General features: G+C 60.6%; 48 protein-coding genes and 1 tRNA gene. 13 read left to right on the top strand and 36 right to left on the bottom strand.

Features of this window, described 5'->3' with window-relative positions:
- Positions 1-278: 278 nt before the first annotated feature.
- Entirely contained in the window at positions 279-1,166 is an 888-nt protein-coding gene (locus tag BM317_RS26805; protein WP_092175824.1) for an AraC family transcriptional regulator, read from the top strand.
- A 761-nt stretch (positions 1,167-1,927) separates the two neighbouring features.
- Here BM317_RS26805 and ilvA read toward each other — a convergent pair.
- From ilvA to thrS, 12 genes are all read right to left on the bottom strand, one after another.
- Positions 1,928-2,950, bottom strand: a complete 1,023-nt coding sequence (gene ilvA / locus BM317_RS26800; protein WP_092175819.1) for a threonine ammonia-lyase, biosynthetic — start codon at positions 2,948-2,950, stop codon at positions 1,928-1,930.
- 145 nt (positions 2,951-3,095) lie between these two features.
- Positions 3,096-3,386, bottom strand: coding sequence for a hypothetical protein (locus BM317_RS30910; protein WP_218189442.1), 291 nt, complete (start codon positions 3,384-3,386; stop codon positions 3,096-3,098).
- A gap of 40 nt (positions 3,387-3,426) precedes the next feature.
- On the bottom strand, positions 3,427-3,759 hold the full coding sequence (locus BM317_RS30905) for a hypothetical protein (protein ID WP_218189441.1): 333 nt from the start codon (positions 3,757-3,759) through the stop codon (positions 3,427-3,429).
- Positions 3,760-4,378: 619 nt separating this feature from the next.
- Positions 4,379-4,455 (bottom strand) — tRNA-Pro (locus BM317_RS26790).
- 90 nt (positions 4,456-4,545) lie between these two features.
- Positions 4,546-4,902, bottom strand: a complete 357-nt coding sequence (locus tag BM317_RS26785; protein ID WP_003179985.1) for a MerR family transcriptional regulator — start codon at positions 4,900-4,902, stop codon at positions 4,546-4,548.
- Positions 4,883-5,185 carry an integration host factor subunit alpha gene (ihfA, locus tag BM317_RS26780; RefSeq protein WP_002553164.1) on the bottom strand — a complete coding sequence of 101 codons (303 nt, stop codon included), beginning with the start codon at positions 5,183-5,185 and terminating at the stop codon, positions 4,883-4,885. The genes BM317_RS26785 and ihfA overlap by 20 nt, the downstream gene beginning before the upstream one ends.
- Before the next feature lie 3 nt (positions 5,186-5,188).
- Complete coding sequence (gene pheT, locus BM317_RS26775) at positions 5,189-7,567, bottom strand: phenylalanine--tRNA ligase subunit beta (protein ID WP_092476892.1); 2,379 nt, start codon at positions 7,565-7,567, stop codon at positions 5,189-5,191.
- Between the two features lie 36 nt (positions 7,568-7,603).
- Positions 7,604-8,620 (bottom strand): phenylalanine--tRNA ligase subunit alpha, encoded by a 1,017-nt coding sequence (gene pheS, locus BM317_RS26770; RefSeq protein ID WP_092476890.1) that lies wholly within the window; start codon positions 8,618-8,620, stop codon positions 7,604-7,606.
- A gap of 109 nt (positions 8,621-8,729) precedes the next feature.
- The gene (gene rplT, locus BM317_RS26765) at positions 8,730-9,086 is read right to left on the bottom strand and encodes a 50S ribosomal protein L20 (RefSeq protein WP_002553161.1); all 357 of its coding nucleotides are present in this window, start codon (positions 9,084-9,086) and stop codon (positions 8,730-8,732) included.
- A gap of 30 nt (positions 9,087-9,116) precedes the next feature.
- Entirely contained in the window at positions 9,117-9,311 is a 195-nt protein-coding gene (gene rpmI, locus BM317_RS26760; RefSeq protein ID WP_002553160.1) for a 50S ribosomal protein L35, read from the bottom strand.
- 60 nt (positions 9,312-9,371) lie between these two features.
- A complete protein-coding gene (gene infC / locus BM317_RS26755; protein WP_169432615.1) occupies positions 9,372-9,923 on the bottom strand; it encodes a translation initiation factor IF-3 in 552 nt (183 codons plus the stop codon).
- The gene (gene thrS, locus BM317_RS26750) at positions 9,923-11,845 is read right to left on the bottom strand and encodes a threonine--tRNA ligase (protein WP_014337550.1); all 1,923 of its coding nucleotides are present in this window, start codon (positions 11,843-11,845) and stop codon (positions 9,923-9,925) included. The genes infC and thrS overlap by 1 nt, the downstream gene beginning before the upstream one ends.
- A gap of 373 nt (positions 11,846-12,218) precedes the next feature.
- Between thrS and BM317_RS26740 the strand changes: the two genes are divergently transcribed.
- Together BM317_RS26740 and BM317_RS26735 are read left to right on the top strand one after the other, a co-directional pair.
- Positions 12,219-12,521: a hypothetical protein gene (locus BM317_RS26740; RefSeq protein ID WP_072405213.1), complete on the top strand. Its 303-nt coding sequence runs from the start codon at positions 12,219-12,221 to the stop codon at positions 12,519-12,521.
- Positions 12,522-12,809: 288 nt separating this feature from the next.
- Positions 12,810-13,022, top strand: a complete 213-nt coding sequence (locus BM317_RS26735) for a cold-shock protein (RefSeq protein ID WP_003179963.1) — start codon at positions 12,810-12,812, stop codon at positions 13,020-13,022.
- Positions 13,023-13,089: 67 nt separating this feature from the next.
- On the opposite strand, the gene BM317_RS26730 is transcribed toward BM317_RS26735, so the two are convergent.
- Positions 13,090-13,404: an I78 family peptidase inhibitor gene (locus BM317_RS26730; protein ID WP_060738177.1), complete on the bottom strand. Its 315-nt coding sequence runs from the start codon at positions 13,402-13,404 to the stop codon at positions 13,090-13,092.
- 156 nt (positions 13,405-13,560) lie between these two features.
- Positions 13,561-13,866 (bottom strand): hypothetical protein, encoded by a 306-nt coding sequence (locus BM317_RS26725; protein WP_092476888.1) that lies wholly within the window; start codon positions 13,864-13,866, stop codon positions 13,561-13,563.
- A 129-nt stretch (positions 13,867-13,995) separates the two neighbouring features.
- On the opposite strand from BM317_RS26725, the gene BM317_RS26720 reads away from it, so the two are divergent.
- A complete protein-coding gene (locus tag BM317_RS26720) occupies positions 13,996-14,193 on the top strand; it encodes a hypothetical protein (RefSeq protein WP_072405216.1) in 198 nt (65 codons plus the stop codon).
- 46 nt (positions 14,194-14,239) lie between these two features.
- On the opposite strand, the gene BM317_RS26715 is transcribed toward BM317_RS26720, so the two are convergent.
- From BM317_RS26715 to BM317_RS26680, 8 genes are all read right to left on the bottom strand, one after another.
- Positions 14,240-15,268 carry a nucleoside hydrolase gene (locus tag BM317_RS26715; protein WP_072339745.1) on the bottom strand — a complete coding sequence of 343 codons (1,029 nt, stop codon included), beginning with the start codon at positions 15,266-15,268 and terminating at the stop codon, positions 14,240-14,242.
- A 30-nt stretch (positions 15,269-15,298) separates the two neighbouring features.
- Entirely contained in the window at positions 15,299-15,703 is a 405-nt protein-coding gene (gene rbsD / locus BM317_RS26710) for a D-ribose pyranase (RefSeq protein WP_092476886.1), read from the bottom strand.
- Positions 15,700-16,614, bottom strand: coding sequence for a ribokinase (rbsK, locus tag BM317_RS26705; RefSeq protein ID WP_092476884.1), 915 nt, complete (start codon positions 16,612-16,614; stop codon positions 15,700-15,702). Before rbsK ends, rbsD begins: the two co-directional genes overlap by 4 nt.
- A 23-nt stretch (positions 16,615-16,637) precedes the next feature.
- Positions 16,638-17,657, bottom strand: coding sequence for a LacI family DNA-binding transcriptional regulator (locus tag BM317_RS26700; protein ID WP_092175792.1), 1,020 nt, complete (start codon positions 17,655-17,657; stop codon positions 16,638-16,640).
- 3 nt (positions 17,658-17,660) lie between these two features.
- Entirely contained in the window at positions 17,661-18,638 is a 978-nt protein-coding gene (locus tag BM317_RS26695; RefSeq protein ID WP_060738184.1) for an ABC transporter permease, read from the bottom strand.
- Positions 18,635-20,188, bottom strand: coding sequence for a sugar ABC transporter ATP-binding protein (locus BM317_RS26690; RefSeq protein WP_092175787.1), 1,554 nt, complete (start codon positions 20,186-20,188; stop codon positions 18,635-18,637). Before BM317_RS26690 ends, BM317_RS26695 begins: the two co-directional genes overlap by 4 nt.
- Positions 20,189-20,243: 55 nt before the next feature.
- A complete protein-coding gene (locus BM317_RS26685) occupies positions 20,244-21,203 on the bottom strand; it encodes a sugar ABC transporter substrate-binding protein (protein WP_060738186.1) in 960 nt (319 codons plus the stop codon).
- Between the two features lie 146 nt (positions 21,204-21,349).
- On the bottom strand, positions 21,350-21,802 hold the full coding sequence (locus BM317_RS26680) for a hypothetical protein (protein WP_092476882.1): 453 nt from the start codon (positions 21,800-21,802) through the stop codon (positions 21,350-21,352).
- 205 nt (positions 21,803-22,007) lie between these two features.
- Here BM317_RS26680 and BM317_RS26675 point away from each other — a divergent pair, with 205 nt between their 5' ends.
- Positions 22,008-22,307 carry a DUF1654 domain-containing protein gene (locus BM317_RS26675; protein ID WP_053121397.1) on the top strand — a complete coding sequence of 100 codons (300 nt, stop codon included), beginning with the start codon at positions 22,008-22,010 and terminating at the stop codon, positions 22,305-22,307.
- Between the two features lie 5 nt (positions 22,308-22,312).
- Entirely contained in the window at positions 22,313-23,002 is a 690-nt protein-coding gene (locus tag BM317_RS26670) for an endonuclease (protein ID WP_060738188.1), read from the top strand.
- Between the two features lie 156 nt (positions 23,003-23,158).
- Here BM317_RS26670 and BM317_RS26665 read toward each other — a convergent pair whose 3' ends face one another.
- Complete coding sequence (locus BM317_RS26665) at positions 23,159-23,524, bottom strand: penicillin-binding protein activator LpoB (protein ID WP_092175779.1); 366 nt, start codon at positions 23,522-23,524, stop codon at positions 23,159-23,161.
- Between the two features lie 247 nt (positions 23,525-23,771).
- On the opposite strand from BM317_RS26665, the gene csrA reads away from it, so the two are divergent.
- Positions 23,772-23,966, top strand: a complete 195-nt coding sequence (gene csrA, locus BM317_RS26660) for a carbon storage regulator CsrA (RefSeq protein ID WP_003179932.1) — start codon at positions 23,772-23,774, stop codon at positions 23,964-23,966.
- A 193-nt stretch (positions 23,967-24,159) separates the two neighbouring features.
- Here csrA and BM317_RS26655 read toward each other — a convergent pair whose 3' ends face one another.
- The 3 genes from BM317_RS26655 to BM317_RS26645 all read right to left on the bottom strand — a co-directional run bounded on the left by BM317_RS26655 (position 24,160) and on the right by BM317_RS26645 (position 28,066).
- Positions 24,160-24,615: a DUF2214 family protein gene (locus BM317_RS26655; RefSeq protein ID WP_092175774.1), complete on the bottom strand. Its 456-nt coding sequence runs from the start codon at positions 24,613-24,615 to the stop codon at positions 24,160-24,162.
- A 347-nt stretch (positions 24,616-24,962) separates the two neighbouring features.
- Positions 24,963-26,345 (bottom strand): cysteine--tRNA ligase, encoded by a 1,383-nt coding sequence (cysS, locus tag BM317_RS26650; protein WP_092175770.1) that lies wholly within the window; start codon positions 26,343-26,345, stop codon positions 24,963-24,965.
- A gap of 20 nt (positions 26,346-26,365) precedes the next feature.
- Positions 26,366-28,066 carry a glutamine--tRNA ligase/YqeY domain fusion protein gene (locus BM317_RS26645; protein ID WP_092175766.1) on the bottom strand — a complete coding sequence of 567 codons (1,701 nt, stop codon included), beginning with the start codon at positions 28,064-28,066 and terminating at the stop codon, positions 26,366-26,368.
- Between the two features lie 249 nt (positions 28,067-28,315).
- Between BM317_RS26645 and BM317_RS26640 the strand changes: the two genes are divergently transcribed.
- Together BM317_RS26640 and BM317_RS26635 are read left to right on the top strand one after the other, a co-directional pair.
- Positions 28,316-28,819 (top strand): peptidylprolyl isomerase, encoded by a 504-nt coding sequence (locus BM317_RS26640; RefSeq protein WP_072405388.1) that lies wholly within the window; start codon positions 28,316-28,318, stop codon positions 28,817-28,819.
- A complete protein-coding gene (locus tag BM317_RS26635; RefSeq protein WP_092476880.1) occupies positions 28,816-29,571 on the top strand; it encodes a UDP-2,3-diacylglucosamine diphosphatase in 756 nt (251 codons plus the stop codon). The genes BM317_RS26640 and BM317_RS26635 overlap by 4 nt, the downstream gene beginning before the upstream one ends.
- Positions 29,572-29,691: 120 nt before the next feature.
- Here BM317_RS26635 and BM317_RS26630 read toward each other — a convergent pair whose 3' ends face one another.
- The 7 genes from BM317_RS26630 to BM317_RS26600 form a co-directional block, all read right to left on the bottom strand.
- Positions 29,692-31,221: a DHA2 family efflux MFS transporter permease subunit gene (locus BM317_RS26630; protein ID WP_092175758.1), complete on the bottom strand. Its 1,530-nt coding sequence runs from the start codon at positions 31,219-31,221 to the stop codon at positions 29,692-29,694.
- 192 nt (positions 31,222-31,413) lie between these two features.
- Entirely contained in the window at positions 31,414-32,613 is a 1,200-nt protein-coding gene (locus BM317_RS26625) for an HlyD/EmrA/EmrK family protein (RefSeq protein WP_092476878.1), read from the bottom strand.
- A gap of 15 nt (positions 32,614-32,628) precedes the next feature.
- A complete protein-coding gene (locus tag BM317_RS26620) occupies positions 32,629-34,098 on the bottom strand; it encodes an efflux transporter outer membrane subunit (protein WP_092175750.1) in 1,470 nt (489 codons plus the stop codon).
- Positions 34,095-34,568 carry a MarR family winged helix-turn-helix transcriptional regulator gene (locus tag BM317_RS26615; protein WP_072405232.1) on the bottom strand — a complete coding sequence of 158 codons (474 nt, stop codon included), beginning with the start codon at positions 34,566-34,568 and terminating at the stop codon, positions 34,095-34,097. Before BM317_RS26615 ends, BM317_RS26620 begins: the two co-directional genes overlap by 4 nt.
- A 223-nt stretch (positions 34,569-34,791) precedes the next feature.
- Entirely contained in the window at positions 34,792-38,478 is a 3,687-nt protein-coding gene (locus BM317_RS26610; protein ID WP_092476876.1) for a translocation/assembly module TamB domain-containing protein, read from the bottom strand.
- Entirely contained in the window at positions 38,475-40,202 is a 1,728-nt protein-coding gene (locus tag BM317_RS26605) for an autotransporter assembly complex protein TamA (RefSeq protein WP_218190561.1), read from the bottom strand. Before BM317_RS26605 ends, BM317_RS26610 begins: the two co-directional genes overlap by 4 nt.
- 65 nt (positions 40,203-40,267) lie before the next feature.
- Complete coding sequence (locus BM317_RS26600; RefSeq protein ID WP_092175736.1) at positions 40,268-40,912, bottom strand: GNAT family N-acetyltransferase; 645 nt, start codon at positions 40,910-40,912, stop codon at positions 40,268-40,270.
- 177 nt (positions 40,913-41,089) lie between these two features.
- Between BM317_RS26600 and xthA the strand changes: the two genes are divergently transcribed.
- The 3 genes from xthA to BM317_RS26585 all read left to right on the top strand — a co-directional run bounded on the left by xthA (position 41,090) and on the right by BM317_RS26585 (position 44,146).
- On the top strand, positions 41,090-41,902 hold the full coding sequence (gene xthA / locus BM317_RS26595) for an exodeoxyribonuclease III (RefSeq protein WP_092175732.1): 813 nt from the start codon (positions 41,090-41,092) through the stop codon (positions 41,900-41,902).
- Between the two features lie 194 nt (positions 41,903-42,096).
- Positions 42,097-43,431, top strand: coding sequence for a substrate-binding domain-containing protein (locus BM317_RS26590; protein WP_092176677.1), 1,335 nt, complete (start codon positions 42,097-42,099; stop codon positions 43,429-43,431).
- A 382-nt stretch (positions 43,432-43,813) separates the two neighbouring features.
- Complete coding sequence (locus BM317_RS26585; protein WP_092176672.1) at positions 43,814-44,146, top strand: DUF6124 family protein; 333 nt, start codon at positions 43,814-43,816, stop codon at positions 44,144-44,146.
- A 234-nt stretch (positions 44,147-44,380) separates the two neighbouring features.
- Here BM317_RS26585 and BM317_RS26580 read toward each other — a convergent pair whose 3' ends face one another.
- Positions 44,381-45,619: a M20/M25/M40 family metallo-hydrolase gene (locus tag BM317_RS26580; RefSeq protein ID WP_092476872.1), complete on the bottom strand. Its 1,239-nt coding sequence runs from the start codon at positions 45,617-45,619 to the stop codon at positions 44,381-44,383.
- An 85-nt stretch (positions 45,620-45,704) separates the two neighbouring features.
- On the bottom strand, positions 45,705-46,790 hold the full coding sequence (locus BM317_RS26575; RefSeq protein WP_092476870.1) for a diguanylate cyclase: 1,086 nt from the start codon (positions 46,788-46,790) through the stop codon (positions 45,705-45,707).
- Positions 46,791-47,057: 267 nt separating this feature from the next.
- Here BM317_RS26575 and BM317_RS26570 point away from each other — a divergent pair, with 267 nt between their 5' ends.
- Positions 47,058-47,987: an alpha/beta fold hydrolase gene (locus tag BM317_RS26570; RefSeq protein ID WP_060738204.1), complete on the top strand. Its 930-nt coding sequence runs from the start codon at positions 47,058-47,060 to the stop codon at positions 47,985-47,987.
- Positions 47,988-48,047: 60 nt separating this feature from the next.
- On the opposite strand, the gene BM317_RS26565 is transcribed toward BM317_RS26570, so the two are convergent.
- The coding region (locus BM317_RS26565) for a transposase (RefSeq protein ID WP_139236075.1) at positions 48,048-48,355 on the bottom strand (308 nt) is incomplete at its 5' end.

Raw genomic sequence — 48,355 nt, 5'->3', positions numbered from 1 at the left:
TTTGCCATCACAGAATTCCTTTCCGTCGATGGCGGAGGACTCTACAAAATCTCAGCGTTTGAGGGGCGGCAATTGGGTTTCTCGGGATTTCGTACAGAACCTAGCACCCTTCTTCAGCCGCTAACATGGGCGACTGTGGTCGCTGGCATGAGACGTGCATTGCTGCACGGACTAATGTCTAAGTCCGGGGTGGTTGTGTGGATCCGTTACATTTAGTGACCCGATTTTCTACTGGGGAGGTTCACCCACAAAGGCGTCTTGTCGCCTGGAATGAGTTCATGAGCGATGTCTACTACCCTATAGATGTCGTAGCGCGCGCCCCTTCTTCGTTCTCAGGGATTATTGAGTCTACCCAAATTGGCGCCGTGGGAATCACCCGTTTTGCTGCCGATGCGCAACGAGCATTGCGAAGAAAGGTACATGGGGGACGAGATGATTCAGACTTTTTCGCGTTGGTCATGCCCACGATGCAGACCGAGCGCTTTTCGCATTTGGGTAGATTAGGAGACGTTGCGCCTGGTCAGGTCGCGATATTTAACTCAGCAGAAGAGTATCGGACTGATATTCCAGATGGTACTAGAAATGTCACAATTAAGATTCCCGCCGACTTGTTCCGGGCTATGTGCCCGAAAATCGATGCAGTTTGCGGCCGAGTCGATGTCGCTAATTCCCGTTTCGTGCCACTTCTGACGCAATTCGCATTGCAAGCTTTGGAAAGCGCGGCCTGTCTTTCTATCGAACATGTCAACAGCTTAGAGAGAGGCTTACTAGAACTAGCCTTCTTGATGATGGATGTTCCCGAGAGCTACGCAGGGGATGATTCAAAACCAGTGATAGACCATTTCTTTCACCGAGTGATGGCCTATATCGCGGCAAATTTTCAGGATCCGGATCTCGCACCTGAAAGAGCAGCTCAGTCCCATAGAGTATCCATCCGATATATTCATAAGATCTTTCAGGCTCACGATACCACTTTTGGGCGTGAGCTTCGTCTCGCACGTCTCAGGCACGCTCAGAAATTACTCCGAGAGAACTTGCAAAATAAATCTCGTCAAATGACAATTGCTGAAGTTGCCTATAATTGCGGCTTCTCTAGCCAGGCACTTTTTTCCGTTCGTTTCAAGGAGGCTTTCGGATACTCTCCGCGGGATGAGAAAAGTCATTAACATCGCTTTATTAAAAGCAATAAGCGGTCACTGGTCATCTGACTATCTCATGGATAAGGGCCAAGCAAGCCCATTTAAACCTGACCAAGTTACATCCTCCAACAGTAAACGAGTCGTGTTTATTGCTTCAGTTCTTAAATCGCGGCGACTCCCATCTTAGGCACCAATAGACTGACCGATATTGGAATCTTCATCTGCGAGTAGTGTGGGTTACGCATTGCGGTCGTGCAGGGGAGCGAAGATCGGAGTTCTCATCCAGCAGATTGACCCCCGCGCGAAAAGCGGTACCGAGAAGCGCAAGCAGACTCGGCTTTGGTCTTTCCTGCTCAGCCCGGAGCTTACGCGCTGGGCACCGCTGAGATCTCCCAGCTTCTGTGCGGAGAACGTCCCGACGTGCACAGGGTCTCCGACTGAGGGAGATCAGAGCATGGCTGGCGTATAAGCCATGCTCCGTGTTGCCTTCTGCTTCGCATAACAGCATCGGCAACCCGAATTCCTGATTTCACAGCCCAATGGCTGGCTCATCGATTTCCCTTGTCAACGCTTCCCCCTCCACCTCACGGTGCAACACGCTTGACTCGGGCCTGGTTGATTCGCCATTTCTTACCAGTAGCGACCTTTCATCGACTTTCCTCAGCCAGCTCTAACTGGCGCTCTAAGCGTCCGGCCAAATCACCTTCCTGACCCCGACGTCAAAGGCGATGGTGTCCGCCTAATCATCGCCGACCCCCTTTGATTAAACGTTAACCCTGGCCCTCGGATCAAACTGCGCCTTGCGCCGCACACCTTTCAGCAACGTGTCGTAAACTATCAAAGTTGATATTCGCCCCGGAATTGACCGCCACCAAGGTTTGCCCACGCAGACCGTGACGGGCGACATATCTGCGAATGCCCGCCACCGCCAACGCACCGGACGGTTCGGTGATGGAGCGGGTATCGTCGTAGATCAGCTTGATGGCGCTGCACAATTCGTCATTGCTGACGGTGATGACTTCGTCGACCCAATCGCGGCAGATCTCAAAACCATAGGCGCCGATTTGCGCGACCGCGGTACCATCGGCAAACCCGTCGACACTCGGCAACACCACCCGCTCCCCGGCCTGCAGTGCGGCGAGCAGGCAACTGGAGCCTTCGGGCTCGACCCCGATGATGCGCACCTCGGGCCGCAGGTATTTGACGTAGGCCGCAATGCCGGCGATCAGGCCGCCGCCGCCCACGGGCACGAAGATCGCGTCCAACGGGCCTTGTTGCTGGCGCAGGATTTCCATGGCCACCGTGCCCTGGCCGGCGATCACATCCGGGTCATCGAAGGGCGAAACGAAGATGCAGCCGGACATCTCGGCCAGTTGCACCGCATGGGCCAGGGCAAACGGGAAGCTCTCGCCGTGCAGCACCGCTTCGGCGCCCCGGGAGAGCACGCCCAGCACCTTCAATTCCGGCGTGCTGCACGGCATCACGATCCGCGCCTGGATCCCCAACTCCCGCGCCGCCAGTGCCACGCCTTGCGCATGGTTACCCGCCGACGCCGTCACCACGCCGCGCGCCTTTTGCTCGGCGGTGAGCTGCACCAACTTGTTATAGGCGCCGCGTATCTTGAAAGAAAAGGTCGGTTGCAGGTCTTCGCGCTTGAGCAACAACTGGTTGCCCAACAATGCCGACAACACCGGCGCGGCTTGCAGGGGCGTACGCACCGCCAAGTCATAGACCGGCGCGGCGAGGATCTTTTTCACATAGTGTTCAAGCAATGCCGTATCAGCGGTGTGAGGGACGGGGAACGTGCTCATAGGTGTCTCCTGGTTTCTTAAAGGCATTGGAGACGGAAAAACAAAACCCGCCTCTAAGGCGGGTTTTGGTACAGCCGTGTGCTATCCCGCCTTATGAGGAATGGCGATAATAATGCTTGGCTGGCTGAAGGCTTGAAATGGCATGTCACGAAACTAACCGGCGGTGACCAAGCAAGTCAATGGCGATGCGCCATTTATTTCGCCCCCAGAAGGGCAATTGGAAATGAGGAGGAGTTGCAAGGCTGCGAGGATCGAGACGTCGAGCTGATAGTCGAAGCCGGCTTGAGCGGCGGCCGGCGATCTCATCGATCCTCTCTTCGAGCGAAGGCAGCACAGTTGTCCGCAGCGCTAAGCCCACACCGATAAGCCTTAGCGGCGGTATGACCGCTAGCATCTGTGGCTCGTCGAAGAAGGAGACGTCGAGACCGTTGAACACGGCTGATTCCAGCCTGTCGGCTACCTCAGAGCGAAGATCGTTAGGCAAGACGCTGAGGTGATGAGCACGTGCCATAGGTGGCGATCTGGGGATCGTTGCTAGTGAGATCAAATTGCCAGCATGGCGGTCGAAGTAGATTGGAAAACTGCTTGACGGCTTTGACGAACACGGCCTCGCTCGAACGATAGGAAAGGAAGTGGAACAGCATCCAATTGCGGTGTAATTCGTCGGGCGTGTGACCAAGTCGTGTGACCAGAGCGTCGTCGAGCGTTGTCTGGATGACAAGCGCATCTCGAATGAGCGGCGAGCCCTCGCACGTGAAGCGGCTAAGAATGGTCTCGATAGTCGCGCCTCGTATGAGCGCCGCCATCATATGGGGCTTCTGGCGCAGAATCTCCGTTAGGGCGTCGGAGATCGTCGGATGGGCGAAGGTCCATCCCCGGAGAAATATCTCGCCTACCTGATTCAGCTGCGATTTTTGTCGATCCTGTTGATCGCATTAGTAGCACTCACCGTTGTTCCTCACGTTGGCTTTCTCATAGCTCTTCTTGACCTGATCACCTGATAGTAATCGAAGGAGTCATGCCGCAGCGCTTCATTCCTTGGTCTCCTCAAATCTGTCCGACCTTGATCGCATAGCCTGACTTCAGGTTGCCAATCAGCAGATACCCGCTGTGCGCTCAGAAAGTCCGTTGTAGGTCGCCCGATTTGCAGCATGTAAATGTGTACTTAAAAACCGTGACTGGAGATAGATTCCAGTGAATCCAGAAACGAAAAAAGCGGCTAAAGACCGCGATTTCCGTGGCTTCTAGGCGTTCAGAGGGCCTTAGTGGAAGCAAATATGGCGCAGCGGACGAGACTCGAACACAAATACGCCTCTCAGATGGCAGCTCTACCAGGATCCATGATATCCGTGGGAGTAAATGTGGGAATAATTTTGTAGACATGAAAAAGCCCAACCTTTTCAGATTGGGCCAAGTCATTGAAAAATATGGTCGGGACGGAGTGATTCGAACACTCGACCCCTAGCACCCCATGCTAGTGCGCTACCGGACTGCGCTACGCCCCGACTAGGCGTGAATCTTGTTCCGCTTCTCAACGGAACGCTCAGGAATATATCGCAAGCTTTTGAAAACTGGAAGTATTTAAAGCAGAAATTTTATTTCTTGAGCACCACCAGCACATCTTCAAGCTCGGCGATCATCTGGCGGATCATTTGTTTGTACTGGGTTGTATCGTCCTTGGCCTCATCACCGGAGAGGCGCAGGCGCGCGCCGCCGATGGTGAACCCCTGGTCGTACAGCAGCGCGCGGATCTGCCGGATCATCAGCACGTCTTGTCGCTGATAATACCGGCGGTTTCCGCGGCGCTTGACCGGGTTGAGTTGAGGAAACTCCTGCTCCCAATAGCGCAGCACGTGCGGTTTTACCGCACACAGCTCGCTGACTTCACCAATGGTGAAGTAGCGTTTGCCCGGGATGACGGGTAGTTCGTCGTTATGACTTGGTTCCAGCATAAGCCTCAACTCGGGCCTTCAACTTCTGCCCTGGACGAAAGGTGACCACACGGCGAGCCGTGATCGGGATTTCTTCTCCCGTTTTCGGATTGCGGCCAGGCCGCTGGCGTTTGTCCCGAAGGTCGAAATTGCCGAAACCGGACAACTTGACCTGTTCGTTGTCTTCCAGAGCGTGCCTGATTTCTTCGAAAAACAGTTCGACCAATTCTTTGGCCTCCCGTTTATTCAGGCCCAACTCCTCATACAGACGTTCCGCCATCTCAGCTTTCGTCAGAGCCCCCATACGTCACTTCCTTAACGTGGCGTTCAACCTGTTTTCGAGCGAGGTGAGGATGTTCTGCGTTGCGGTATTCACCTCATCGTCATTAAGAGTGCGCGATGGATGCTGCCAGGTCAAGCCGACTGCAAGGCTTTTTCTATGCGGATCAATGCCTTTACCCTGATACACGTCAAATAGCCTGAGGTCCGTGAGCCATTCGCCTGCATTTTCACGTATTACGTCCAGTACAGCACTGGAAGCAACGTCACGGTCAGCCAGCAACGCAAGGTCACGACGCACTTCAGGAAAGCGCGATAACTCCTGGAATTTCGGCATTTTCCCTTGGGCCACTTCGGCCAGAACCAGCTCGAAAACGAAGACTGGACGATCGAGGCCCAGGGTTTTCGACAGTTCCGGGTGGATGGCACCGACATAGCCGACTTCACGCCCGTCTCGCTCGATGCGTGCGGTCTGCCCCGGGTGCAGCGCCGGATGCTTGCCTGGTACGAAAGTGAACGCGTCGAGCGCGCCGGCGAAACCCAGCACGGCTTCGACGTCAGCCTTGACGTCGAAGAAATCGACGACATCGCGACCTTGCGCCCAGCCTTCCGGCAGACGGCTGCCACAGACGACACCGGCCAGCATCGGCTCTTGCTTCAAGCCGTCCAGTTGACCGACGAAGCGCAGGCCGCTTTCGAACAGACGCACGCGATCCTGCTGGCGGTTGAGGTTGTGCTGCAGCGATTTGACCAAACCAGGCCACAGGGACGAGCGCATGGCCGCCATGTCGTTGGAAATCGGGTTGGCCAGCAACAGCGGCTCGACACCCGGATTGAACAGCTCGAACTGGCGCGGATCGATGAAGCTGTAGGTGATCGCTTCCTGATACCCACGAGCCACCAGCAGGCGGCGCAGTTCCGGCAGGTCGCTACGGGCTTCGGCCTTGGCCTGTGGGGCCAGGCGCGCTTGCGGGTAGCGAACCGGCAGACGGTTGTAACCGTACAGGCGGGCCAGTTCTTCGATCAGGTCGACTTCCAGGCTGATATCGAAGCGATGGCTTGGCACTTCGACGCGCCACTGCCCTGTCCCATCGGCGCTGATGTTCAGGCCAAGGGCGCTGAGCAGGCGTTCGACTTCGGCCGGGGCCATTTCCATGCCCAGCATCTGGGTGATGCGCTGGGCACGCAGGGTGACCGGTGCAATCTTCGGCAGGTGCTGTTCGCTGACGGTCTCGATGATCGGGCCGGCTTCACCGCCAGTGATCTCCAGCAGCAGGCCAGTGGCGCGCTCCATGGCTTCACGGGCCAGTTGCCAGTCCACGCCACGCTCGTAGCGGTGCGAGGCGTCGGTGTGCAGGCCATAGGAACGCGCCTTGCCAGCGACGGCGATCTGATCGAAGAACGCGCTTTCCAGGAATACATCGCGGGTCGTGGCGGATACACCACTGTGCTCGCCGCCCATTACGCCAGCAATCGCCAAGGCGCGGGCATGGTCGGCAATCACCAGGGTGTCGCTGCGCAGGGTCACTTCCTGGCCATCGAGCAGCACCAGCTTTTCACCCTCTTCGGCCATGCGCACGCGGATGCCGCCGTTGATTTCGGCGAGATCGAACGCATGCAGCGGTTGACCCAGCTCCAGCATCACATAGTTGGTGATGTCGACAGCGGCGTCGATGCTGCGCACGTCGGCGCGACGCAGGCGCTCGACCATCCACAGCGGTGTTGGCTTGGACAGGTCGACGTTACGGATCACACGGCCCAGGTAACGCGGGCATGCCGCCGGCGCCAGGACGTCAATCGAACGCACTTCGTCATGCACCGCCGGCACGGCCGCGACCAGAGGACGCGTCACGGGGGCGGCATACAGCGCGCCGACTTCACGGGCCAGGCCGGCCAGGGACAGGCAGTCGCCACGGTTCGGCGTCAGGTCGACCTCGATGCTCGCATCGTCCAAGTTCAGGTATTCACGAATGTCCTGGCCCACCGGCGCATCGGCCGGAAGCTCCATCAGACCATCGTTGCCTTCGCCGACTTGCAGTTCGGCCTGGGAGCACAGCATGCCGTTGGACTCGACGCCACGCAGCTTGGCTTTCTTGATCTTGAAGTCGCCCGGCAGTTCGGCACCGATCATGGCGAACGGGATCTTCAGGCCTGGGCGCACGTTAGGTGCGCCGCAGACCACCTGGAAAGTCTCCGCGCCATTACTGACCTGGCAAACCCGCAATTTGTCAGCGTCCGGGTGTTGCTCGGTGCTCAACACCTCGCCCACCACCACGCCGCTGAATTCACCGGCGGCCGGCGTGACGCTATCGACCTCAAGACCGGCCATCGACAGGCGAGCAACCAGCTCGTCCCGACTTACCTGCGGGCTTACCCAGCCGCGCAGCCATTGTTCACTGAATTTCATCCTGTTCTCCTAATAGATTCGTTACGGGCCTGCGACCTAGCGAAATTGCGCAAGGAACCGCAAGTCGTTGTCGAAGAACAGGCGCAAGTCATTCACACCGTAACGCAGCATGGCCAGGCGCTCGACGCCCATGCCGAAAGCAAAGCCCGAGAATTCTTCCGGATCGATACCGGACATACGCAGCACGTTCGGGTGAACCATCCCGCAGCCCATCACTTCCAGCCAGCCAGTCTGCTTGCAGACGCGGCAGCCTTTACCGCTGCACATCACGCATTCCATGTCGACTTCAGCGGAGGGCTCGGTGAACGGGAAGTACGAAGGGCGGAAACGCACCGCCAGCTCTTTTTCGAAGAACACCCGCAGGAACTCTTCGATCGTGCCTTTCAGGTCAGCGAAATTGATGTCGCGATCGACCAGCAGGCCTTCGACCTGGTGGAACATCGGCGAGTGGGTGATATCGGAGTCGCTGCGGTACACACGGCCTGGGCAGACGATGCGGATCGGCGGCTGCTGCGATTCCATGGTGCGGACCTGTACCGGCGAGGTATGGGTGCGCAACAGCATGTTCGCATTGAAATAGAAGGTATCATGCATCGACCGGGCCGGGTGATGGCCTGGGATGTTGAGTGCCTCGAAGTTGTGGTAGTCGTCTTCGACCTCAGGGCCTTCGGCAATGCCGTAGCCGATGTGGGTGAAGAACTGCTCGATGCGTTCCAGGGTCCGGGTCACCGGATGCAAGCCACCGGAAGTCTGGCCACGGCCAGGCAGGGTCACGTCGATGGACTCGGCGGCGAGCTTGGCAGCCAGATCCGCCTCCTCGAACAACGCCTTGCGCGCATTGAGGACTTCTGTGACACGCTCCTTGGCAACGTTGATCAGCGCACCGACCTGCGGACGCTCTTCGGCTGGCAGGCTCCCCAGGGTCTTCATCACCTGAGTCAACTCGCCCTTCTTGCCAAGGTAGTGAACCCGGATTTGCTCCAGGGCATTGATATCTTCAGCGCTTTGCACAGCCTCTAGTGCTTGAGCGACCAGCGCGTCCAGGTTTTCCATGTACAGACTCCAGATACAAAATAGGGGAAGAGCTTTAAGGCTCTTCCCCTATTTATGACGTTTGACACCTGGGCCCACAGAGGTGGGCCCGGGTGACTGCCGGGGGTACTTAAGCCAAGGTGGCTTTAGCTTTCTCGACAATCGCAGCAAACGCCGCTTTTTCGTTCACTGCCAGATCAGCCAGAACCTTACGGTCGATCTCGATGGACGCTTTTTTCAGGCCAGCGATGAAACGGCTGTAGGACAGACCGTTAACACGAGCACCAGCGTTGATACGAGCGATCCACAGAGCGCGGAACTGACGTTTTTTCTGACGACGGTCACGGTAGGCGTATTGGCCTGCCTTGATTACCGCTTGCTTGGCAACACGGAATACGCGGGAGCGCGCGCCGTAGTAGCCTTTAGCAAGTTTCAGAATTTTTTTGTGACGCTTACGGGCAATGACGCCACGCTTTACACGAGCCATGAGTTACTTCCTCTATTCTTGATCCAAAAATTAACGAAGGCGCAGCATGCGCTCGACTTTTGCCACGTCAGACGGATGCAGCAAGCTGCTACCGCGCAGTTGACGCTTACGCTTGGTCGACATTTTGGTCAGGATGTGGCTCTTGAAAGCGTGCTTGTGCTTGATACCGTTAGCAGTTTTCAGAAACCGCTTAGCAGCACCACTTTTGGTTTTCATCTTTGGCATGTTCGGATACTCCGCATTCAGTTGATAAACATAATCGCAAGGCCTGCCGTGCCCTGGTGATTACTTCTTCTTTTTCGGGGCGATGACCATGATCAGCTGGCGTCCTTCCATCTTAGGATGCTGTTCGACCGAACCGTACTCGAGCAGGTCTTGTTCAACCCGCTTGAGGAGTTCCATCCCCAGCTCCTGGTGGGCCATCTCACGGCCGCGGAATCGCAAGGATACCTTGGCCCTGTCCCCATCACTCAGGAAACGTACCAGGTTGCGCAGTTTTACCTGGTAATCCCCTTCCTCCGTCCCTGGACGAAACTTGATTTCTTTTACCTGAATCTGCTTCTGGTTTTTCTTCGCCGCGGCAATCTGCTTCTTCTTCTCGAAGATCGACTTGCCGTAGTCCATCACCCGGCAAACCGGTGGGACTGCGTCCGCGGAAATTTCTACCAGATCAAGCTTTGCTTCTTCAGCAATACGAAGCGCTTCATCAATCGAGACGATGCCAATCTGCTCGCCGTCAGCGCCAATTAACCGAACCTCGCGTGCCGAGATATTCTCGTTGATCGGGGCTTTCGGTGCAGCTCGTTTATCTTGTCTCATTTCACGCTTAATAATAATTACTCCAAATCTGGGCGACCACGCCGGGAAACCGCTTGCGCGAGGAACTCAGCGAATTCGGCGACGGGCATCGAGCCCAGGTCAGCACCTTCACGAGTACGCACAGCGACAGTCTGCATCTCGACCTCCCGATCTCCAATAACCAAGAGAAAGGGAACCTTGAGCAAAGTATGCTCGCGGATTTTAAAGCCGATCTTTTCATTTCTCAAGTCGGACTTGGCACGAAATCCGCTTTGGTTGAGAGTTTTTTCGACTTCAGCGGCAAAATCTGCCTGTTTATCAGTGATATTCATGATCACTGCCTGGGTCGGTGCCAGCCACGCAGGGAACGCACCCTCGTAGTGTTCGATCAGAATCCCGACGAAACGCTCGAACGAACCAAGGATCGCGCGGTGAAGCATGACCGGGTGCTTGCGGCTGTTGTCTTCGGACACGTATTCGGCGCCCAGACGGATCGGCAGGTTAAAATCGAGCTGCAGGGTACCACACTGCCAGACGCGACCTAGGCAATCTTTCAGCGAGAACTCGATCTTCGGACCGTAGAAAGCCCCCTCGCCCGGTTGCAGATCATACGCAAGGCCCGCGCTATCGAGGGCGGCGGCCAGGGCCGCTTCGGCGCGATCCCACAGCTCGTCGGAACCGACGCGCTTTTCCGGACGAGTGGACAGCTTCATCTCGACTTCGGTGAAGCCGAAATCCCGGTAGACGTCCATGGTCAGCTTGATGAAGGCGGCGGATTCGGCCTGCATCTGCTCTTCGGTGCAGAAGATGTGCGCATCGTCCTGGGTAAACGCACGCACGCGCATGATGCCGTGCAGCGCACCCGACGGCTCGTTGCGGTGGCAGGCACCGAACTCGGCCAGGCGCATCGGCAGCTCGCGGTAGCTTTTCAGGCCCTGGTTGAACACCTGCACGTGGCACGGGCAGTTCATCGGCTTGATGGCGTAGTCGCGGTTTTCCGACTGAGTGGTGAACATGTTGTCGGCGTAGTTGGCCCAGTGCCCGGATTTCTCCCACAGGCTGCGGTCGACCACTTGCGGCGTCTTGATCTCCAGGTAGCCGTTCTCACGCTGGACCTGGCGCATGTACTGCTCGAGCACCTGGTACAGGGTCCAGCCGTTCGGATGCCAGAACACCATGCCCGGGGATTCTTCCTGGGTGTGGAACAGGCCCAGGCGCTTGCCGATCTTGCGGTGATCGCGCTTCTCGGCTTCTTCGATGCGCTGGATGTAGGCCGCCAGTTGCTTCTTGTCCGCCCAGGCAGTGCCGTAGACGCGCTGCAACTGCTCGTTCTTCGCATCGCCACGCCAGTAGGCGCCGGACAGCTTGGTCAGCTTGAAGGATTTGAGGAAACGCGTGTTCGGCACGTGGGGGCCGCGGCACATGTCGACGTATTCTTCGTGGTAGTACAGGCCCATGGCCTGCTCGTCCGGCATGTCTTCCACCAGACGCAGCTTGTAGTCCTCGCCACGGGCCTTGAAGACTTCGATGACTTCGGCGCGCGGGGTGACTTTCTTGATGACGTCGTAATCTTTCTCGATCAGCTGCTGCATGCGCTGTTCGATGGCAGCCATGTCGTCTGGCGTGAAAGGACGCTCGAAGGCGATGTCGTAATAAAAGCCTTCGTCGATGACCGGCCCGATGACCATCTTCGCGCTCGGGTACAGCTGCTTGACCGCGTGGCCAACCAAGTGCGCGCAGGAGTGGCGAATGATCTCCAGCCCCTCTTCATCCTTGGGCGTGATGATTTGCAGCGTGGCGTCGCTGTCGATGACGTCACTGGCGTCGACCAGTTTGCCGTTGACCTTGCCGGCCAGGGTGGCCTTGGCCAGGCCCGCGCCGATGGATGCGGCGACCTCGGCTACGGAAACCGGGTGATCGAACGAACGTTGACTGCCGTCGGGAAGAGTAATAGTTGGCATGGCGCCTCCTCTCCTAGTGGTGACCCCTACCAAAGGTCACGTGGGTTGGGATGAGCCAGTACAAGATCCAGTCCAGGCCATTCAATGACGAACGCCTGCCTTACAGCGGCAGGAGCCTTGCGGCCAACCGGGAAAACCGAACCAGAGTGACTGGGATTCAAATCAGGGTTATTCGGACTCTTTGCCACCGGGACGAACGATCATCCGCAGCCTGGAAATAGCCGAGCCCGGCATGCTAGCACAGATGAACGGTCATCGATGCACAAGGCTGTCACAGGAAGGCAAATCGTCCGCTTTTATGCCAGAGTGCTGAACTTGATCGGCCCTAGCGCCCTCGAATCACAGAACATCGACCCAGAAGGAGCATCCCCGCATGCGTCTCAATACCCTGTTCGCCGTAGTCGCCCCCATTGTTCTGCTGCTGCCGTTGAGTGCCCACGCCGACTGGCCGAAGGGCGAGCGGGATAAATACATGGCCCAGTGCACACAGGCGGCTACCCCGCAGATTGGCGCGGCGGCAGCCAAATCCCACTGTGCCTGTGGCGCCGACGCCATCAAGTCCTACCCGGCGCGTGATATCCAGGCGCTGATGGACAACAAGGCCACCCCTGAACTGCAGCAGAAAGCCCTTGGCGAGATCGCCAAATGCAAGGCCAATGTGCCTGCGAAAAAGTGAACAACTGGAGTCTTTGAAGCCGCCCGGGGCTGATAAAAGGCCAAAAAAAGCGCTTTTTCGTACTATTTATGCAGGTTTTACAGCTTTTTTTATCGTCTTTACTTTCGGCTCAAAGCCTTTAAAACCGGGCCTTTCAGCGGGCAAAGGCGATAAAGTAAACACGACTGATTGGCAAACAGCGCCTACGGGGGGCTCCCAAATCGAACATTTCGACTATGATACCCGGGTGTGCCCAGTTGGCCTGAGCAGCACAGTACACTGAAAATATATGTTTCTTGGAGATACACCATGTCTAATCGCCAAACCGGCACCGTTAAATGGTTCAACGATGAAAAAGGCTTCGGCTTCATCACTCCTCAAGGTGGCGGTGACGACCTGTTCGTACACTTCAAAGCTATCGAAAGCGACGGTTTCAAAAGCCTGAAAGAAGGCCAGACCGTTTCCTTCGTGGCTGAGAAAGGCCAAAAGGGTATGCAAGCTGCACAGGTTCGCCCAGAGTAATTTCTCGGCGCACAAAAAAACCCCGTCCATGTGACGGGGTTTTTTATGGGCGATTGAAAACCATCAATCAGCCACAGTTCACCCGGTTGATCACCAGGTTGGCATCGGTATTGAGGTTCAGGCGATCGGAGCGGTACTCGAGCGTGACCATGTCGTTGGGCTTGAGGATCCGGGCATTCTGCGCACCGGCACGGGTGCGGGCCTGCTCCAGCAACTGTGGCGAGGCCTTCTTGCCAATGGCGAACTCGGCGGCCTTTGCTTCACAGCGGCTGTGACCGGTCTCGGCAGCCACAGGTTCGGGGGTCGATTCAGAGGTGCTGCTGCAACCGCTCAAGAACATGGCGGCCAGCAAAGTACTCAATGACGCGAGCTTCCAAGGCATGAAGCCTCCTTTTTTCGATGAATAAACAGAGAACGTGCGACAGCCCAAACGGCGCTTGGTTTCAACACCGCAGGCATCAGCCTGGGGAAAGCTGGCAGTTTGCCTGAGCCCGTTCCCGGTGTTCAGGCCTGAATCGTGACTGGATATGAACGCAGCTCAATAAACGTCAATGTAATCGAAGGGCGGATTGGGCCAGTTGTCCTTCAGCGCATTGTAGATCTGCATGACCCAGACCTCGTCACTGGCAGCGACCCGGCCGACGTACCCCGAGCCCTTCGCCCAAGTTTCGAGCCGAAACCGCAAACCCTCGATGTCAACGCCACCGACCACACCCGAGGACAAGTAGGCGATGCCGTCCTTGGTCACGCGCAGCTGGGTATGGTCGTCGTCACTGGCCGAGGCCAGCAATTGACGAACCGCCTCGACGGTCAGGCCACCAGGAGCGTTCAAATCTATCTGCACGGCGAAGCTCCTTTGAAAAATAAAGGAACAAGTGTCGCACAGCCCTCCCCCAATGCCTAAGTCGCAGTGCCAAATCCCGGGCAAAAATGTTTAACTCAGCCTACAGACCTCCAACTCGCGAGCCCGACCATGAGCACCGTCAGTATCGAAGCCACCATCAATGCCAAATGGTCGGAGGGCCACAGCTCCTATAGCCCGGGCAGCCCGGAGGAGCTGGCAATCATCTGCATAGAATTGTTGGTGAAAGAGTTGGGGATAGAAGTCGCCCGCAACTTCATCCAGCAGACATTCGAGCGCTACCCGAGCATCGTCGACGCCGTGGATTGAGGCACGCGCCCCGCAGGTCCAGCCTGGGGGCGCTATGCCAGGCAGATTACTTCAGGCGCGCCAGGCGCTCGGTCAGCAGGTCAAAGAACCCTTGGGCGTCACCGTTTTCCACCCAGAACGCGTTCTTCGGCGCCTTCAGGCCATCGTACCAGTCGACGATGGTCTGCCCGAACGTCGGGCCCTCGCGACTGTCCACGACGACATTGACTGAACGGCCGGTGAACAATTGCGGCTTGAGCAGGTAGGCAATCACGGTCGCGTCATGCACCGGCCCGCCCGTCATGCCGTAGTGCTCCATGTCGCCCTTGACGTATTCGTTGAGGATATCGCCCACCAGCTTGCTGGCATTGTTGTTCAGCGCCGCGATCTGCTTCAGGCGTGCCTCGCTGGTGAGAATCTTGTGGGTCACGTCCAACGGCAGGTAGGTCAGCTTCACGCCGCTCTTGGCCACCACCTCGGCCGCCTGCGGATCGGCGAACAGATTGAACTCGGCCACCGGCGTGATATTGCCGCCGTTGAAGTGCGCACCGCCCATGATCACCACTTCCTTGATGCCCTGGACAATGTCCGGTTCCTGGACCAACGCCAGTGCCAGGTTGGTCTGCGGCCCCAGCATGGCAATAGTGATGCTGTGGGGCTTGGCCGCCTTCAGCGTGTCGATCAGGTAGTTGACGGCATTGCCTTCGGCCAGCCCTTTCTTCGGCTCGTGCACTGTGACACCCGACAGGCCTTCCTTGCCATGGATGTTCTCTGCGTAGATGGGCGTGCGCATCAAGGGTTTCGGCGCACCGGCATAGACCGGCACGTCTTCGCGCCCCGCCCACTCACGGGCCAGGCGAGCGTTGCGCGAGGTCTTGTCCAGGCGCACATTGCCGGCGACGGTGGTCAGCGCACGGATATGCAGCTCCTCGGGCGACGCCAGGGCGAACAGCAGCGCCACCACGTCGTCGGCGCCTGGGTCGGTGTCGATGATCAGGTCGATCTTTTCCGCCGCCTGGGCGCTCGTTGCAGTGATCAATGACAAAAGCAGCAGACTCCGGATCAGTTGATGCATTTTCTCAGCATAGCGGTGCATAGCGCACTCCTTGTGCAGGGTTGAACAGGGTTAGAACGTCACTCCAGCGACCAGCACGATATTGCAGTATGGCGAGCATTCGCCTGTGCGAATGATCGCCCGCGCCTGTCGGCTGATAACCTTGAATTGCTCATGGCTGACCAACGCCCGCTCACCCAACGCCCCCTCGGCATTCAATGTCTCCAGGGTTGTCAGAGCCAACGGCTGCTTATCGAGGATTTCCTCGGCCAGGACATGGCTTTCCACCTGCATTTCGCTGAGCACCACCTTCAAGGTGCTGACAAAATCAGGAATGCCATGGGTCAAGGCCAGGTCGATCAATTCGACCTGGGGCGGCACGGGCAGGCCGGCATCACCGATGACCACCTTGTCGCCATGGCCGAGGGAAGCGATCAGTCGGGACAGTGCCACATTCAATAACGGCGTCTTTTTCATGATTTGAAAGCCTGTACTTCCAGCAACGTGGGGATTGAAGGTTGCGCGCCGGCGCGGGTGACCGACAGCGCGGCGGCGACCTGGCCGAAACGAATCGCATCGACCTCGCTTTTGCCGCTGGCCAAGGCTGCCGCGAAGCCTCCGACAAAGGTATCTCCGGCGGCCGTGGTGTCCACTGCCTTGACCCGCGGGGCCGGGAAATGCTCGAAGCTGGCGCCGTTGGCAAACATCAGCCCCTGGGCCCCCAGGGTGACGATCACCTTGCCGGCACCGGCGGCGATCAAATGCGCGGCGGCGGCCTCCGCGGTTTCCAGGGAATCCACCGCCAGCCCGCTCAGCACCGCTGCTTCGCTTTCATTGGGAATCAGGTAGTCGACGCAGGCGTACCAGTCGGCGGGCAACGTATGGGAAGCCGGTGCCGGGTTGAGGATGACGATCTTGCCCAACTCACGTCCGCGCTTGAGGGCATGGCCGACGGTGGCATCCGGCACTTCGAGCTGACAGATGATGACATCGGCGCTTTGCAGCACGTCATCGACACCGTCCAGGACCTGGGCAGTGAGCGCTCCGTTGGCACCGGCGACGATAACGATCGCATTCTGGCTGTTGTCATCGACGACAATCAGCGCCACACCGCTGGAACCCTCCTCCACGAGGACCGCCTGGCAGTCGATGCCCTCGGCCAGCAACGCGCCGCGCAATTGTTCGCCATAGGCATCGTCGCCCACGCAGCCGACCATCGACACCTGCGCCCCCAGGCGCGCGGCGGCTACCGCCTGGTTGGCGCCCTTGCCACCCGGGATGGTGGCGAACGACTCGCCGATCAGCGTTTCACCGCCACGGGGCAAGCGCGGCGCCCGGGTCACCAGGTCCATGTTCAGACTGCCTATTACCACTACTTTTGCTGGCATACATCACTACTCGTCAATTCGGTTCAGCGGTATTGGGCGAATGTACCGGACAGCGGTGCAGTCGACTCTCGCAAGACAATACTCGGCGTCACGATCCGCTGGTCGGTGGCAAGGCCCGGCGTAGCGATACGCCGCAGCAGCACTTCGGCCGCCATCTCCCCGAGCTGCAGGATCGACTGCCCCACCGTGGTCAACGCCGGGTAGACATAGCGGCTCATCTGGATGTCATCGAAACCGATGACCGACAGTTCGCTGGGCACGCGCACGTTGCGTTCAGCCGCAGCGCGCAGCACACCGATGCCGATCATGTCGTTGGCCGCGAAGATCGCGCTGGGCGGCAGCTGTTCAAGCAGTTGCGCAGCAGCGCGGTAACCGCCGGTACTGGTGAAATCGCTTTCGAGCATGCGCTCGACGGGCAGCTCGATCCCGGCCTCTTTCAGCGCCCGGCAGTAACCGGCCAGGCGCATCTGCGCCACGCTGGTATCGGCCGGGCCGCCGATGAAGGCGATGTCGTGGTGACCCAACTCCAGCAGGTGCCGGGTCGCCAGGTAGGCGCCGTATTCATGATCGATGCGCACCAGGTCCGCGTCGACGCCATCGAGCCCGCGGTCGACGATGACCATGGGCGTGCGTACGCTGGCCAGGCCCTCGGCCAGGCCGACATCGCCTCCGGCGGACGCGAAGATCAGGCCATCGATGCGTTTTTCCAACAGCACCCGCAGGTAGCTGCGTTGTTTGTCCGGGTTGTCGTCGGAGTTGCACAGGATCACGCAATAGCCGTTGCGCTCACAGTAATCCTCGATGCCCCGGGCCAACTCGGCAAAGTAAGGGTTGAGGCTGTTGGGCACCAACAGGCCGATGGTCGCCGTGGTCTTGGCCTTGAGCGAACGGGCCACGGCGCTGGGCACATAGTCCAGGCGCTCGATGGCCGCCTCGACCTTGAGCCGCACCTCTTCGCTGACCGGCCGCGTCTTGTTTACCACGTGGGACACCGTGGTGTAGGAAATCCCCGCGAGCGCTGCTACATCCTTGATCGTCGCCATGGTTCAGCCCCGCCGACTGGCGCGCTGACTGCGATAGGTATCGAGCACGACCGCCACCACGATCACCGCGCCGGTGATGATGCGCTTGGTCGGCTCGGTAGCGCCGATCTGCGCCAGGCCCGCCGCCAGCACGGAGATAATCAACACACCAAAGAAGGTACTGATGACCGAGCCGCGCCCACCCATCAGGCTGGTTCCGCCGATGACCACCGCCGCGATCACCTGCAGTTCCAGCCCCGAGCCGGCGTTCGGGTCCGCGGCCTCCAGGCGGGAAATCTGGAACAACGCCGCCACGCCGGCCAGCAAGCCCATCAGGCTGAACACCAGGATCTTGTAGGGTTTTGGATTGATGCCGGCCAGGCGCACGGCTTCTTCATTGGTGCCGATGCCGATCAGGTAGCGACCGAACACCGTGCGGGTCAGCACCGCCTGGGCAATGAAGATCACCAGCAAGGCGATGATGAACGAAGGCGAGATGCCAAAGGCGATGGGGTTGGACAGCCAGGCGAACGAGTCGCCGATGTAGGCGGTCCGGGATCCGGTCATCTGGTACGCCAGGCCCCGGGCCATTTCCAGCACGCCGAGGGAGACGATGAACGATGGAATCCGCCAGGCAACGGTGATCGAACCAGTGACCGTACCCGCCAGCGCCGCCACGGCCATGCCGAGCAAGGCCGATGGCCAGACACTCCAGCCCCAGCCGAGCACGGCCACGCTGACCGTCGAGGCCGCCAGTGCCAGCACCGAACCCACCGACAGGTCGATGCCACCGATGATCAGGATGAACGTCATGCCGACCGCCAACACCATCAGGTCGGGGATCTGGTTGGCCAAGGTGCTGAACGTGTCATAGGACAGGAAGTGGCTGCTCAGGGTTGAGAACAGCGCGACCATGGCCAGCAGTGCGCCAGCCAGGCCCAGGTAGGTCCCGAGGCCATAGAAGTTGCCACTCGATTTGCCGACGGCAGATGCGGTTTTCATGAAAAATCCCTAGGCGCTGCTTCGTTGAGCAACGCATCACGTTTCTGGTAGCCGGCGAATGCGGCGGCAAGCAAGTCATCCTGGGTCCAGCTGTCGCGCTCGAAGGTGTCGATCAGGCGCCCGGCGGACAGCACGCCGATTCGGTCGCAGATCAACATCAGTTCCCGCAGATCACTGGACACCACGACCAGCGCCTTGCCCTGGCGAGTCAGCTCGCCGAGCAGCGCATAAATGTCGAATTTGGCGCCGACGTCGATGCCACGGGTCGGCTCGTCGAACAGCATGACCGCACAATCGCGTTCGAGCCAACGACCGATCACGACCTTCTGCTGGTTGCCGCCCGACAGCTCGGACACCAACTGGGTCGGGCTGGAGCTGCGGATGCGCATGGCATCGACCTGGCGCTGCGCCAAGGCCAGTTCGGCGCTGCCGTTGACCAGGCCGGCACTGGAAATCTCCGGCATGTTACCCAGGGCAATGTTGGCGGCGATGGACTGCGTCAGCAGCAAGCCTTCGCCCTTGCGGTCTTCGGTGATCAACGCGATGCCATGGGCCACCGCATCGGACGGCGAGCGAATGCTCACGACCTGGGCTGGCGAACCCAACGCCACCGTGCCGCTGTCGGCCGGATCGGCACCGAAGATCAGCCGCAACAGTTCGGTGCGCCCTGCCCCGATCAGGCCAGAGATGCCGAAGATCTCGCCACTGCGGACTTCGAAGGACACGTCGCGGACCTTGTCGGAACGGGTCAGGCCTTTAACGGTCAACGCCGGCGCGCCGATCTGGCGGGGGCCAAGGTCGATATGCTCGCCCAGCTCCCGGCCGACCATCAGGGTCACCAGTTGCTCGCTGTCGTAGTTGGCCATCGGCTCGACGCAGACCAGGTTGCCATCGCGCAGTACCGCAATGCGCTGGGCGACCCGTGCCAGTTCTTCGAGGCGATGGGAAATGTAGATGATCGCCACGCCACGCGCCTGCAAGCGGGTGATCTGCTCAAAGAGCATTTCGACTTCGCGGGCCGTCAGCATGGCGGTCGGCTCATCGAGAATCAGCACATGGCAATCGCCAATCAGGTTGCGGGCGATCTCGACCATCTGTTGGTGACCGATCCCCAGCTCGCCGACCAGCGTGTCGGGATCGATCGCATCGAGCCCCACCTGGGCCATGGCCTCGATAGCCGCCTTGCGCAATTGCTTGCGACTGATCCAGCCGCCGTGGCTGGGCAGGTTGTCGAGGAACAGGTTTTCAGCCACGGACAAGGTCGGCAGCAGGTTGAGTTCCTGCATCACCATGCGCACGCCCAGCTCTTCAGCCTGGGTCCGGCTGCCAGGACGATAATCCTGCCCCTGAAATTGCATCTGCCCGGTCGTCGGCGTCACCAGCCCGCCGATGATCTTGGACAGGGTGCTTTTGCCGGCGCCATTTTCACCGGTCAGCGCCAGCACTTCACCGCGCATCAACGTCAGGTTGATATCGGTCAGTACCGGCTGGGCATAGGTCTTGCCGATACCGCTGACGCACAGGACAGCGTTCGGGTCGCGAACGGACATAACAAACTCTCCAATGCGCTCGCCCGGATGGGCGAGCACCGTTGTGTCGCCAGGATTACGGCTTGGTCACCAGCTCGACCGGAGTTTCGATAACGCCGTTGGTACCGCTGTCGACTTTTTCGCCCTTGAGCATCTTCAGCGCTGTTTCGATGCCGAACACGGCCTGCTTGGCGGCGAACTGGTCGGCCGTCGCCAGGACACGACCGTCCTTGAGCATTGGCTTGATGGCGTTGATGTTGTCGTAGCCGACCACCTGCACTTTGCCGGCCTTGCCCGCCGCGCGCACGGCCGATACGGCACCGACCGCCATGCTGTCGTTACCGGCCAGCAGTGCCTTGATGTTCGGGTATTCGCTGAGCATCGACGCGGCAACCTGGTTGCCCTTGTTGATTTCCCAGTCGCCGGATTGCAAGGACACGACCTTGACCTGCGCCGCCTCCATCGCATCCTTGAAGCCCGCGGTGCGTGCCTGGGCGTTGGTGGTGGTGGAGACACCTTCGATGATGCCGACTTCGTCACCGGCCTTGAGTTGCTTGGCCAGGTACTCGCCCACCAACCGCGCGCCCTTGCGGTTGTCGGGGCCTACGAACGGCACATTGATGTTCTTGCTCTTGACCACGGCCGGATCGAGTTGGTTATCGATGTTGATGACCGTGATGCCGGCATCCACGGCTTTCTTGATCACCGGCACCATGGCCTTGGAGTCCGCTGGCGCGATGATCAGGGCATCGACCTTGGACACGATCATCTGCTCGACGATGCGGATCTGGTTGGCGGTGTCGGTTTCATCCTTGATCCCGTTGGAGATCAGGTCGAAATCGGCGGAGTGTTCCTTCTGATAAGCCTTGGCGCCGTCTTCCATGGTCAGGAAGAATTCGTTGGCCAGGGATTTCATGACCAGGGCAACCTTGGGCTTTTCTGCGGTCTGGGCGAATGCCGAGGAGATAGGCAGCGCAGCGGATGCGGCCGCAAGCATGGCAACAGCGAGAAGGCGTCCAGCGAATGGCAACTTCATGGGTTCACTCCGATCTTATGATTATTGTGAGCAAATCAATGCACGGAATGCCGCGCAAACGTTTGCGTGAAGTGAACTATGGTAAGGCTTCGCAGATTTGTCAACGTTGCGGTTTGATCCGCTACGTCGCAGCTCAACGTAGAAGCTCAGGCCGTCGTATTGACCACCGAACCCGAACCGCTGCCCTTGGACAACTCCGTGACCAAGTGACCAGTGACTTCCAGCAAAGCGCCACTGGTGTCGGCGATCTGTCCCTGGACTGCCATGACCGCCGAAGTCTTGGCTTCCTCCGTGGCATAGTTGCGTGCCTGTGCAGCAGCCAGTTGCTGTTGCTGCTCCCTGAGTTGCTGCTGAAGCTCTTGCATCCGCTTGAGCAGCACCTGGACCGCCACGCTCTGGGTGCTACCGCCCTCCTGCGCCTGGTCGGTTGCTTCAGCGCCGGCGCCCATGCCCGTGCGGACCTTGCCCGAGGTTTGCGTTGTACCCAAGGCCTCATCGGCGGCCTGGTCTTCTGCCTCGCTCAAAGCCTTCAGGGTGGCGGCGGATTTTCCACCGATGGTCACCGCTGCCGCATTGGGAAAGCCGATGGAAAACGACATGTCAAAACTCCATGAAGGGGGATTCCTACGAAGGTCATCGCCCGCCGAAGCCGTTTCTTGAGCGCCCACTGAAACCTATCGATAGCTTCGTCACCCTGAGCGGGTAACGCCTGTGTACATCAGCCTATAAAAAATTCCTTTTTCCCACACCAAAACGAAAAAAGCGCTGTCAGACGATCTTCTTGAATTTTAAGTAGTTGCGTAAATGCCTACGGTTAAATACTGTATGCCCGTACAGCTTAATAAGGATAATCCTGTGGCCACCCCCTCCGCTGCAACCACCCCCTTAGATTCCTATACACGACTCGGCCTCCGGGTCTCGAAAATCATCAACGCCCCCACCGCGCAAAAAGCCAAGGCCGCCCTGATCTTCCGCCTACCCGACGAGCCGGTGGATGAGTGGGAGCGCCTCTTGGAAGAGATCGACGAGAACGACAACGTGACCCTCGCCTATCGCGACGATGGTGGTGTGCAGGTTTTCTGGGTTGTGCCGAAGGAAGATTGAGCCTGATGAGTGTTCGCTGTTTAGCTTTTTTGCTTGTGTTCATCGCCATGGGCGCACAGGCCGGTGCCCCGCGCACCTTCAACGAAGCCAAGAAAATCGCCTGGAAACTCTACGCCCCGCAATCCACCGAGTTCTACTGCGGCTGTAAGTACACCGGCAATCGCGTGAACCTGGCCGCCTGCGGTTACGTACCGCGCAAGAATGCCAGCCGTGCCGCCCGCATCGAGTGGGAGCATATTGTCCCGGCCTGGCAGATCGGCCATCAGCGTCAATGCTGGCAAGAAGGCGGTCGCAAGAACTGCACCCGCTATGATCCAGTCTATCAACGGGCCGAGGCCGACCTGCACAACCTGGTGCCCAGCATCGGGGAAGTGAATGGCGATCGCAGCAATTTCAGTTTCGGCTGGCTGCCGGAGCAAAAGGGCCAATACGGCTCATGCCTGACCCAGGTGGATTTCAAGGCAAAGAAAGTCATGCCCCGCCCCTCCATCCGGGGGATGATCGCCCGGACCTATTTCTACATGAGCAAGCAATATGGCCTGCGCCTGTCGAAACAGGACCGGCGCCTGTATGAAGCCTGGGACAAGACCTACCCGGTCGAAAGCTGGGAACGTCAGCGCAACCAGAGCGTGGCGTGCGTCATGGGACGTGGGAACGAGTTCGTGGGACCGGTGGACATGAAGGCCTGCGGTTGACCTCGCACTTGTGAACAGCACAAAACCAACTGTGGGCGCGAGCTTGCTCGCGATAGCGGTGGATCAGCCAACGTTGATGTTGACTGACATGTCCCTATCGCGAGCAAGCTCGCTCCCACAGGTTTTGGGCCTTGGCTGATTTTTTGGGCTGCCCGATTATTGAGCCGTCGGGTAATCCACCACCAACGTCTCGATGTTGCGCTTCTTTGCCCGGACCAGGGCGGCCATGACCTGTTCCTGCTTGGCTTGGGCTTCGGCCTCGGAACTGAAAGGGCCGACCAGGACGCGCTCCTTGCCGTTCTCCCGCACCACGTTCGACATGAAGCTGTGCTCGATGAGCCAACCGGTCAGGTCGCTGACAGCCTGCGGTGTCTCGCCACGAACCTCGACGGCCCACTGCGGCGCGGCAGCGACGGCCGGTGCGGAGGTCGCGGCGGCTTTCGGTTTCGCAGCTTCGACGTCACGCCCTTCACCGCATCCTGCCAGCACCAATACCGCGATAACCCAAGCCAATTTACGCACAACGTTTCCCCTGGAAGACATGAGGCACGGATTTTAGCACCCGTGCCCGTCAAGATCGCCGCAAACAATGCTCAAAACACGAGAATCCTGCCCGGCGTCTCTGTATAGTCGCACCCTGGGAATTAATGCTGCATCTGCACGTCAGAAAGAGGCACCCACATTGTGACACTTAGCACTAATCTATAAGCAGTACCGACATCTGCACTGTCTGAATCAGGTGCCCTATAAAGCAATCAAGGAGAACACCATGCTGATACTCACCCGCAAAGTCGGTGAAAGCATAAACATTGGTGACGACATCACGATCACCATTCTGGGCGTTAGCGGCCAACAAGTACGGATCGGCATCAACGCCCCGAAAAACGTTGCGGTGCATCGTGAAGAGATCTATCAGCGTATTCAGGCCGGCCTTACCGCCCCTGACAAGCCGCAAACTCCCTGAACATTGCAGCAGTCCGCAGCCAGCCCGTTTGCATCGTCGCAATGGCTGGCTAAAGATTCTGGCCGACTGCGCCGCACCCTGCCCCACCCCGCCTTCTTTCGCCCCGCCCGTGAATCGATACTAATGGCATGGCGCTTGGCATGGCTGTCAGACGTTTCGTTTTAATGATGACGAAGCAGGCGTTCGCGGCCGGTCAGCCCAAGCCCACGCCGCGCGCCATGCCTGTGGCGGCGACGACCATCAAGATCAGCAACAAGGCTTCGATGTGGCTGATCCGTGCAAGTCGGCCGGCTTTCGAAGGATCGATCGCCCTCCCTTTGCCCAGTGCCATTCGCCATTTGATCAGGGCGATCATCGGTACGATCTCTAGCAGCAGAATCAGCAGCAACAACGTCATCTTCAAGTGAAAAAGCGGTTGATGCAGGTAGTAATCCGTGCCTTTTTCATACCCGCCGAAAGCGCGCATCCCACCGGTTACCAACAGCACCAGGGCCGACAGGCCCCACAGGTTGTCAGCGACCAAGACACCCCGTATCGCATCCACACCGCCTGCCAGGCGCCTTAGCGCCGTGCCGCGCGTCAGCACCGCCCAGAACCCTAGGGCGAACGCCAGCAGATGAATTGCCGCAAGCGACCAATGAGCCAACATGGAAGACTCCTGACAGTGGGAACGTCGAATCGACCAGACAGTACTAGCTCATGAAGGAATGATTGCCAGGCTGAGCACAAAAAATTGTGGGATCTTCAATGTATGCGATGCCTGTGGACCGCTCAAAAAACTGTGGGAGCGAGCTTGCTCGCGATGGCAATCTTTCATTCAACATTATCGTTGACTGATTCGACGCTATCGCGAGCAAGCTCGCTCCCACAATTGGATGAACGCCACTGGCCCTGTGGGAGCGGGCTTGCCCACGAAGACGGCGGCTTATTCAACATCTCAGTGACAGAGACACCGCTTTCGCGAGCAAGCCCGCTCCCACATGGACTCGGGTTGACTCAGTCCGCCAATCGCCAGGTCGTCCCGCCCTTCCCGTCTTCCAGCACCACGCCCATGGCGGTGAGCTGGTCGCGGATGCGGTCGGATTCGGCCCAATTCTTATTGGCCCGGGCAGCCAGGCGTGCCTGGATCAATGCCTCCACCTCGGCGGCGTCCACACGGCCTGCGGCACCGGCCTGCAGGAAGTCATCGGCTTCGAGCTGCAACACACCCAGCACGCTGGCCAGTTCTTTCAGGCGGGCCGCCAGGCCAGCCGCGGCATTGAGATCGCTCTCACGCAGGCGGTTGATCTCACGCACCATCTCGAACAGCACCGCGCAGGCTTCCGGCGTGCCGAAGTCGTCGTTCATTACTTCGGTGAAACGCGCCACGAACGCTTCGCCACCGGCAGGCGGCACGGCGGGCAGGCCCTTCAAGGCATGATAGAAACGCTCCAGGGCGCCCTTGGCGTCCTTGAGGTTGTCTTCCGAGTAGTTGATGGCGCTGCGATAGTGGCTCGACACCAACAAGTAACGCACGACTTCCGGGTGGTACTTGTCGAGCACGTCGCGGATGGTGAAGAAGTTGTTCAAGGACTTGGACATCTTCTCGCCGTTGATCCGGATCATGCCGCAATGCATCCACGCGTTGGCGTAGGTCTTGCCGGTGGCCGCTTCGCTCTGGGCGATTTCGTTTTCGTGGTGCGGGAACTCCAGGTCGCTGCCGCCGCCATGAATGTCGAACGTCTCCCCCAGGCAGCAGGTGGACATCACCGAGCATTCGATGTGCCAGCCCGGACGCCCGGCGCCCCATGGCGATTCCCAGCTCGGCTCGCCCGGCTTGACGCCTTTCCACAGAACGAAGTCCAGCGGATCTTCCTTGGCTTCGTCGACCTCGATCCGCGCACCGATGCGCAGGTCTTCGATCTTCTTGCGCGACAGCTTGCCATAGCCCATGAACTTGCCGACGCGGTAGTACACGTCGCCATTGCCCGGGGCGTAGGCGAAGCCCTTGTCGATCAAGGTCTGGATCATCGCGTGCATGCCCGGAATGTGGTCGGTGGCACGCGGCTCCATGTCCGGCTTCTTGATGTTCAGGCGCGCTTCATCTTCATGCATCGCGGCGATCATGCGCTCGGTCAACGCTTCGAACGACTCGCCGTTCTCGTTGGCGCGGTTGATGATCTTGTCGTCGATGTCAGTGATGTTGCGCACGTAGGTCAGGTCATAACCGCTGAACCGCAGCCAGCGGGTCACCAGGTCGAAGGCGACCATGCTGCGACCATGGCCGAGGTGGCAGTAGTCGTACACGGTCATCCCGCAGACGTACATGCGCACCTTGTTGCCATCCAGCGGCTTGAAGACTTCTTTGCTCTTGGTGAGCGTGTTGTAGATCGTAAGCACGGTGTTTCCTTAAGACTTGATCACTGGCCCCACGAATCACGCAGGGTCACGGTACGGTTGAATACCGGCTGGCCTGGTTTCGAGTCCTTGATATCCGCGACGAAGTAGCCTTCGCGCTCGAACTGGAAACGGTCTTCCGGCTGTGCATTGCCCAGCGAGGGTTCAGCACGACAACCGGTCAGCACTTGCAGTGAGTCAGGGTTGATGTTGTCCAGGAAACTCGCGCTGTCTTCGGCCTTCTCCGGGTTCGGAGAGCGGAACAGGCGATCGTACAGGCGCACTTCGCACTCGACGCTGGCAGCGGCCGGCACCCAGTGGATCACGCCCTTGACCTTGCGGCCCTCAGGGTTCTTGCCCAGGGTGTCCGGATCGTACGAGCAACGCAGCTCGACGATGTTGCCGTCGGCGTCCTTGATCGCTTCGTCGGCACGGATCACGTAGCTGCCGCGCAGGCGCACTTCGCCGTTCGGCTCCAGGCGCTTGTAGCCTTTTGGCGGCTCTTCCATGAAGTCATCGCGGTCGATGTAGATTTCACGGGCGAACGGCAGTTTGCGCACGCCGAGTTCTTCTTTTTGCGGATGACGCGGCAGTTCGAGGTTTTCGACCTGGTCTTGCGGGTAGTTGGTGATCACGACCTTCAACGGACGCAACACGCACATGGCGCGCGGGGCATTCGCGTCCAGATCCTGACGGATGCTGAACTCGAGCATGCCGAAATCGACCACACCGTCGGAACGGTTGGTGCCGATCATCTCGCAGAAGTTGCGGATCGACGCCGGCGTGTAGCCACGGCGGCGGAAGCCCGACAGCGTGGACATGCGCGGATCGTCCCAGCCATTGACGTGTTTCTCGTCCACCAGTTGCTTGAGCTTGCGCTTGCTGGTGATGGTGTAGTTCAGGTTCAAGCGGCTGAATTCGTACTGGCGCGGGGTGGCCGGCACGGGCAGGTGCTTGAGGAACCACTCGTACAACGGACGATGGCTTTCGAACTCCAGGGTGCAGATCGAGTGGGTGATGCCCTCGATGGCGTCCGACTGACCATGGGTGAAGTCATAGTTGGGGTAGATGCACCATTTGTCGCCGGTCTGGTGGTGATGGGCGTGACGGATGCGGTACATGATCGGGTCGCGCAGGTTCATGTTCGGCGAGGCCATGTCGATCTTGGCACGCAGCACCCGTGCGCCGTCCGGGAACTCACCGGCGCGCATGCGAGCGAACAGGTCCAGGTTCTCTTCCACGCTGCGCTCACGGAACGGGCTGTTCTTACCCGGCTCGGTCAGGCTGCCGCGGTACTCCTTGGCCTGCTCGGGGGTCAGGTCGCACACGTAGGCGTTGCCGGACTTGATCAGTTCCACCGCCCAGTCGTGCAACTGGTCGAAATATTGCGAGGCGTAGCGCACCTCACCGGACCATTCGAAACCCAGCCACTTGACGTCGCTTTCGATCGCGTCGATGTACTCCTGGTCTTCCTTGGCCGGGTTGGTGTCGTCGAAACGCAGGTGCGTGACGCCGCCGAACTCCTGGGCCAGGCCGAAATTCACGCAGATCGACTTGGCATGACCGATGTGCAGGTAGCCGTTGGGCTCCGGCGGGAAACGAGTGACGATCTGTGTGTGCTTACCCGAGTCCAGGTCCGCCTGGATGATCGGGCGCAGGAAATTGACCGGCACGGCCGGGCCGGTCTTGGAATTCGAGGTAGGGTCGACAGTGGGCTTGCTCATAGGATCCTTGAACAGACAAGTGCGCGGCCGGGTGCGGCCTGATAAATCAAAGCCCGTATCATAGCCGATGCTGTCAAGCACCTGACAGGCCAGGCCGGCAAACGATTGAATTTAATCGCCGGCCAGATGAAAAACAGCCTCGAAATTCGTGCCCGGCACGCTAAACTGCCCAACCTGGCCGATTGCAGCCAGACCGGTTGCGGGCGTTTGTGCCCCGAAACCCACGAATTCCTTGAAAGAGTACCGACCATGAGCAAAGTCAAACTGACCACCAACTTCGGTGACATCGTTCTGCAACTGAACGCCGAGAAAGCGCCGCTGACCGTGGCCAACTTCATCGAATACGTCAACGCCGGCCACTACGAAAACACTGTGTTCCACCGCGTCATCGGCAACTTCATGATCCAGGGCGGCGGCTTCGAACCGGGCATGAAGGAAAAGAAAGACAAGCGCCCGAGCATCCAGAACGAAGCCGACAACGGCCTGCCGAACAAAAAGTACAGCGTTGCCATGGCCCGTACCATGGAGCCGCATTCGGCCTCCGCGCAGTTCTTCATCAACGTGGCCGACAACAGCTTCCTGAACCACAGCGCCAAGACCGTACAGGGCTGGGGCTACGCGGTGTTCGGTGAAGTGATCGAAGGCACCGACGTGGTCGACAAGATCAAGGGCGTCGCCACCACTTCCAAGGCTGGCCACCAGGACGTCCCGGCAGACGACGTGATCATCGAGAAAGCCGAGATCATTGAGTGATACTGCTGATTTCAGACTTGCATCTGGAAGAGGAGCGCCCGGACATCACCCGGGCGTTTCTGGATTTACTCGCCACACGCGCCCGCTCGGCGCAAGCGTTGTACATTCTGGGCGACTTTTTCGAAGCCTGGATCGGCGACGATGCCATGACGCCGTTCCAGCGTTCCATCTGCCAGGCCCTGCGCGAATTGAGCGACAGCGGCACGGCCATCTTCCTGATGCACGGCAATCGCGACTTCATGCTGGGGCAGGTCTTTTGCAAAGCGGCCGGCTGCACCCTGCTCAAGGACCCGAGTGTCGTGCAACTCAATGGCGAGCCGGTGCTGCTGATGCACGGCGACAGCCTCTGCACCCGCGACGAAGGCTACATGAAGCTGCGGCGCTGGCTGCGCAACCCGGTGACGCTGTTCATCCTGCGGCACCTGCCGCTGGGCAGCCGCCAGAAACTGGCGCGCAAACTGCGCAGCGAAAGCCGCACGCAGACACGCATGAAAGCCAATGACATCGTCGACGTCACGCCCGAAGAGATCCCGCGGATCATGCAGCAATACGGGGTGAAGATCCTGGTCCACGGCCACACCCACCGCCCTGCCATCCACAAGCTGCAACTGGGCGAACACGCCGCCCGGCGCATCGTGCTGGGGGATTGGGACAAGCAAGGCTGGGCGTTGCAGGTGGATGAACAGGGGTTTGCGCTGGCGCCGTTTGGGTTCGCCCCGCCGCCGCAGCTGCCTGCCCCCCACCCAACCTGAGATCCCCCTGTGGGAGCGAGCTTGCTCGCGATAGAGGTGTTTCAGTCAACATAAAAGTTGACTGTCAGGCCGCCATCGCGAGCAAGCTCGCTCCCACATTGAATTGTATTGACCTTTGGATCAGTGCCCCGCCGACGCCGGCCCCGCCTTCGCCGCGAACGGCGGTTTGGCCAGCCAAACCAGCAGGATCAACCCCATGAACGCCCACCCCAGCAGCGTGAAGTAATCCACGGTGGAGAGCATGTACGCCTGGCTGTTGAGAATCTGGTCGAGCTGGGCATAGGCCGGTGTGCTGGCACCGCCGAGCTGGTTGAGCGCTTCACGGGTGGCGGGCTCGAAGGTGCTGATGCTTTCGCTCAGGTAGGCATGGTGCTGGTCGGCCCGACGGATCCAGATCCAGGTGGTCAACGATGCGGCAAAGCTGCCGCCCAGGGTCCGCAGGAATGTCGCCAGCCCTGCACCGTCGGCGATCTGGTGGGGCGGCAGGTCGGACATCAGGATGCTCAGGGTCGGCATGAAGAACAGCGCCACGCCGATGCCCATGAACAACTGCACCAAGGCAATGTGCTGGAAATCCACCTCGTTGGTGAACCCGGCGCGCATGAAACAGCTCAGGCCGATGGCCAGGAACGCCAGGCCCGCCAGCAAGCGCAGGTCGAACTTGTGGGCATACTTGCCGACGAAGGGCGACATCAACACCGGCAGGATACCGATGGGTGCCACCGCCAATCCGGCCCAGGTCGCGGTGTAGCCCATCTGGGTCTGCAACCACTGCGGCAGGATCAGGTTGATGCCGAAGAACCCTGCGTAGCCCCCCACCAACACGATGGTACCGATGCGAAAGTTGCGATAGGCGAAGAGCCGAAGATTGACCACCGGATGCCGGTCGGTCATCTCCCAGATCACGAACACCGCCAGGGCAATGACCGAAATCACAGCGCCCATGATGATGAAGTTCGACTCGAACCAGTCCAGGTCGTTGCCCTTGTCGAGAATCACCTGGAGCGCACCAACACCGATGATCAGCGTGATCAACCCCACATAATCCATCGGCTGATGGCTGGTGACCACCGGCCGCGCCTTGAGTTGCTGGCGCACCACCATCACCGCGAAGACGCCGATGGGCACGTTGATGAAGAAGATCCACGGCCAGCTGTAGCTGTCGGTGATCCAGCCGCCGAGGATCGGTCCGGCAATCGGCGCCACCACCGTGACCATCGCCAGCAACGCCAGGGCCATGCCCCGCCTGGCCGGCGGATAGACGGCAATCAGCAAGGTCTGGGTCATCGGGTACAACGGCCCGGCCACCAGCCCCTGGAGTACCCGAAAGCCAATCAGCTCCGGCATCGAGGTGGAAATGCCACACAAGAATGAAGCGAGCACGAACAGCATCGTGGCCCACAAAAACAGCTTCACCTCGCCAAACCGACGGCTGAGCCAACCGGTGAGCGGCAGGGCGATGGCGTTGCTCACCGCGAACGAGGTGATCACCCAGGTGCCCTGCTCCGAGCTGACGCCCAGGTTGCCGGAAATGGTCGGCAAGGCGACGTTGGCGATGGTGGTGTCGAGCACTTGCATGAACGTCGCCAGCGACAGCCCGATAGTGCTGAGCAACAGGCTGGGCGGCGTGAAGGACGCGTTATTGCTCATTGCGAAATCCTATGAAACAGAGGTGGCGAAATCGTTTAGGTCAGGACACAAACCCTGTGGGAGCGGGCTTGCTCGCGAAGACGATTCCACGTTCAACATCTGTGTTGACTGATACTGCGCATTCGCGAGCAAGCCCGCTCCCACAGGGTTCTGCACCATCCTGCTGATGCAGAGGCCGGCCTGCGACAGTGCTCAGCGCTGCGCGGTCTTGCTCGCCGCGGAACTGTTGTCGTGGATCAGGCGGGTGATCATCGCGTCGGCCTCGGCCAACTGCCGGTCATAGACCTGGGTGCTGAACGAGGCTTTCTGCGGTGGCTGTTGGGCCAGCACCGGGCCGCTCTGGTCGTGCAGGTTGACGCTGACCTGGGTCGACAGGCCGACTCGCAGCGGATGTTTGGCCAGTTCTTCGGCATTGACATGAATGCGCACCGGCACCCGCTGGACGATCTTGATCCAGTTACCGGTGGCGTTCTGCGCCGGCAGCAAGGCGAACGCACTGCCAGTCCCGGCGCCCAGGCTGTCGATGGTGCCGCTGTACTTCACATCACTGCCGTACAGGTCGGCTTCGATGTCCACCGGCTGGCCGATGCGCATGTCGCGCAATTGGGTTTCCTTGAAGTTGGCGTCGATCCACAGCTGGTCCAGCGGGATCACTGCCATCAACGCCGTGCCCGACTGCACCCGTTGGCCCAGTTGCACGGTGCGCTTGGCCACATAGCCGGTGACCGGTGCGATCAAGGTGCTGCGGGCGTTGGTCAGGAAGGCCTGGCGCAATTGCGCGGCGGCAGCTTGCACATCGGGATGGGACGACACCACGGTATCGTCCACCAAGGCGCTGGTGGTCTTGAGCTGTTGCCGGGCATTGGCCAGGGCATTCTGCGCCGAGGTCAGGTCATCCCGGGCGTGGGACAGTTCCTCCTGGGAAATCGCTCCGCCGGCCGCCAGGTTCTTGCGTCGGCTGTAGTTTTCCTGGGCCTTCTGCACTTCGGCCTCTTGGGCATTGACCTGCGCCCGCATGCCATCGACGTTGCTGTACAAGCCACGCACCTGGCGCACGGTCCGGGCCAGGTTGGCCTGGGCACTTTGCAGCCCGACTTCGGCGTCGTTCGGGTCGAACTGCACCAGCACCTGGCCTTCACGCACCAGGTCGCCGTCATCGGCACCGATGCTCACCACGGTGCCGGTAACCAACGGCGTGATCTCCACCACGTTGCCGTTCACATAGGCATCGTCGGTGCTTTCGCTCCAGCGGCCATACAGTTCATGCCAGCCCCACACGCCCAGGCCCGCGAGTATGACAATCAGCGCCAGTGCCAACAGCATCACCTTGCGCTTGCGTGGGTTGCCGCTGTCTTGTGTATTTTCGGATTGAGTCGTTTCGGCAGTCGCCATGACAAGTACCTCGAATCAGTGGGTCGGCGTGGCAGGGGTCGGCGTGGCCGCCGCCAGGGTCTGGGCTTCGAAACCACCGCCCAGGGCCTGCATCAGTTGGATCGACAAATCGATCTGCTCGGCATTCAGGTTCGCCAGTTGGCGCTGGGCCTGGAGCAATTGCTGCTCGATGCTCAGCACGTCCAGGTAATTACCGATGCCCGAGCCGTAGCGCTGGACCACGGTGTCGTAAGAGTTCTGTGCGATGTCGGTGGCATGTTGCTGGGCACCGATCTGGCGAGCGATGTCGCGCAACTGGTTGATGGTGTCACTGACATCGCCAAGGGCCGTGACCAGGCTCTTGTTGTACTGCGCCACCGCCAGGTCGTAATCGGCGTCCCGGGCATCCAGGTCCGCCCGTAGGCGACCACCGTCGAAGATCGGCAACGACACGGTGGGCGCCACATTGAAGAAGCGGCTGGGCGAACCGAACATCGCATCGCCGAGCAATGACTGCACCCCCGCCGCCGCGCTCAGGTTGAGGTTGGGGTAGAAGTTGGTCTTGCCGGCCTCGATGTTCTTGCTGGCCGCCTCGACCCGCCAGCGCGCCGCGACCAGGTCCGGACGGCGGCCCAGCAACTCAGCCGGCAGGTTCGACGGCAAGGCGACCGCGCTGGCTTGCAGCACCTTGGGCCGGGCGATTTCACTGCCGCGATCCGGGCCCTTGCCCAGTAGCACCGCCAGGGCGATCTTGGCGCTTTGCAGGCGTTTTTCTGCGTCGATCAAGGTCGCATCGGCGCTGGCTTCCAGGCTTTCGGTCTGCTGGAACTGGTACTCGCTGTCGATACCGGCGCTGAGGCGGCGCTTGCCCAGGTCGAGCATCTGCCGGGTGCGCTTGAGGTCTTCGGCGGCCAGGTCATGAATGATGTGGGCCTGGCCCAGGTCGCTGTAGGCCCGGGCCACGTCGGCGGCCAAGGTCAGTTGCGCGGCCTGGCGATCGATCTCGGCGGCGCGGGCCTGGCCCAGGGCGGCTTCCCAGGCGGCACGCTGGCCACCCCAGAGGTCGAAGTTGTAGTTGAAGTCCACGCTCAGCGAACGCAGGGTGCTGTAAGCCCCGCCCTGCCCTTGCGGATCCTGGTCACGGGCCAGACGCGAACGGCTGACGCTGCCACTGGCATCCAGGGTCGGCAGGCGCGCCGCGTTGGCGGCATAGGCCGCGGCACTGGCCTGGTGGACCCGGGCGCTGGCGACCTGCATGTCCGGGCTGTCGCGCAGGGCTTCACGGATCAGGCCGTCGAGCTGCGGATCACCGAGGCTTTTCCACCAGTCGTTTTTCGGCCACGCGGCCGGCGACAGCGTGACCCCGGTCAGGGACTGTCCAGCCTGGAGGCTCTTGGCCTCGAGGCTGACGCCTTCGGTCTTCAGGCCGCTGTAGCTGGCACAACCGGCGAGGCTCATGGCCAACAGCACCAGGCTCAAGCGGGTACGCAAGGTTTGATGTTTCATTTGTCCCCCAATCGCAACACGGTGATGGGATCACCGGCGGCGAGCAGTATTTTCTTGAGGATGTCTTCGAGGGTTTGCAGCTCCTCGCGGCTGATGGCGCCGGCCAACTGGTTCATGGCGTCGGCACCAATGAACGGCAGGCGATCAGCGAGGGCCTGGCCGGCTTCGGTCAGCACCAACTGCACCTGGCGCCGGTCCTCTGCCGAGCGCTGGCGGACCAGGAAACCTTTCTGCTCCAGGCGATCGAGCATCCGCGTCATCGAGCCGCTGTCCAGGGACAGGTAGCGACACAGCTCCACCGGTGTGTCGATGCCGTGCTGGGCCATGATGATCAACACCTTGAACTGGGCGGCGGTTATACCGACGGGCTCCATGTGGGTGTCGATGATCCGGTCCTTGAGCAGCGCGGCGCGGCCGAGCAGCATGCCGAGGTGGCAATTGTGAAATTCGTCTGGGGTGAAATGCTTCATCTGAGCACCGTTTGCTGCCTAGGCAGTGAATGTATGTCGAGATATTACTGCTTAGGCAGCAAATGTCAAACAAATAGTTAGCTTGCTACGTACAAGCAGACAAAATGCAGACAAAACTGTGGGAGCGGGCTTGCTCGCGAATGCGGTAGATCAGTCAACTTATCTGTTGAATGACACACCGCATTCGCGAGCAAGCCCGCTCCCACAATGATTGGGAAGGACTTCAGAAATCGCGCTTGTAGAAGATATCCAGCGAACTGGCGACGCCGCTGGCGGCTTCGAGGTAAACCTTCTTGCTGAGCTTGTAGCGCAGGGCGATGGTGTTGGCCGGTTCGAACACGCCGACGCCGTAGCGCAGGCTGAGTTTTTCCGAGAGGTTGCCGCTGGCGACCACGCTGGTGGTGTTGCCGCTGCCTTGGGTGTCGAGTTGGAAATCGTCGATGCCCAGGTTATTGGCCAGGCTGCTGGTCACGCCCGAGCTGCCCATCAACCCCAGGCCCAGCGCCGCCTGGGCGAGCATGTTGTTGTCCTCGCCCGTGGTGCTCAGCGGCCGGCCCAGTACCAGGTAGGACAACGCCTGCTCCTGGCTCATGGCCGGCTCCGAGAAGATTTGCGTGGTCGGTTGCTCGGCGCTGCCGCTCAAGCGGATGCCGGCGATCACGTCGTCGGTCTGGCGAATCGCCTCGATGTCCAGGTAGGGCTGGTCGATGGGCCCGGCGAACAGCAGCCGGGCCCGACGCACCGTCAACCGTTGCCCGTAGGCCCGATAGCGGCCGTCGTTGAGCCACAGTTCACCGCGGGTGTCCAGGTTGTCGCCGATGTGCACTTGCCCCTGGACGTTGGCCGTCAGGCCGAAACCCGAGAACGCGAGTTTGTCCTGGCCGACGATCACGTCGATGTCCATCGCCATGGCTATCGGCGCCTTGCCCTCCTCGGTCTGGTGGCCGACGATCACCGTGTCATCCGACACCTTGACGGTAGACGGCGGCAGTTCGCGGACGGTGATCTCGCCTTTGGGCACCAGGACCTTGCCGGCAATGGAAAGCCGCTCGCCCTGCATCGTGATGTTCAGGTCCGGGGCGACATCGAGCACCGCGTACGGTTCGACGGTGACCGGCAGTTGGGAGCCCTTGAGGGCCAGGTTCAGGGTCAGGGCTTCGCCCCAGCCGATGTTCCCGGTCAGGCTGCCCTGCCCGCGCTTGCCGCTTTTCCAGGCGCCGTCGAGCCGTACCGTTTCGCCGGCAATCATCGCCCGCACCTGCAGGGCTTCGAGGCTGATCGGCAGTTCCGGGCCGGAGACTTCGCCGTCGCTGAGCACCAGGTTGCCGTTGACCTGGGGCGCGAGCAAACCACCCGACAACGTCCCGCTGCCGTTCAGGTGACCGGTGAGGGTTTCCACCATCGGCACGAACGGCCGGGCCACGGACAAGTCAAGGCCGGTCAGGCGGAACGAACCGCTCAAGGGCTTGCTGGCCGGCAGCGGATTGATCTGCGCCTGGAGCATCAGCTCGCCGAGCTTGGCACCGACGAAATTCAGGTCGGTGTCGATGCGCTTGGGGGTCAGGCGGCTATTGAGCGTCAAGGTCTGGTAGGGGAAGTCCAGCCATTGCGCCTTGTCCCCGGCCTTGTCACGGATGCGCAACGTACCGCCACTGGCGTCCACCAGGACCCGGCCATTCGGGCCACTCGCCGGCAGGTCCAGTTGCAGGTCCGCATTGAGCCGACCCTGCCAGGCAAAATCCTTGGGCATCCACTGGGCCAGGCTTTCGATGGGGAATTGCTTGAGGTGATAGCGCAGCTTCGGCTCCGGCATCAGCCGCTGGTCTTCACCGCACAGGCTGGCATCAAAGGAACGCCAGCAATGGGCGCCGACGTTAAGCGTGCCATCGGTCAGGCGCTCCAGTTTCGCCGGGGCTTGCAGGCGCCAGGCTTGCCCGCCGGCCTGTACTTCGCCACTGGCCAGGCGTCCGCGCCAATTGCCCTGGTCGAGGGCGCCGTCGAGCGCCAGGGTCGTGTCGAGCTGCGGCCCTTGCAAGTCCAGGTTGAGTGTTTGCCGATTGATGTCGCCCTGTCCGCTGACGGTCAGCACGCCCAGGGACGTTTCGCCGGCGCGGATGCCGCTGGCCTTGAGGTCGAGCTTGCCGCGCTGGGTGCTGTCGAGGGTCGCGTCCAGGTTCAGGCTTTGCAGGCGATTGTCCTGCAACGCCAATTGCGTGCCTTGCAGACCGAGCTTGCCTTGGGGCGCCTTGAGCGTGCCGGCGACATCGACCCGGCCAACGACCTGGCCGCGCAATTGCGGCCAGAGCTGGGCCAGGCGGGCGAGCTTGATGTCGATCTGGCCGGTGAGTTTCTGTTGCAGGCTGCCGGTGCCGTTGATGCGGTTATCCCCCAGGCGGATGTCCAGCGCGCTGAGGTTCCACTGCTCGCCGGCACCACTGGCCTTGGCCTGGAACAGCGCCGGTTGGCCGCGCAGCTTGCCCTTGAGATCCAGGTCCGCGTCGAGCTCGAGGCGGTCGTTCTTCATCGCGCCTTTGCTGCGCAACGGCCCGGCCAGGGTTCCGGGCAGCTCGCCGAGCCAGTACGCCGGGTTGATGGCCGACAGTTGCAGCGCCGTGTCCCAGGCAATGCCGTCGGCAAATTGCAGGCTCAGGTGTCCTTCGGCCTTGCCCTGCCCCGCGGCGAGCTTGAGTTGCGGCAGATGGATCTGCGTCAGGTTGCCGCTGAACGGGCTGTCCAGGCTGAACGCCCCGGCGGGGCCGTCCAGCGCGGCCTGGAAATTGCCCAGGTAGTTGCCATCGGTGTACGAGACTTCGCCATTGAAGCTGCGCAATGTCACCTGTGGCTCGTCGATCAGTGGATACAGGCGATGCCAGGGGAAATCCAGCCAGGCGACTTTCGCCTCGGCGCTCAAGCCGTCGCGCCAGTCCACTTGCCCGCTGAGTTTCAGGCTTTGCTGATTGCCGGCGTCCAGATCCAGGCCGGCGATCCGTGCGCCATTGGCGTCCACGGTGCCTTGCAGCAGCAATGCCACTGGCCCTTTTTCGGCGGGCAACGTCGCCTTGCCAAGCAATTGATAGCCATTTTTCAGATCGCCTTCGCCGGTCAATTCCAACTGATTGAGCAACAGCGTGTCCGGCAGCTCGGCGCTGGCCTTGAAACCGTCGGCGGTGATACGCACCTTGGCGGGCAGGTTGTCCGCCAGCGGTTGCAGCTCACCGGTCAACTGGCCTTGCAGGTAGCCGCTACTGTCGGCCTTGAGGTTGAGGGTCTTGAGCAGGTTGCCGTCGACTTTCAGGTCCAGGGCCCAAGGCGTGGCGCCCGGTGCTGGCAAGGTCAACCGGCCTTCGGCATTCAACGGCCAGTCGCCGCCGGGCTTGAGCAGGCCGGACAGTTTCAGACCCAGCTCATCGCGCTGCAACTGCACCGAGTCGATCTGCAGGCCCTCGGCGGTCCAATGGGCGGCCAATTGCAGGCCCTTGAGTTGCTCGCTGCCGTTGAACGACAGGCTGCCGACTTGCACATCGCCCAATTCGATCGCGAGCGGCAAGTCCAGGTCCGGCAAGCTGATCGGGCCGCTGCTCGGCTCATCGGCGGAGGCAGGCAATTGCAAGGCGACCTGGTCGGCCTTGAGCTGTTCGATGCACAGGGTCATGCGCGCCAGGCACAACGGCGACCAGGCGAATATCACTCGATCCATCGCCACCCGACTGTCGCCCTGCTGCCACAGCAGGTGATCGGCGCTCCACTGCCCGCCCAGCCGCCCCTGGAAATTCTCCACGGCCAGCCCCGGCACCAGGTCGAGGGCCCAGCGGCTGCCAAATGCCGTGCCCAGCACCGTGCTCAAGGCCAGCACGACCGCCAGCAGCCCCCCAACGAGGGCCAGTAGCGTTATCTTCACACCACGCTTCACAGCTCAGGCCCCATGGAAAAGTGCAATCGAATACCGCCTTCATCGTCCATCGCATGGGCCAGGTCGAGGCGGATCGGCCCCACCGGCGACACCCAGCGCACGCCGACCCCCACGCCGGTCTTCAGGCTAGGCAGCTCAAGGCTGTTGAAGGAGTTGCCCTGGTCGATGAACGTCGCCACTCGCCATTTTTCCGCGATGGAATACTGATACTCGAGGCTGCCGGCGACCATGTAGCGACCACCGATACGGTCGCCCTCGGAGTTTTCCGGCGACAGGCTCTGGTAGTCATAACCCCGCACGCTCTGATCGCCACCGGCGAAAAAGCGCAGGGATGGCGGAATGGATTTGTAGCCATTGGTGGCGCTGCCGCCGATTTGCGCCCGCGCCAGCAAGCGATGCTTGTCGAACACCGTGGTCAGGCCCTTGACCATGGCGGTACCGTATACAAGGTTATTGTCCGAACCCAGCCCTTCCTTGGCGACCTTGGTGTCGAACTGCAAACGGTAGCCGTTGTGCGGGTCGATGCGGTTGTCGCTGCGCAGATAGGAATAGCTCACGCCCGGCATCAACAGCGTGCTCAGGCCAGCATCGTCGCCGAGGCGGTACTCCTCGCGCTGCCACTTGAGCGACACCACCCGCTGCCAGCCGCTGGGCAACTTGCTGTGCCATTCCGGGCCCACGGTAAGCAGTTTGCTGAGGCTGTCAGTGCCGGCCAGTTCTTCATATTGATAACCGCCGGCGTAGCGCATCTTGTCGGTCAGCGGCGGGTCCAGCGGCACGTCGTACCACAGGCCGACGTTTTGCCGGGGCGCCGACACTTCCGCTTCCCAGCCATAGCTGTGGCCCTGGGGGTTGACCCAGTGGCGCGTCCAGTTGGCTTTGGCCCGGGGGCCGACATCAGTAGAAAAGCCCAGGCCAAGGCCCATGGTGCGCGGCTTGCGCGTATCGAGCTTGACCGCCACCGGAATGACATTGTTGGTGGCGGCGGTGGGGGCCGCATCCACCCGAACGCCTTCGAAATAGCCGCTCGATTGCAAGGCCTGGTTGAGTTCGGCAATCAGCTCGGAGTCGTACGCCGTGCCGGCCTTGAACGGCACCATGCGTTGCAGCAGGTCTTCGTCGAATGGCGTGTCGCCCTCGAAGCTCACCGGGCCCAAGGCATAGCGCGGGCCGCTGTCGTAGACCAGTTCGATATCGGCGATGCCCGCCTGGGGGTCCACCAGGAGTTTCTGCTGGGTGAAACGACCGCTGAAATAACCGTAGCGCGAGGCCTGGTTCTGGATCACCCGTTTAGCGTCTTCATAGCGACCATGGTTGAGTACCGCGCCGGGCTTCAGCGCGGCATTGCCGGGCACGCGAAAAGCCTTGAGCGAAGCCGCCGGCCCATCGATGCGCACCGTGACGTTGCGCAGGTGCACCGGCTCGCCGGGGTCGATGGTCAGCACCAGCCGTGGATCCTTGCCGCCCTTGACCTCGCTGTCGATCTGCGGCTGGTAGTAGCCCAGCGCCTGGGCGGCCTTGCGCGCCTGTTCCTCGGCGCCGCGACTGAAGCGCAGCAAGGCTTCCTCGTCACGGTCCCCCACGCCACCGATGTAACCTTCGACGTTGGCCTTGAGTTCATCATTGGACGGCTGGACGCGTACTTCCAATTCACTGTTTGCCAGTGCCGCGCAGCTGAAGGACAGCAAGAGCGCGCCACCGGTCATTCTTCCTGGGAGATTCATGGCGCGGATGCTATCACGAGCGTAGGTGCTTGATAGAGCCGGACATTTCCTAAAAGTTCGCCCGACTATGCCGTTGCGCTTTGCAGAATCTGCGGGTTGGCGTGGAAGAACACATGCTCGCGGATCGGTCCTACCGCGACTTCACCGATTTCCTCGTATCCCTGGCGTTTATAGAACTCAAGGTAGCGCGGGTTGCCGGTGTCCAGCACCACCCCTTGGGAATGCTCGTCCACCGCACACCAGTTATGGACCGCCTCGAGCAACTGCTCGCCGAAATGCTTGCCCTGGAACTGTGGGTGCACCCCCAGCAGCGGCAATACATGGACCGCATCCGACGGCAGGCAGGCCAGCACCGCCGCGTGGTACTCCAGATAGCGCCGGGTGCAGCGAAAACCGGTGCTCAAGACCATGCGCAGGCGCCAGGCCCAGCTTTCGGTGATGCCCAGGCGCCGCTGCGGCGGGGCGATCAGCGCGATGCCAATCAGGCGGTCGTTGACCAGCAGGCCGATGGCCGGCAGGTCCTGGAGAAAATGCTGCTTGACCAGCTCACGCACCGTGGCCCGGACCCGCTGTTCATAACCGGGACGCTCGGATTCGAACAGGTAGCTGAAGGTAGGCTCATGGCGATAGGCCTGGTACAGCAACGAACGGGCTTCGCGGGAATAACCACTGTCGAGCATATGGACGTCGGCGATGGCGGTTTCAGGCATGACGGTAGATCTCCTGGGGCGAGGCTCGATGGGGCCCTGCTCTTATTGAGTACGAACCCGATTGGGTTACGATCGTTCCTACACCCACAGGACATTAGCAGCGCATTTGTCCTACTGCCACGCTGGCTCCCTTCCCACATGTCAGCTAGCATCGCAGTTTTGCTAGGACAGCCGACCATGAAGATCGTCTCCTTCAACATCAACGGGCTGCGCGCCCGCCCCCATCAGCTGGCGGCGCTGATCGAGAAGCACCAGCCGGATGTGATCGGGCTGCAGGAAACCAAGGTTCACGACGAACAATTCCCCCTGGCCGAGGTGCAGGCCCTGGGTTACCACGTGCATTACCACGGGCAAAAAGGCCACTACGGCGTCGCCCTGCTCTCCCGCCAGGCGCCGCTGAGCCTGTACAAAGGCTTCGAAAGTGACGACGAGGACGCCCAGCGGCGCTTCATCTGGGGCACCTTCGCCGATGCCAACGGCGTACCGGTGACCATCATGAACGGTTACTTCCCCCAGGGTGAAAGCCGTGACCATCCGACCAAATTCCCGGCCAAGGAGCGATTCTACAGCGATTTGCAGCAACTGCTGGAAAGCCGCTTCAGCAACGACCAGCCGGTGGTGGTGATGGGCGACGTGAACATTTCCCCGGAAGACTGCGACATCGGCATCGGCCCGGACAACATGAAGCGCTGGCTGAAAACCGGCAAATGCAGCTTCTTGCCGGAAGAGCGCGAATGGATGGCCCGCCTGAAGAACTGGGGCCTGGTGGACAGCTTCCGCCACCTGAACCCGGACGTCACCGACCGTTTCAGTTGGTTCGACTACCGCAGCCGCGGTTTCGAGGACGAGCCCAAGCGCGGCCTGCGCATCGACCTGATCCTCACCTCCCACGGCCTGCTGCCGCGGGTCAAGGACGCTGGCGTGGACTATGAGCTGCGGGGCATGGAAAAACCGTCGGACCACGCGCCGATCTGGTTGCAATTGAGCTGATCGCGTCCCCCTGTGGGAGCGAGCTTGCTCGCGATAGCGATCCAGCTGTCACATTTGATCTTGAATGTGCTGCCGCCATCGCGAGCAAGCTCGCTCCCACATTGGATTTCGGTGCTCCGTCGTACCCCCGTCACCTTTCAGTAACCTGACTGACTTAATCTTCCGGCACTTCCTCGGGTTCAGAAGGTGCCGGCATGCGGCTGTGTGTTGTGGTTTTCATGGGCCTCTGGCTACCGTTCGTGGCATGGGCCGGCAATTTGCCCATTCCCCAACAGGGCCCAGTCTTGCGCCTCCAGGGCTCCAATACCATCGGCGCGGCGCTGGGGCCGGCCCTGGTCAGAGGGTTGATGGAAGATCAGGGCCTGCTCAGGGTCAGCAGCGAAATCACCGGGCGCGACAACGAGCAACGTATCGTTGGCCAGACCGCCGATGGCCGACGGGTGGAAGTCGACATCGCGGCCCACGGCTCCAGCACCGGTTTCGCCGCCCTCAAGCAGGCCAGCGCCGACCTGGCGGCCTCTTCCCGGCCGATCAAGGACAGTGAACTGAAGGAATTGTCGTCCCTGGGCGACCTGAAAAGTCCTGCCGCCGAGCAGGTCATCGCCATTGATGGCCTGGCGATCATCCTTCATTCCTCCAACCCGCTGCACCAACTCGATACCGTGCAACTGGCGCGGATATTCAGCGGCGAGGCAAAAACCTGGGAGGCCGTCGGCGGAACGGGCGGGCCGATTCATTTGTATGCCCGGGATGAACAGTCCGGCACCTACGACACCTTCAAGGAACTGGTCCTCAGCCGACAGGGAAAACGGCTGGATCCTGCCGCTCGGCGCTTCGAGTCGAGCGAACAGTTGTCCGACGCTGTCAGCCAGGACCCGCAAGGCATCGGCTTCATCGGTTTGCCCTACGTGCGCCAGGCCAAGGCGCTGGCCATTGTCGACGGCGCTTCCCAACCCATGCTGCCGCTCAACCACCTGATCGCCACCGAAGACTACCCACTCTCCCGGCGCCTGTTCTTCTATTTGCCCCCCTGGGGCACCAACCCGTGGGCCACGGCACTGGTCGAGTTCACCCAAAGTGACAAAGGCCAGGCCATCGTCGCGGCCAACGGTTTTATCGCCCAGACCGTCCAGGCCATGGCCGTCACACCCAATGCATTGATGCCCGAGGGTTACCAGGCCTTGAGCCGCCACGCCCAACGCTTGACCGTCAATTTCCGCTTCGAAGAAGGCAGCGCCAGCCTGGACAACAAGGCCCACCAGGACCTGAGCCGCGTGCTCGACTATATAAAGCAGCACGGCAAAGCCGACCGACGCGTGACCCTGGTAGGTTTTGGCGACGCCAAGGACGACCCGGCGCGGGCCGACCTGCTGTCCAAACTGCGGGCCATGGCGGTGCGCCGTGAACTGGTCAAATACGGCGTGGCGTTGCGGGAAGTGCGAGGGTTCGGCGCCTTGATGCCGGTGGCGGCCAATAGCGAGGATGAAGGCAGGGTTCGGAATCGGCGGGTGGAGGTCTGGGTGTACTGAACCCGTCAAGCGGCGCAAACCACCGTGGCGAGGGAGCTTGCTCCCGCTGCCACAAAAGCTCAGCGTTTATCGCGCTGGCTTCGGCGTAGGACCAAGCTCCGTCGCCTTGCGCCATTGCCTATAACTACGCCAGAATCCGCCGGCTTGTGCGCCTTAGGACCGGGCTTTACTGTTCTCCAGTCGCTGAAAATCAGCGATCGGGTTTGGTAGCCCGGGTAAAACTAAGGCGCACAGCTCCGGCATTTATTATGGCGGCTGTGCGCGGGGCGCCCTTGTGGCGCGCTGGGTTTGCCTTGGTACCCGGTCTACCAACCTGCGTGTAGCCGCCACCTAATGTTTGGTAGCAAAAGGTTGCGGCTCCAATTACCAAGGAGTTTCATCCATGTTCAAACCAACACCGAATCCATCGGATACCGATCCCACATCAAAAGCGTTCGACAAAGCCGCCGACCGCGTCCTCGACTACTACCTCAAGCCCAAGACCACCAAAGCCGAGGCTGATCCCGGCCAACTCTTCACTGTCATCAACGGTGTCGACACCGAATCCCTACTCGCCAACCTCAGCGAAACCCTGGCCTCGGCCAACGCCATGCTCGGCGACCTGGCCTTCGACCTGGAAGGCTCGAGGCGCCATATTGCCCTGGGCATCCAGCAATTGATCGAATTGAGTGGACAGCTGGCAAACCGCGCGCCGGACGACGTCGACGCGCGCTAACCGATTCACCGAACGAAATTGGCCTCTGGGTAACATTCCAGAGGCCAATGCGAAACGAGGTTTTGTGGCGAGGGGATTTATCCCCGCTCGGCTGCGCAGCAGTCGTAATCCGGCTTGCGCGGTTCATCTGTTTTTCCGTGGTGTCTGGTGTGGGGCTGCTGCGCAGCCCAACGGGGATAAATCCCCTCGCCACAGGAGTTTGTCCTTGCCGCAGGTTGTTTGCAGGGCTGAATGCTATCGATTAGCCAACTCCATGATCATCCGCGACAACAGGTAAATCCGCGGCACCACGCTCTCGACTTCCGCATATTCCTCCGGCGTATGAATGTTGCCGCCAACGATGCCAAAGCCATCCAGCGTCGGCGTGCCGACACCGGCCGAGAGGCTGGCATCCGCCGCGCCGCCGCTGCCTTCCTCGGTGAGTTTGCGCCCCAGTTCGCCATAGATGCCTTGGGCCATGGCCATCAACCGGTCCGACTCCGCCGTCTGGGGCATCGGTGGCAGGCCGCGCTTGAGACTGGTGGTGACTTCAGTGTCGGCGATCAGCTTGTCCTGCGAGACCCGTGCCAGGTCTTTTTCGATGCGGTCGAATTCTTCCGGCACCGCCGCCCGAACGTCAGCCTTGGCGCTCGCCTGGTCGGGAATCACGTTGGTCCGGTCACCAGCGTTGATCACCGTGAAGTTGATGGTGGTTTTCTTTTCCGCGTCGCCGAGCTTGCCCAGTTGCAAGATCTGGTGCGCGGCTTCCATCGCCGCATTGCGCCCCAGTTCCGGCGCGACGCCGGCGTGGGACGCTTTGCCCTTGACCTCCACCAGCGCCGTGGCACTGCCCTTGCGCCAGACCACCAGGCCGTCGGCCGGGCGACCCGGTTCGAGGTTGAGGGTCACGTCATGGGCCTTGGCGGTTTTCTTGATCAGGTCGGTGGCGGCGTCCGAGCCGGTTTCTTCGCTGGCGTCGAGCAGGAAAGTAATCTGCGCGTAGTTCTTGAAGTCCAGGTTCTTGAGCACCTTCAAGGCGTAGATCCCCGCGACGATGCCGCCCTTGTCGTCCATCACTCCCGGCCCGTAGGCACGGCCATCCTTGATATGGAACGGGCGTTCGGCGGCCGAGCCCTCCTTGAACACCGTGTCCATGTGGGCCATCAGCAGGATTTTTGCCTTACCGGTGCCCTTGAGGGTCGCCAGGATGTGCTGGGTACCGTCCGAGTTCGGCACCTTCTCAATGGTCGCGCCCAACTTTTTCAGTTCGTCGATGGCAATGTCGCCGACCTGGGTCAGCCCCGGCACATACCCGGAACCGGAGTCGATATTCACCAGCCGCTCCAGCAACTTCAGGGCCTCGCCCTTGTACTGCTGCGCATCGGTCAGGATTTGTTGATGGGGTTGGGCAAAGGCCATGGAGGTGAAGGCGCCAAGGGCCAGGCTCAGGCCGAGGCTGACGGCCAGACGGGAGCGAACAGCGGTCATCGTCATGATTTCATCCTTGTTCCGTATCGAGAGAGTGCCATGGGCACCCTACCCGACAATGAACCAAGGCTCCAGGCAGCAAGAGGCCATCTCAGACAGAAACGGCCGACGCTTCCAACACCGGTCGATGACGGTGGCAAATGACCCGGTTACGCCCGCTGGTCTTGGCTTCGTACAGCGCCTGGTCTGCATCGTTGAGCCAGAGGGTCGCGTCGGCATAAGCAGGATTGAAGATCGCGACGCCAATACTCAGGCTCACCTTCAGCGCCGGGTCCCGCTCGTAGCTGAGGGTCGCGAAGCGCTCACGCAAACCGTCCATGGCCTGCACCGCGTTGTGTTGGGTCAGGTCCGGTAAAATCACGCCAAACTCGTCACCACCATAACGCCCGACAACGTCGGCGGTACGCAGGTTCTGCCTGAGCAGCTTGCCGAGCTGACGCAGCACGATGTCGCCAGCCCCGTGGCCGTAGGTGTCATTGACGACCTTGAAATGGTCGATGTCGATCAATGCAATCGCGCCACGGGGCGTCCCGTCCGCAGGTTGGCGCACGCAACGCTGGAATTCCTCGTTGAGACGATCTTTCCAGGCGCCATGGTTCAGCAACCCGGTCAGGCTGTCGGTACGACTCAGGGCCAGCAATTCACGTTTTTGCCGGCCCAGGGTGTAGGCCTGGCGAAAGCAGATCCAACCCAGAGCCATCGGATACAGGCACAGCAGTGGCAGACACGCGTAGATCTGCGCCGGGCTGGTCATGGGCACGCTGGTCAGCGGGAAGATGACCGTGCCCACGGCGATGCCTGCCGCCTGCGCCATCACCCCCGCGAGCAGGAAACGCAGGCCACCAAGGGCGACGTTGTTCATCGCCATCATCGCCAGCGTGACGGCCGTGGGCAGCGGGTTGAATTGCATCGCCACGACCCAGAAGCCGCCGAGAAAGGCATCGATCAGCAGATTGCGGTGTTCGGCGTGGTACGGCACCGCGCTGCGACGGGCCCACCAATAAGACAGGTGCGGCCAGAGCAGGCCGTTGAACAGCATCAAGCCCCAGACCCAGGGTGCCGGGTCGAGAGGATAAAGCGCGGCGCTGACCAGCAGCAACCCCAGCGTCAGGCCCAGGGTGCGCGATACATAGAGCCTCCTGGCCAACGACAGTCCCTTTTTTCCCGGTTTTTGCATGGACGCCTCTGCACCGCGGGTTCCCGAGTCATCGGGATGGGGTTGTCTGGAGTCTATCAGGGCGGCATCAAATAGCCACCACTGATGCAGGGGTATTTATTCACATTCAAATGCGAGACTCTGATGGGATTTTGGCTATACATGACAAGGAAATCCGTAAGCCTTCGAAAGGAGGCCCCAGAGTAACGATGTCCCGGATTTAAGCTTCACTTATTACCGACTTGATCCGTTTGAACACATTCTGTCGCAGCCCATGGAGGGCAAAACATGCTGGTGTTGTGGGTAGTTCTTGCTGTACTTATCGCCTGGAGCTGGTTGACGTATCCCGGCATCGGCCATGTGATCTACGACATGAGCATGGCCTTGGAGGCACGCCTTTACCGGTTACGCAAAATCACCGTGCCCATCAGCGAAATGACCGTGTCGACCTGGCAGGGCGGGCCTTATGAAGCGTCCGCCAGCATCCTGATGCTGCACGGCTACAGCGGCGACAAGAACCTCTGGTTGCGTGTTGCCCGGCATTTTGTCGGTGATTACCGGGTGGTGATCCCTGACCTTCCCGGCCATGGCGAAACCGGCTTCAAGGCCGGCGGCGGCTACGACATCCCGACCCAGGCCCGGCGGATCATCGAGTTGCTCGACGCCTGCGGCCTGGACAAGGTCCATGTGATCGGCAATTCCATGGGGGGCCATCTCGCCGCGTGGCTGGCGGCCACTTCGCCTGACCGCGTGCTGACCCTGGCGCTGCTCAATCCGGCCGGCGTCACCTCCCCCCAGCCCAGCGACATGGACCGCCAACTGGCCGCCGGTCGTAACCCGTCCCTGGTGCATTCGCAGGAGGAGTTCATGCCGTTCTATGCCATGACCATGGCCTCGCCGCCGTGGGTACCGGGCATGGTGATGGCGGCTGTGGCCGAGCGTTATGTACAACACCGCGAAGAACTGGCGGAGATCTACGCCGACTTTCGCGCCAGCCCGTCGATGGAGCCCCACCTGACCGACATTCGCGCCCCTTCGCTGCTGCTCTGGGGCCGCCAGGACCGGGTGATCGATGTCAGCAGCGTGCCGGTGTGGAGCAAGGGCATCGCGGACTTGCGCGTGGAAATCTGGGACGGGATCGGCCACTTGCCGATGATCGAGCAACCGGGGAAAACCGCTGCGCTGTACCGTGGTTTTCTCAAGGGGTTGGGGCAGTAACGGCGATGTATAAAACAACATGAACCCAAGGTGGGAGATTCTATGGTGCAGGGCTACCCCCTAAATGCCTTTCGGTAAGTATTCGCTCTGGTTCTTCAGCAGGGCGAATACCACTCGGGCAAGCTTGCGGGCCAGTGCCACTAATGCTTCGGTTGTGCTGAGCCCCCGGGCCCTTAGTGCCTCATAAAAACCCTTCCATGCCGCTGTGCGCCTCGCCGACATCGCGGCGTTATGCATCAATCGACGGGCCTCTGGGTCACCTCGCTTAGACAGGCAGCGGCGTCCCTTCTTTTTCCCTGAGTCCGATATACGCAGGTCTAGGCCCAGAAAAGCGATGAAGGCATCGGCATTTCTGAAATCCCCACGCT

The sequence above is a fragment of the Pseudomonas sp. NFACC24-1 genome (assembly GCF_900115235.1).
GTDB lineage: Bacteria > Pseudomonadota > Gammaproteobacteria > Pseudomonadales > Pseudomonadaceae > Aquipseudomonas > Aquipseudomonas fluorescens_AA.
The sequence above is the reverse complement of the archived record's forward strand: the minus strand, read 5'-3'. Positions and strand labels throughout refer to the sequence as shown.

Excerpts from the sequence above, each read along its gene's own strand:
- BM317_RS26805 (WP_092175824.1), top strand. The coding sequence starts at position 279 with ATGAGCGATGTCTACTACCCTATAGATGTCGTAGCGCGCGCCCCTTCT.
- ilvA (WP_092175819.1), bottom strand. The coding sequence starts at position 2,950 with ATGAGCACGTTCCCCGTCCCTCACACCGCTGATACGGCATTGCTTGAA.
- BM317_RS30905 (WP_218189441.1), bottom strand. The coding sequence starts at position 3,759 with ATGATGGCGGCGCTCATACGAGGCGCGACTATCGAGACCATTCTTAGC.
- BM317_RS26785 (WP_003179985.1), bottom strand. The coding sequence starts at position 4,902 with ATGCTGGAACCAAGTCATAACGACGAACTACCCGTCATCCCGGGCAAA.
- ihfA (WP_002553164.1), bottom strand. The coding sequence starts at position 5,185 with ATGGGGGCTCTGACGAAAGCTGAGATGGCGGAACGTCTGTATGAGGAG.
- pheT (WP_092476892.1), bottom strand. The coding sequence starts at position 7,567 with ATGAAATTCAGTGAACAATGGCTGCGCGGCTGGGTAAGCCCGCAGGTA.
- pheS (WP_092476890.1), bottom strand. The coding sequence starts at position 8,620 with ATGGAAAACCTGGACGCGCTGGTCGCTCAAGCACTAGAGGCTGTGCAA.
- rplT (WP_002553161.1), bottom strand. The coding sequence starts at position 9,086 with ATGGCTCGTGTAAAGCGTGGCGTCATTGCCCGTAAGCGTCACAAAAAA.
- rpmI (WP_002553160.1), bottom strand. The coding sequence starts at position 9,311 with ATGCCAAAGATGAAAACCAAAAGTGGTGCTGCTAAGCGGTTTCTGAAA.
- thrS (WP_014337550.1), bottom strand. The coding sequence starts at position 11,845 with ATGCCAACTATTACTCTTCCCGACGGCAGTCAACGTTCGTTCGATCAC.
- BM317_RS26740 (WP_072405213.1), top strand. The coding sequence starts at position 12,219 with ATGCGTCTCAATACCCTGTTCGCCGTAGTCGCCCCCATTGTTCTGCTG.
- BM317_RS26735 (WP_003179963.1), top strand. The coding sequence starts at position 12,810 with ATGTCTAATCGCCAAACCGGCACCGTTAAATGGTTCAACGATGAAAAA.
- BM317_RS26730 (WP_060738177.1), bottom strand. The coding sequence starts at position 13,404 with ATGCCTTGGAAGCTCGCGTCATTGAGTACTTTGCTGGCCGCCATGTTC.
- BM317_RS26720 (WP_072405216.1), top strand. The coding sequence starts at position 13,996 with ATGAGCACCGTCAGTATCGAAGCCACCATCAATGCCAAATGGTCGGAG.
- BM317_RS26715 (WP_072339745.1), bottom strand. The coding sequence starts at position 15,268 with ATGCACCGCTATGCTGAGAAAATGCATCAACTGATCCGGAGTCTGCTG.
- rbsD (WP_092476886.1), bottom strand. The coding sequence starts at position 15,703 with ATGAAAAAGACGCCGTTATTGAATGTGGCACTGTCCCGACTGATCGCT.
- rbsK (WP_092476884.1), bottom strand. The coding sequence starts at position 16,614 with ATGCCAGCAAAAGTAGTGGTAATAGGCAGTCTGAACATGGACCTGGTG.
- BM317_RS26700 (WP_092175792.1), bottom strand. The coding sequence starts at position 17,657 with ATGGCGACGATCAAGGATGTAGCAGCGCTCGCGGGGATTTCCTACACC.
- BM317_RS26695 (WP_060738184.1), bottom strand. The coding sequence starts at position 18,638 with ATGAAAACCGCATCTGCCGTCGGCAAATCGAGTGGCAACTTCTATGGC.
- BM317_RS26690 (WP_092175787.1), bottom strand. The coding sequence starts at position 20,188 with ATGTCCGTTCGCGACCCGAACGCTGTCCTGTGCGTCAGCGGTATCGGC.
- BM317_RS26685 (WP_060738186.1), bottom strand. The coding sequence starts at position 21,203 with ATGAAGTTGCCATTCGCTGGACGCCTTCTCGCTGTTGCCATGCTTGCG.
- BM317_RS26680 (WP_092476882.1), bottom strand. The coding sequence starts at position 21,802 with ATGTCGTTTTCCATCGGCTTTCCCAATGCGGCAGCGGTGACCATCGGT.
- BM317_RS26675 (WP_053121397.1), top strand. The coding sequence starts at position 22,008 with ATGCCTACGGTTAAATACTGTATGCCCGTACAGCTTAATAAGGATAAT.
- BM317_RS26670 (WP_060738188.1), top strand. The coding sequence starts at position 22,313 with ATGAGTGTTCGCTGTTTAGCTTTTTTGCTTGTGTTCATCGCCATGGGC.
- csrA (WP_003179932.1), top strand. The coding sequence starts at position 23,772 with ATGCTGATACTCACCCGCAAAGTCGGTGAAAGCATAAACATTGGTGAC.
- BM317_RS26655 (WP_092175774.1), bottom strand. The coding sequence starts at position 24,615 with ATGTTGGCTCATTGGTCGCTTGCGGCAATTCATCTGCTGGCGTTCGCC.
- BM317_RS26645 (WP_092175766.1), bottom strand. The coding sequence starts at position 28,066 with ATGAGCAAGCCCACTGTCGACCCTACCTCGAATTCCAAGACCGGCCCG.
- BM317_RS26640 (WP_072405388.1), top strand. The coding sequence starts at position 28,316 with ATGAGCAAAGTCAAACTGACCACCAACTTCGGTGACATCGTTCTGCAA.
- BM317_RS26630 (WP_092175758.1), bottom strand. The coding sequence starts at position 31,221 with ATGAGCAATAACGCGTCCTTCACGCCGCCCAGCCTGTTGCTCAGCACT.
- BM317_RS26625 (WP_092476878.1), bottom strand. The coding sequence starts at position 32,613 with ATGGCGACTGCCGAAACGACTCAATCCGAAAATACACAAGACAGCGGC.
- BM317_RS26620 (WP_092175750.1), bottom strand. The coding sequence starts at position 34,098 with ATGAAACATCAAACCTTGCGTACCCGCTTGAGCCTGGTGCTGTTGGCC.
- BM317_RS26615 (WP_072405232.1), bottom strand. The coding sequence starts at position 34,568 with ATGAAGCATTTCACCCCAGACGAATTTCACAATTGCCACCTCGGCATG.
- BM317_RS26605 (WP_218190561.1), bottom strand. The coding sequence starts at position 40,202 with ATGAATCTCCCAGGAAGAATGACCGGTGGCGCGCTCTTGCTGTCCTTC.
- BM317_RS26600 (WP_092175736.1), bottom strand. The coding sequence starts at position 40,912 with ATGCCTGAAACCGCCATCGCCGACGTCCATATGCTCGACAGTGGTTAT.
- xthA (WP_092175732.1), top strand. The coding sequence starts at position 41,090 with ATGAAGATCGTCTCCTTCAACATCAACGGGCTGCGCGCCCGCCCCCAT.
- BM317_RS26590 (WP_092176677.1), top strand. The coding sequence starts at position 42,097 with ATGCGGCTGTGTGTTGTGGTTTTCATGGGCCTCTGGCTACCGTTCGTG.
- BM317_RS26585 (WP_092176672.1), top strand. The coding sequence starts at position 43,814 with ATGTTCAAACCAACACCGAATCCATCGGATACCGATCCCACATCAAAA.
- BM317_RS26580 (WP_092476872.1), bottom strand. The coding sequence starts at position 45,619 with ATGACGATGACCGCTGTTCGCTCCCGTCTGGCCGTCAGCCTCGGCCTG.
- BM317_RS26575 (WP_092476870.1), bottom strand. The coding sequence starts at position 46,790 with ATGCAAAAACCGGGAAAAAAGGGACTGTCGTTGGCCAGGAGGCTCTAT.
- BM317_RS26570 (WP_060738204.1), top strand. The coding sequence starts at position 47,058 with ATGCTGGTGTTGTGGGTAGTTCTTGCTGTACTTATCGCCTGGAGCTGG.